A 48860-nucleotide genomic window follows, 5' to 3' on the forward strand; every position below is an offset into this window, starting at 1 on the left:
GCCAACCGGTGGCGGCGGCTGTGGCACGTCACCCTGCCCGGCCTGCGCCCGGTCGTGGTACTGCTGCTCATCCTGCAACTGGGCAACGCGCTGTCGGTCGGCTTCGAACAGTTCATCCTGCAGCGTGACGCGGTCGGCCGACAGGCCGCCGAGGTGCTCGACACCTACGTCTACTACCTCGGCCTGCTCACCCAGGACTACGGGGTCGGCGCGGCGGCCGGGCTGTTCAAGGCCGTGATCGGCCTGATCCTGATCCTGGTCGCGAACCGGGTGGCCCGCCGCTTCGGCGAGGAGGGGGTGTTCGTCCGCTCATGAGCGAACGCAGCGAGCGAATCGTTCGGTCTGGCACCCATGCCGCCGACGAGCGCAGCGAGGAGAAGGCATGACCACCGTGACCCCTGCCATGCGCGCCCGCCGTCGGCGCGCCCAGCGGCCGCCCTGGGAGGAGCCCCCCACGGTTCCCGGGCGGCTCGGCAAGGGCCTGCTGCTGACCGCGGTGGTGCTGGCGGTGCTGATCCCGATGTGGTCGGTGATCGTGACCAGCTTCTCGTCGAAGCAGGCGATCGCCGACGCGGGCGGCATGGTCTTCCTGCCGCGCGACTTCGACATCTCCGCATACGTGCTGATCTTCACCCGGGGCGAGGTGTCGTCGGCGATCTGGAACAGCGTGTTCGTCACCGTCGTAGGCACCACGCTCAGCCTGGTCTGCACCGTGCTCGCCGCGTACGGCCTGTCCCGCCCCGGCAGCCTCTGGCACCGCCCCTTGCTGATGTTCTTCCTGATCACGTTCCTGATCGGGCCCGGACTGGTGCCCACCTACGTGGTGGTGACCAGCCTCGGGCTCAAGGACTCGCACTGGGCGCTGATCCTGCCCGCCGCGGTCAACGCGTTCAACCTGATGGTGGTACGCCAGTTCTTCATGGGCATCCCCGCGGAACTGCTCGACAGCGCCCGCATCGACGGCGCGGGCGAGTGGACCATCCTCGCCCGGATCGTGCTGCCGCTGTCCAAGGCCGTCGTGGCCGTGGTGGGCCTGTTCTACGCGGTCGGCTACTGGAACATCTACTTCAACGCGGTCCTCTACCTCAACGACGCCGAGGACCGAGTGGTGCAGCAGGTGTTGCAGGCGTACATCATCGCCGGCCAGAGCCCCGCAGGCATCGGCTCCCCGCCCGCCCTGGGCTTCAACGCCCCACCCAGCCTCGCCGTCAAAATGGCCGTCGTCGTCGTGGTCCTCATCCCCGTGGTCGCCGTCTACCCCTTCATCCAGCGCCACTTCACCAAGGGCGTCATCACTGGCGCCCTCAAAGGCTGATCGCCGCGGCCCTCCCTTCGCCGCGGCGATCTCCACCCCACCCCACCCCCACCCCACCCCCCACCGCGACGATCTTGCGCGAACTGTGGGTACGACACGCCCTTATGGGGCGAACCCGCAGCGGTTCGCGCAAGATCGTCGTGATCTTGCCGGTGTGGGTCAGGTGAGGAACGAGACGATGGCGGCGGCGAATTCGGGGTTGCGGACCACGGTGAGGTGGTCGCCCGACAGGACCTTCCAGCGGGCGTCGGGCAGGGCGGCGGCGAGTACCTCCGGGCGGGTCGCCAGCCAGTCGTCCGTGCCGGCCAGAACGAGGGCGGGGATCGTGATCCGGTCGAGGGCGATCGGGGTACGGTGGCCGGCCTGCGCCTGAGCGGCGAGCGCCTGGCGGTCCGCGCCGGAAGCGTCGGCGAACAGGCGGAATCCCATCACTCGCTCGTCGGTGATGATGCGCGGGTCGTCGGCGAGCAGGCCGTCGATCAGCGCCCGACCCGGCAGCGCGGCGCGGTCCACACCGCCCTGCTCGACCGCGCCCGCGCCGATGCCGCCGGTCACCAGCCGCCGGATGCGGTGGTCGGTGGCGGCGGTGAGCAGGGCGACGACGCCGCCCATGGAGTAGCCGACCAGGTCCACCCGGTCCAGCCCCAGCACGTCGAAGAGCGTGGCGAGGTCGCGGGCCATTTTGTCCTCGCCGTAGCGCGCGGGGTCGTGCGGCTTCTCGGACGCGCCGTGGCCGCGGGCGTCGACGGCGACGACTCGCCGGCCTGCGGCGACGAGGGCGTCGACGATGCCGGGCGCGTGCCAGTTGGCCGCCGCCGACGTGCTGAACCCGTGGTGCAGCACGACGGGTGGCAGGTCGCCGCCGGGCTCGCCCCAGGAATAGTGGGCCAGGATGGTGCCGTCGAAGGACGTGAAGGTCTGCATGCGGATCTCCGATCAGGTCAGGGACGACGCGCCCGCGCCCGAGCGGCACGCCGCCCAGGGTTGCGTGCGGCCGGCGGCGCTGTGTCCAGTCTCCGGAGCCGCGGGCAGGCAGGCATCGGTGGTTTCACCGGTCCGTCCGGACGCGCCGCGTCGCGCCACCGGGTGGTGGCCGCTCAGGTGGCCGCGGGCTCGGCGGCGTCGGCGCGTACCCCCGGCGGTCGCCCGGATCCGGCGGGGACGGCGGCCGCGAACGGGCGGGTCAGCGCGGGAGTCAGCGCGAGGGTGACCAGGACCGAGGCGGCGGCCAGTACGGTCATCGCGGTGCCCGGCCCGGTGTGCTGGGCGACGAGGCCCGCGACGGTCGCGCCGACCGCCTGCATGGTGAGCATTCCCGAGCTGTGCAGCCCGAGCGCGTGGCCGCGCATGGACTCCGGGGTGAGCGCCAGCAGCCGCTCCTGCAGCAGCAGTCCCGCGCCGAAGCCGCCTGAGGCCAGCACCACGGCGACGACGGCCACCGGCAGCGCCGGGGTGAGCGCGAAGACCAGATAGGGCAGGGCCAGCAGCAGGCGCAACGGCGTGACGAAGGCCGCCCGGCGCCGTGCGGGCAGGAACCGGCCCGCGGTCATGTCCCCCGCCAGCATGCCGAGCGCCCCGGCGACGAACAGCACGCCGGCGGCGTCGGGGGCGTACGGGACGAACAGCGCCTCGCAGCCGACGATGAGCCCGTTGGGCACCCACAGCGACAGGTAGACCGCACGCCGCGGCCGGGACGACCACAGCGTCGCGTTGCTGCGCCACGTCTGCCGCACCGAGGGGCGACCGGCGGCGCGCGGCGCGCGGCGGGTCAGCCCGAAGCGCAGGCAGAGCGCGGCCGTCCCATGCAGCGCCGCGCTGCCCAGCAGCGCCAGCCGGGGGGAGATGCCGGTCGCGACGAGCACACCGCCCAGCGCGAAGCCGGTGATCTGCATGACGCCGACGGACATGTTCATCACCGATCGTCCCAGCAGGTAGCCGCCCTCCGGCAGGATCTCACCGAGCAGGCCCCAGCGGATCCCGCCCGTCACCGAGCTGACCAGCCCCTGGCACAGCAGCACGGCGAGCATGGCCGCGATCGGCATGCCGGGTGCGGCCAGCGCCAGGGATCCGGCGCAGAACAGCAGGGCGGCGCCGGCCAGCGCGATCCGCGGCGGCACCCGGTCGGCTGCCGACAGCAGCGTCATCGCACCGACGACCTGCATGAACGACGCACCGAACATGGCGATCGCGGACAGCAGCGGCGAGCCCGTCCGGGTGTAGACGAGCGTGCCCAGGGCCAGCCCGCTGAGCGTGCCTGCGGCGACCTGGATCGACATCGCGGCGAACAGCGGGCGGAACTCGGGTACGCGGAACAGTTCACGGTAGGTCTGCACGCGGGAAGTCTCGGCCGGGGAGATCACCGGAGCTACAGTTTCGCATGGAGGCGAAACATGGGGCTCTGGCAGATCGACGCGGACGTTCTCGCGACCAGCAGGTTCGCCGTGTCCGGACTGGTCGAGGCGCTGGCCTGCCTGAGTCTTCTGGAGTACGACAGCCCGCCGCCGGGACAGGAGCCGTGGTTCCGGGAGCACCGCGCGGCCTACCAGCGCATGATGGCCGCCGACTCGCTGCGACGGCCGCTGGTGCGTACGGCACTGCGCCCGAGGTCCATCGCCGACTTCGTCTGCCGCCCGCCGGTGCCGCAGGACCGAGGGTTCGCCGACGAGCTCGCCCGGCTGCGGCAGACCCCGGTGGCGGAGGCGCTCGCCGACCTGCGGGCGGGCGGCCCGATCCGGTCCGAACTCGACACACCCGACCTGGTGGAGCGCACCGCCGATATCCTGGAGTGGGTGTGGACGCACACCGTCGAGCCGACCTGGGCGAAGCGCCGCCTGCTGTTCGAGGCCGACATCATCGCCCGTACCCAGCAGCTGAGCACGGGTGGCTGGGCGGCGGCGCTCGACGGGTTGCGGCCGGGCCTGCGCTGGCTCGGCGGGGGCCGCCTGCAGATCAACGTGTACGACAATCCGCCGCGCGTGCTGACCGACGCGCAGCTCAGCTTCATCCCGAGCAGCGCTCGCCGGGGTTGGGTGTGCTGGCTGCTGCCCAGCCGGTACGCCGTCGTCTACCCGTGTGCGGGGCGGCTGGCGGCACCGGCCCCCGACGCCTCGCCGGCGGCGCTGGACCGGCTGCTCGGACCCGGGCGCGCCGCGATCCTGTGCCACCTGGACGCGCCGCTGAGCACCACCCAGCTGGTCGCCGTCACGGGTGCGGTGCTGGGTTCCGTGGGCCGTCACCTGAAGGTGCTACTGGACGCGCAGCTCGTACGCCGCCGCCGGGCGGGCCGCTCGGTGCTCTACTACCGCACCGAGGCCGGCGATCAGCTCGTGCGGCTCAATCGCAGTCCGCAGGAAGGTTAAGAAGGGCACCTTCTACAACACATAGCGATGTGAAGGTGCCCTTCCTTTGTCAAGGGCGGGGGAGGGTGCGGTCGCGGGCTTCGGCGTAGCGGGCGCGGACGGTGGCGTGCGCGTCGGCCTCGAAGAGTTCGAGGCCGTCGAGGGTCCAGGCGGGGGCGGCTCCGGTGGTGATCCAGGCAGCCTGGCGGGCGGCGCCGTCGGCGACGTACTCACCGGGCGGGGGGACGGCGACGGGGCAGCCGAACACGGACGGGGCGATGCGGCGCACCGCCTCGGACTTCGCGCCGCCGCCGACCAGGAGCACCCGGTTGACGGTCGCGCCCTGGCCACGCAGGGCGTCGAGGCCGTCGGCCAGCGCGCAGAGCATGCCTTCGACGGCCGCGCGGGCCAGGTGCGCGGGGTTCGACGTGCCCAGGGTGAGGCCGTGCAGGGAGCCGGTCGCGTCGGGCTTGTTGGGGGTGCGCTCGCCCTCCAGGTAGGGCACCAGAACGAGGCCGTCGCTGCCGGCCGGGGCGGACAGGGCCAGCCGGGACAGCTCGGCGTGGTCGACGCCCAGCATGGTGGCGGCGGCGTCGAGCACGCGGGCGGCGTTGAGGGTGCAGACCAGGGGCAGGAAGTGGCCGGTGGCGTCGGCGAACCCGGCGACGGTGCCGGTGTCGTCGGCCGCGGGGACCGACGCGACGCTGAACACGGTGCCGGAGGTGCCGATGGAGACGATCACGTCGCCGGGCTGCGCGCCCACGCCGAGCGCGGCCGCGGCGTTGTCCCCGGCACCGGGGCCGAGCAGTGCGCCCGCCGGGGTCCGGCCGGGCGAGCCGTCGGGGCCGAGCACCGCGGGCAGCAGCAGCTCGCGGCCGAAGGCCAGCTTGAGCAGGTCGCGACGGTATTCGCCGGTGCTGGGTGACCAGTAACCGGTGCCGGACGCGTCACTTCGGTCGGTGGCCAGTGCCGCGAGGTCCCCGGTGCCGCCCAGGCGCCAGGTGAGCCAGTCGTGCGGCAGGCAGACAGCCTCGGTGCGGGCGGCGTTGTCCGGCTCGTGCCGGGCCAGCCAGCGCAGCTTGGTGACGGTGAACGAGGCGACCGGCACGCTGCCGACGGCGTCGGCCCAGGCGCGCGGGCCGCCGAGTTCGGCGACGAGGTCGTCGGCGGCCTGCGCGGACCGGGTGTCGTTCCAGAGCAGGGCGTCCCGGACGACCTGGCCGTCGGCGTCGAGGCAGACCATGCCGTGCTGCTGGCCGCCGACCGAGACCGCGGCGACGTCGTCCAGCCCGCCCGCCGCGGCGATCGCCGTCTGGAGGGCCTGCCACCAGGCGTCGGGCGGGCAGGACGTGCCGTCGGGGTGGCTCGCCCGCCCCTGGCGGACCAGCGCACCGGTGTCGGCGTCGCGGACCACCACCTTGCACGATTGGGTGGAGGAGTCGATGCCGGCGACGAGTGTCATGGGGTTCAGTCTCCTGGTGCCTGCCAGGTCGCCGTGAGCAGGCCGTCCACCGGGCCCAGCGTGGCCCGCACGCCGTTGACCAGCACGGTGGCCGGAGGGGTGCCGCCGGCGACGCTGGGGAACGCGATCGCCGTGACCCGGGCCGGCCCGGCGATGGTCACCGTGAGCGTATCCCCGTCCCGCCGCGCCGCGACAGTGCTTACGAAACCGTCGTCCCGGATCTCGGACATGGCGTCGCCGCCGCCGAAGCTGAGCAGCGTGAGCTGCTCCCATGGCCCGTCGGCCAGGTGCGCGGCGGGCGCGGTGACCGGCACGAGGGCGTCGCGGCGCACCCACAGCGGCAGCTGCGTCAGCGGGGGCGCGACCCGCAGCGTGACGCCGCCGCCGACCACGTCGCCGCTCCACCAGTCGACCCACTCGCCCGGCGGCAGGTAGACGTCGCGCTGCTGGCTCGCGCTGATCATGGGGGCGACCAGTAGATCCTGTCCGAGCCGGTACACGTGCTCGGCCCGCCACGAGGCCGCGTCCGAGGGGGAGTCCACGGACAGCGCGCGCATCATCGGCTCGCCGGTCTCCGCCGAGCGCAGCGCGGTCGAGTACAGGTAGGGCAGCAGCCGGTAGCGCAGCCGCAGCGCCTCGATCACGTCCGCTTCGACCGCCGGGAAGCGCCACGGTTCGCGGGTGGTCGTGCCGTGGAAGCGCACCAGCGGCGACAGCGCCCCGAACTGGGCCCAGCGCAGGTAGAGGTCGTCGCTGGGCACGCCGCAGAAGCCGCCGCTGTCGTGCGACCAGTACGGCACGCCGGACAGCCCGTGCGCGAGCCCGCCGTTCATGGACGACGCCAGCGCCTCGTACGAGCACATCGTGTCGCCGCCCCACTGCGCGGCGTGGCGCTGCCCGCCCAGGTACGAGGAACGCCCCCAGACCATGGAGTGCCCGTGCACCTCGCGGGTGACCTCGCTGACCGCGTCGTTGAACAGCAGGGCGTACACGTTGTGCAGCTCGGTGCCGGTCATGCCGTTGAACGCGACCGCGTCGGCGGGCACGCCCTCGGCGAAGTCGGTCTTGAACACGTCCACGCCCTGCCGGGCCAGCGGCCGGAGCAGGTCCTGGAACCAGGCGGTCGCCTCCGGGTTGGTGAAGTCGACGATGCCGCCGGCGGGGAACGTGCCGTGCCAGGAGTCGGCGACGTACACCGCCCCGTCGGCCCGGCGCAGCAGGAAGCCCCGCTCGGCGGCCTCGGCGAAGCGGTCGGTGCGGTGCGACAGGTACGAGTTCATCCACACGCACACCCGGAAGCCCTGCTCGTGCAGGGTGGCCAGCATGCCGTCCGGGTCGGGGAACGCCTCGGCGTCCCACAGCAGGTGCGACCAGGTGCCCTCGGCCTGCCAGTAGGTGTCCAGGTGCAGCACGTCGCAGGGGATGCCGTGCGCACGGATGGTCGCCGCGCGGGCCAGCACCTGCTCCTGCGTGTCGCGGCAGAAGCCCGACGAGATCCAGGAGCCGAACGCCCACTTCGGCGGGCAGGTCGGGCGGCCGGTGAGCGCGTTGTAGCGGGCCAGCACGTCGGCGGGGGTGGGCCCGGCGAGCACGTAGTACTCGATCAGGTCGTCCGGGACGATCAGCTGGGTGACGCTGCCGGTGGACGCGCCGAAGTCGAACTCCACCGGCAGGCCGGAGTCGACCACGATGCCGTAGCCCTTGCTGGACTGGTAGAACGGCACGTTCTTGTAGGCCCGGTCGGACTCGCTGCCGAAGGCGTCGAAGTTCCACATCACGGGTCGCTGGCCACGCAGGTTCAGCGCGGTGAAGCGTTCCCCGGTGCCGGACAGCACCTCGTCGGCGGGCAGCGTGAAGCTCTCGTGATACGCCACGATCTGCCCGTCCACCCGGGAGCAGCCCAGGGGCAGGGTGCGCATGCGGCCGGAGATGTCGGTGAGGCCGGGGTCCGCGCCCAGCAGCCGACTGCCGTCGGCATCGTGGAAGGACAGCCGCCACGGGCTCAGCGTCACCTCGGCGGTCAGCGGACCGGCCGTGACGGACACGGTGTTCTCGCCGGTCACCACGGTGGCCACCGCACCCGGGTCGGGCTGGGTGAGCGGGAGCAGCCGGGCGCTGCGGCTGCGCGCGCCGGCCTCCTCGGACAGGCGTACCCGCAGCATGCCGTCGCCGGCCGCGCCGATGTGCAGCTGCAGCGTGGTGCCGGCGTCGGTGTGCGCGTGCAACGTCGCGCCGACGGAGTCCTTTCCGGTCAGCTCGGCCCACACGACGGTCTCCGGGCCGGCCTCGCCGTACGCACGGCGGGGCAGTTCCGGCGGGTCGGCGGAGAAGTACTCGTGGGCAACCAGTGGTGGGCGGAACGGCATGATCGGCTCCCAGTGCGGCGTCTACTGCAGGTACAACATTTTTAGTTTTCCGTGTAGCCAAACAAACGTCAACGGTTGACGCCCCCTCCACCTCCCTCTAATTTGGCCGGGGTGCCGACAAAGTCGTTCTTCCACGGTGCGGACTGGAATCCGGAGCAGTGGCCCGAGCAGGTCCGGGCAGAGGACCTCGCCCTCATGCGCGAGGCCCGCGTCACCGCGGCCACCGTCGGAGTGTTCAGCTGGTCACGCCTGGAGCCGACCCCGGGGGTGTACGACTTCGGCTGGCTGGACCGGGTGCTCGACGGCCTGCACGACCACGGCATCGGCGCGGTGCTGGCCACCCCGACCGCCTCCCCGCCGCCCTGGTTCACCCTGGCCCACCCGGGTGCGCTGGCGACGCGGCGCGACGGTGTACGCCTGGTCCACGGCTCCCGCGACACCTACTGCGTCAACGCGCCCGCATACCGCGCCGCGAGCCTGCGGATCGCGTCCGCGCTGGCCGGGCGCTACGCCCGGCACCCCGCCGTGCGGCTGTGGCACGTGCACAACGAGTACGGCACCTGGTGCTTCTGCGACCATTGCGCCCGCGCCTTCCGGGGCTGGCTGCGCGCGCGCCACGGCACCCTCGACGCGCTCAACGACGCCTGGACCGCGGACTTCTGGAGCCAGCGCCACACCGACTGGGCGCAGGTGCTCCCGCCGCGCGCCACGCAGTACCTCGGCAATCCCGCTCAGGAACTGGACTACCGGCGCTTCCTGTCCGACAGCATGCTGGCCGCCTTCGCCGAACAGCGTGACGCGATCAAGGCAGTCGCCCCGGAGGCACAGGTCACCACGAACTTCGTGCTCGGCGGCTGGGTGCCGGTCGACCACGCCCGCTGGTCCCACGAGGTCGACCTGGTCGCCATCGACCACTACCCGTCCTCGCTGGACGGCGTTCCTGCCCAGAGCGCGTTCGCGGCCGACGCCGCGCGGGGCTGGTCGGCCGCGGCCGGGCACGGCGGCAGCTGGCTGCTGATGGAGCATGCCCCGGCCCACGTCACCGAAAACGGCGTACAGCGCCGCAAACCCCCCGGCATGCTGGCCCGCACCGCCCTCGGCCACATCGCCCGCGGCTCGCAGGGCGCGATGTACTTCCAGTGGCGGGCGAGCACCGGCGGCGCCGAACAATGGCACAGCGCGATCGTCGGCCACTCCGGCCCCGCCACCCGCACCTACCACGAGTTCCGCGCCCTCGGCGAAACCCTCGCGAGCGAAGGAAGGGCACCTTCTTGTCGCTCCGCGTACAAGAAGGTGCCCTTCCAAACCGGCGAAGCCGGTTCGCCTGCGGCTGGTGCCGGCGACAGAGGGGTGGCGGTGTGGTTCGACGAGGTGTGCGGGTGGGCGGTCGGGGCGTCTCATCTGCCTGCGCCGCTGGACTATCAAGGTGTCGTCGAGGGTTGGCATCGGGCGCTGTGGCGGCACGGGTATCCGGTCGACGTCGTGCCGCCCACGGCGACCCTCGCGGGGTACCGGGTGCTGGTCGTGCCGGCGGCGTACCTGCTCACCGACGAGTCCGCACGCAGGTTGGACGAGTACGTGCGCGAAGGCGGGCACCTGGTGGTGACCTACCTGTCCGGGATCGTGGACGAGCACCTGCGGGTGCGGGTCGGCGGCTACCCGGGCGCGCTGCGGGACCTGCTCGGGATCCGGGTCGAGGAGCTCGACCCGCTACCACCCGGCGTGGTGGTCACGCTCGACAACGGCGACGCCGTCACGGGCTGGACCGAGCACCTGACCGCGCCGGATGCGGAGGTGCTCGTCCGCCACGCGGTCGGCCGTCCTGCCGTCACCCGGCGTGAACACGGTGTGGGGCTTGCGTACTACGTGTCCTGCGCCCTGGACGAGGCGGCGACGGCACGTCTGCTGGATGGGGTCTGCGCCGCCGCCGGGGTGGCCCCGATCCTGCCCGGCCTGCCTGACGGTGTGGAGGCGGTCCGCACCGCTGACGGGGTCTGGCTCTTCAACCACACGGACGAGCCGTACGACATCGCGGGCCGGGTCCTTGCCGGGGGTACCGTGACGCGGCTTCCTCACCCATAGCAGCCATTACACGGAAATCTCTACCAGTCGCGCGCCTTCGAAGTGAATCTTGTGCAGTTGTTGCGCCCAGGGCGACACAAACTGCACAAGATCTAACGCAGTGGTCAATCGGGCGGCGGGACCCCGGGCAGGGCGGCCAGGGAGGCCGACAGCCGGCGGGTAAACCTGTCGACCTCCACGCGGTCGTAGCCGCCGGCCGCGAGCGGGTGCGGCGGGAGCAGTTCGACGGCCAGGTCGCGCCGGTCGTACCAGGCGGTCGACACCAGCATGTCCCGCCCGCGCCGGATGACGTCGTCCACGTGCGCGCGGTCGTAGCCGAGCGGCCGCACCGTGAAAGCCTGCGGCGTGAACACCGTGCGCAGCAACGTGCGTCCGTCGACGAACCGGCCATCGCCGAGCAGCGTCAGCATCGCGACCACCGCCTGCTGCTTGTCGCGGATCAACGCGAGGGCTGCGGGCGGTCAGTGGCAGCCCGAGGTCCACGTCGGGTCCCGGCACCAGCAGCAACCTGGCTTCCGGCTTACGGACCCGGAACATCCCGAACCCGGGCGGCGACTGCTCCAGGATCAGCATGTCGATCTCGGACCAGGCCGGTGCGATCTCATAGGCGCGGTGGCGGATCGTCAGGCCGCGCTCGTCGATGCGGAACCGGAACGGCCGCAGCCGGGTCCGCAGCATCAGCACGGCCGCCGTCAGGTACAACGCCGCCATGAACAGCCGGGTGAACCGGCTGCTCCAGCTGTCATCCGTCGCTACGAACACCAGCTCGATGATTACCGCACCGAACCCCGCCACCGGGAAGCCCCAATGCGGGCCGGGCCGCAGTTCCATCCGGGCGTCCTACTCGTGGTCGATCAGGCCGAGCCGGCCTGGCAGCCGCCTCTGGTGGTGCTGTCGCATCGTCCGTACCCCCGTCTCCGTTGGCCGTGCCGGTGGCACGGTAGCCGGGCTGCGCCAGGCGGCGACTCGGCCGAAACGCTCGATCTCGGTGGACGGCCCCGGTTCAGGCGAGGCGGTGGTCGATGAAGCGGTCGCCGCCGTAGGTCGCGAGCGCCGCCGCGATCTGGTCCGGCGTGTCCTTCACCTTTGCCAGGTCGAGCAGGACCCGGCAGGGGCGGCCGTCGACCGGGTTGGGCGCGTGCACCAGCGCCCGGTCGAGCAGGGCGCCCGCGACCGGCACGAGCAGGAGGCGGCACACGATGCGGCCGTCGGCGACGGCCGGTCCCTGGTGCAGGATGACGGATTCCACCTGTGACCAGAGCACCTCGGTCGCCCAGTCACCGCGGGCCAGCGCCAGACCGTGCGCATCGACCCGTATGCCGTGCGCGCGGCTGCGCCAACGCAGGTACTTCCTGAGCCGCCTCATGAATGCTCCGGTTCCCCGCCCCGTCGTCCGTCGGGCACATGTTAGGGGACGGAGCCAGCGGAGTCAGCCGGTGCGTTCGATCTCGCCGGGGCGCCAGGTCTGGTCGTACCAGGCCTGGAGCGGGCCGTAGAGGCGCAGGAGGGTGAACCAGTGTTTGCCGGGCACGGTCTGGATCCAGTTCGACTCCCGGCCGGTCGGCGGCGTCGGGCCGAAGTACACGTCGGTGGTGCCGTCGGCGTTGGCCTCGACCGTGCCGGACAGGCTGCTCACGCTCGGGTACGGGGTGTCGGTGACGAGCAGTGAGCGGGTCTGGCAGTCGTACAGGCATACCGACCAGAACGTCTTCGCGGGAATGTGCCGCGGCAGATGCAGCCGGTACGAGCGCCCGCCGTCGAGCCACTGCCCGTCGGCGTCCTCGGCGGTATAGGCGTACGCGGAGCCGGTGCCCGCGGGTGACGCCGCCATCGCGGGCGTGACCACCGTGGCGAGGTAGTGGAACATCGCGCGGGCGTCGAGCAGGCGGGCGCCCTCGCGCAGGAACTCGTGGCTGCCGCCGACGAAGACCCGCTTCCAGGAGGAGTCCGGGTAGTGGTAGGCCTCCGGATCGCGCGGGCGGAACGCCAGCGCACGGGCGATGCCCGCGCCCAGCGGGGCGGCCTTGGCCAGTATCGTACGCAGCCGCTGGTCGGGGCCGAACACGTCACCCTTGACGATGCCGATGCTCGCCAGGATGCCGCGCCTTTCGGGGTCGAGCGACTCCAGCGGCTCCTCCTGGACCACCACGTCGACCTCGTCGTAGAACGTCGCGTCGTTGGCGTGCACGGTGTTGTGGGGCCGGTCGGCGAGGTTGACGAACTCGTTCGGCGGCGGGTAGGCGGCCTGGGCCAGCGGGTACACCCGAACCTTCCTGATCGCCTCGACGCCGTCGAGGGCCCGGAACATGGCCCAGTTGGTGAAGGTCGGGCTGCGGAAGATGTAGTAGCCGTCGGGCACCTCGTCCTCGTGGTCCGGGGGCAGGAACAGGTACTTGCCGCCCCTGCCCTGGTCGGGTCCGGCCAGGCCCAGGTCGGTGACGTAGCGGAACCAGAAGTCGTCGACGACGCACAGCGAGTTCGGCGGCACCTCGACCACCGTCGGCCCGTCGGTGTCGAGGTCCAGGAAGGTGTGGCCGTACGTGGTGTCGGTGTTGGGGGTCAGGTAGACGCTGGTGGAGTTGAACCGCGGGTCGGTGATGCCGATCTGGCGGGCCGAGGTGACGCCCACGTTGCGCAGGCCGGCCCGCATCGCCGCGAGCGACGCGCCGGGCATGGCGACCAGGAACGCCTCGACCGCGCGGACCAGGTCGAGCGCGTCGAAGAGCCCGTCGACGCTGTCCGCGGTGGGCAGGCCGTCGTGGAAGGTGAACTGCCCGAGCGGGGTGTCCAACGTCTCGGGCATGCCGATGGCGGCCAGGATCTCCTTCGGAATGGACATGACCCGCACCTCTCACGCGGCCGCGCACCGCGCCTTACCGCACGGTACGCAGAGATGATGCGATATGTCCCGGGTATGCGAAGGATGTGTGCATCGGGCGGCTGGGTGATCCGGCGTGGCGCGGAGCCCGGTGTCCGAAGGCGAACCGGCGCGGCCGGTGACCGGCTCGGCGGTCAGTCGGCGTTGACGCGCAGCGGGCGGCGGGCCGGGCCGGGCAGCGTCACCGGCGGATGTCCGCCCGGGTGGTGGCCGTGGGCGTGGCCCGGCTCGGCCGGGCCGTAGCCGTTCGCGGCACCCGCGCCGGGTGCGAAGCCGTTGCCGGTGCTGGGCAGGTAGCCGCCGGTGACGTGCTCGGGGGCGTGGCCGTTCGCCGCACCGTGGCCGTTGCCCGTCGCCTGGCCGTTGCCGGCGACATGGCCGTTGCCGGTGACATGGCCGTGGCCCGTGGCGTGGTCGTTCGCGGGGGCGTGGCCGTTGACCGGGGCGGTGGTCGTCGAGACGGGCACCATGACCGGCACGTATCCGCCGGCCGCCGGATCCGGGTCGAGGGCCCGCGCGGGCAGCGGGATCGTTCCGGTCCGCGGACCGGCCTCGCCCGCGCCGGGCACCTGGAACACGCCGCGTGCCGGATGTGGTGGCAGACCGGGCACGGAGGCGGAGCTGAACCGCACCGGCAGCGGCACCGGCTCGGCGACCAGGTCGTGTTGGGGCTCGGCATATCGGGTCAGCGCGATGACCGCGCCGAGCGTGATGACGAAGCCGAGCGCGGCGACCCACGACATGCCGGGACGGATCTTGTCGCCCAGCAGCAGCATGCCGATCACGGCGGCGGGCACCGCGCCCGCGGCGTCCATGGCGGCCACCGCGGCGTTGGTGGAGCCGCGCTGCATGGCCAGGCCGAGCAGCAGCTGGCCGGTGAGCGAGTGCGCGATGACGAGGTAGAGCAGGGGGTTCAGGCCGAACTCGACGATGGTCTGCGCCGAGGCCAGCGGGCGGGCCGCGATCGCGGCGGAGGCGAAGCAGAGCCCGGCCAGCGAGCCGAGCACCACCGAGCCGAGCACGCCCTTGACCTTGCCGGCGAACGCGCTCACCCCGGCGATCGCGACCAGCGCCACGACCAGCGAGATCACGCCCTTGGTGTCCAGCGGCTCGGCGTGGCCCGGCTCGGCCGACACGGCCAGCATGCCGATGCCCGCCATGACCCCGAACAGCAGCAGGATCTCGGCCGGCGGCAGTTTCCACTTGAGCAGCACGACCCCGGCGAACGCGGTGACGCACAGGCCGGCCGTCACCGCGGACTGGACGAGGAACAGTGGAAGGTCGCGCCGCGCCCCGAGGGCGAGGAAGAAACCGAGGATCTGGCAGCCGAGCCCGAGCAGGTACGTCGAGTTGCCGAACAGGCGCAGCAGCAGGCCTGGATCAAGGGTGTCCGTCGTCGCTGTGCGTGTCGCCGCGATGGACTGCAGCAGGTTGGCGATGCCGTATGCGGCGATCATCGCCACCAGGAACCACCAGCCAGAGGACACCACCCTGGCAGCTTAGACCCTTAGGGGTCGGCTGCGCCCTACCCGGCCGCGACTTCACCGAGTGAATGAGAGTGACTACAGCGCGCGAAGTCCGGCGGGGCTGAGCCGCTCCAGCACGTCATCGTGCAGCTGCCCGTTGGTGGCCACCGCGGACCCGCCGCCGGCGCCGTTCCGGCCGGACAGGTCGGTGAAGTTGCCGCCCGCCTCGGTGACGATCGGCACCAGCGCGGCCATGTCCCAGAGCATCAGCTCCGGCTCGATCATGATGTCGACCGCGCCCTCGGCCAGCAGCATGTAGCCGTAGAAGTCGCCGTAGGCCCGGCTGCGCCAGGTCTTGCGCATCAGGTCGAGCACCGAAGCCAGCCGGCCGGTCTGCTCCCAGCCGTCGAGGGAGGAGTAGCAGAAGCTCGCGTCGGCCAGGCGGCGCACGCCGGACACCCGGATCGGCTGCGCGGCGGCCTGGTGCCGGCCCGCGAACGCGCCCAGCCCGCGCGCGGCCCACCAGCGGCGGCCCAGCGCGGGCGCGGAGACCATGCCGACGACCGGCTCGTCGCCTTCCATCAGGGCGATCAGCGTGCCCCAGATCGGCACGCCGCGGATGAAGTTCTTGGTGCCGTCGATCGGGTCGATGACCCACTGCCGGTTGCCGCTGTTCCCGGTGACCCCGAACTCCTCGCCCAGCACACCGTCGCGCGACCGGGTGCGCGCCAGCGTGGAGCGCAGCGCCTTCTCCACCGCCGTGTCCGCGTCCGAGACGGGCGTCAGGTCCGGCTTGCTCTCCACGTAGAGGTCGAGCGCCTTGAACCGGGACATGGAGATGGAATCGGCGGTGTCCGCCAGCACGTGGGCAAGCCCAAGGTCGTCCGAGTAGCGGGCCATGGCGAGAACTTATCGGATCTCCGCACCGTCGAGGTATCGGGTTCACGGACCCGCCGTAAATGAGAACGCGTGGACCGCGGCAGGCCGGGTACTTTCACGGTCATGAGCCCGCGGTCCGGCAGCGGACGAGGCTCGTGGTGTGGCGGGCACGGCAAGGAGGAGTCATGGGTGCGGAACCGGAAAAGGTGCTCCGGACGTTCCTCGACGAGCACGGGCGGTTGACCTCGATGCCCGCGAAGGCGGGCAAGCGGCGGGTCCTGCTGGAGCACATCGTCGCGGCCTTCGAGCCGGGGGTGAAGATGACCGAGCGCGAGGTCGACGCGGTGCTGCGGGCCTTCTACGAGCCCGACTGGGTGTCACTGCGCCGCTATCTGATCGACACCGGCCTGATGGCGCGCGCCGACGGCCTCTACTGGCGCACCGGCGGTTACGTCGAGGTCTGACCGGGGTCGGTGTCACCGGCCCGGGAGGACAGCAGCCGGCGGTACGACGCCAGGCGGCGCGCGTCCGCCTTGCCCTGCGCCACCCAGGCGTCCAGGGCGCACTCGCCGCCGTTGTGCTCGCAGTTCGGCGGGCAGTCCACGGTTCCCTCGACCAGGTCGGGGAAGCCGTGCAGCAGGTCGTCGGAGGAGACCAGGGCCAGGCCGAAGCTGCGTACGCCCGGGGTGTCGATGATCCACGACTCCCGCTTGTCGGGCAGCCGCAGCGCGACCGCGCTGGTCGAGGTGTGCCGTCCCTTGCCGATGGCGCTGACCACGCCGACCGCCCGGCCCGCGCTCGGGATGAGCCGGTTGACCAGCGTCGACTTACCGACCCCGGAGTGCCCGACCAGCACGGAGCGCCGGCCGGACAGGCGCTCGCGCAGCTCGTCGAGGTCGCCGTCGGGACGGGTCAGCACGTAGTCGAGGTCGAGCTCGGCGTAGTAACTGACCACCTGCTCCGGCCCGGCCAGGTCGGCCTTGGTCAGGCACAGCAGCGGCTCGATGTCGGCGGCGTACGCGGCGACCAGGCACCGGTCGATGAAGCCCTCGCGTGGCGGCGGGTCGGCCAGCGCACTCACGATCACGAGCTGGTCGGCGTTGGCCACCACGACCCGCTCGATGCGGCCCTCGGCGGTGGTGTCGTCGTCGTCGGCGGTGCGCCGCAGCACCGAACGCCGCGGTTCGATCCGCACGATCCGGGCCAGGCTGCCCACGTCGCCGGTGACGTCGCCGACCAGGCCCACCTCGTCGCCCACCACCACGGACTTGCGGCCCAGCTCACGCGCGCGCATGCAGGTGACCTCGAAGACCTTCTTGCCCTCGTGCACCACGCAGGTGTAGCGGCCCCGGTCGACGGCGACCACGAAGCCGGTCACCGCGTCGTCGTGCTTGGGCCGGGTCCGGGTGCGGGGACGCGAACGCGACGACTTGGTGGCCCGCACCTTCACGTCGTCCTCGTCGTACTCCCGCTTCTTCTTCACGGCTGGCCTCTCATCGTCCGGCGACCACCGCGCTCCATAGTGCCGGGAATTCGGGCAGCGTCTTGGAAGTACACGCCACGTCGGTGAGCTGCACCCCGGGCACCCGCAGCCCGATGACGGCGGCGGCGTGCGCCATCCGGTGGTCGTCGTAGGTCTCGAAGACGGCGCCGGTCAGCGGGCCGGGCGTGATGGCCAGCCCGTCCGAGGTCTCCGCGACCCGCGCGCCGAGCGCGGTCAGCTCGCGAGCCAGCGCGGCCAGCCGGTCGGTCTCGTGGGTGCGGATGTGCCCGACCCCGCGCAGCGTCGACGGGCCGTCGGCCAGCGCGGCCAGCGCGGCGACGACCGGGGTCAGCTCGCCCACCTCGGACAGGTCGGCGTCGATGCCGCTGATGGCGCCCGTGCCGGTGACGGTGAGGCCGCGCTCGGAGAGCGTGACGGTGCCGCCTAGCGCACCGAGCAGCTGACGGACCTTGTCCACCGGCTGCACGCTGCTGCGCGGCCAGCCGGCCAGGGTGACGCTGCCGCCGGTGACCAGCGCCGCGCCGAAGAACGGGGCCGCGCCGGACAGGTCCGGCTCGATCTGCCAGGCCCGCCCGGACAGCCGGCCCGGGGCCACGTGCCAGACGTCGCGGACCGAGTCGTCCACCGCCGCGCCCGCGGCGCGCAGCATCTGCACCGTCATCCGCAGGTGCGGCGCGCTGGGCACCGGATTGTCGCCGACGTGGCGCACCGTGATGCCCTCGTCGAAGTCGGCCGCCGCCAGCAGCAGGCCGGAGATCAGCTGGCTGGAGAGCGAGGCGTCCACGGCGACCTCGCCGCCGCGCAGGCCGCCCTTGCCGTGCACGGTCAGCGGCAGGCCGTCGATGCTCGACGCGTCGATCGTCGCGCCCAGCTCGCGCAACGCCTTGAGCAGCGGCCCGAGCGGCCGTTGCCGGGCCCGGGGGTCGCCGTCGAAGGTGACCGGACCATTGGCCAGCGTGGCCACCGGAGGTAGGAAGCGCATCACCGTGCCGGCCAGGCCGACGTCGACGTGGGCGGGCCCGACCGGCGGCCGGGGCCGGATCTCCCAGCGCTCGTCGTCGGAGGTGGACACGTGCGCACCCAGCGCGCGCAGCCCGGCCGCCATCAGTTCGGTGTCGCGGGCGCGCAGCGGGGCGAGCAGCGTCGACGGCCCCATGCCGAGCGCGGACAGCACGAGCGCCCGGGCGGTGATGGACTTCGAACCCGGCAGGCGCACGACGGCGTCGGCCGCATCGACGGCGGTCGGTGCCGTCCACGGCACGAGTGGTCTGCTCACGCCTTCTCCTCGCTGCGCTCGTCGGCGGCGTGTCGGCCGCTCATGGTTCGGTCACTGCGTTCGCTTACGCCTCACAGTCTGCCTGATGGGCGCTGGCGTAAGGTGGGCGGCATGTGTGGGCGGTACGCGACGACACGTACGGCGGTGGATCTGACTCAGCTGTTCGCGGCCGAGGACGAGACCGCCGAATCGCTCGCTCCCGACTACAACCTCGCGCCCACCGACCCGGCCCCGATCGTGCGTGTCTGCGCGACGCGCGAGGCCCGGGTGCTGAGCCTGGCGCGGTGGGGCCTGGTGCCGCCGTGGGCCGACGACCCGCGCACCGGGCTGAAGCTGATCAACGCGCGGGCCGAGACGCTGGCCACCTCACGCGTGTTCGCGCCGTCGTTCGCGGGCAGGCGCTGCATCGTGCCGGCCGACGGCTGGTACGAGTGGGTGCGCACCGAGACCGGCAAGCAGGCCTATTACATGACCGACCCGGTCGCCGGGCGGGGGCTGGCCTTCGCCGGGCTGTGGACGGCGTCGAAGTTCGGTCTGAGCTGCACCATCATCACCACGGCGGCGCAGGGCGAGCTGGCCCGGGTGCACGATCGCATGCCGCTGCTGCTGGAGCCGGAGCTGTGGGCGGCGTGGTTGCAGGGCCCGGCCGACCCGGAACTGCTCGCGCCGCCGGGGCCTGCGTACCTGTCCGGTCTGGAGATCCGTCCGGTGGGCGCGGCCGTCGGCAACGTACGCAATGATGGTCCTGAATTGACGAGACGGCTCGCCGAGCCGGACGTTCAGATCAGTCTGTTCTGATTTTGCGCTGGATCGTGACAGTTTGTGCCACCAGTTTGCGGGTAAACCCTTGCCCGTTCCTTCTACCGTGCGGTAAGACACAGCGTCGGTGGTAAGCGGCAGCGCCGCGCGTCACCGTCTGTCTGAGCCGGATCCTCCCGCCGGGGCGGGGGGACCGACCCACGGGGGAGGTGGGTGGATGACCCGCGCGCGTATTCCACGCCCGCACGAAGTCGCCGCTGCTCGCAGAGACCCGCGTTTGGTGCGGGCCGTGCGGGAGCGGCATGACAACGCCTGGCGCACCAGAGGTGCCTGCCAGGCCGTCGACCCGGAGACGTTCTTTCCGGCGCCGCTGGAGCCGGCCGACACGGCCGTCCAGCTGTGCGGAAGGTGTCCGGTGTCGGGGGCCTGCCTGGCCTGGGCGCTCAGCGTCGGCGACTGCCACGGTGTCTGGGGCGGCACGACCGCACGCGAGCGGCGGGCCATGCTCGTCGCCTGGCGCACCGAGGAACAGCAGGAGGAACTGCCGTACACGGCGTACGGGCCGCAGCCGGACCTGGTGGTCTCGGCCGGGCAGCTCGCGCCGCCGCAGCGGGCGGCCGGGGTGACCCGGCAGACGCCGCGGATCCCCACGCAGTCCCGTGCCGAACTCGCCCTGTGCACTCTCGGCGAAGCCGAACGCGACACCGCGCTGCAAACGGTGCCCCTACTGACCAGAGAGCACGCGCACGCCGCATGATCGCGGTATGCGAGGCGGTCAGGAAACGGTCGACACCGGGCGCGGCCCGGCAGGTGTAGCTGTCACCATGCCCGGCGGCGCGGCCGGGGCGGGCGTTGTCGCCGCCCCGGCCGCGCTGCTCGTGCTCGGCCATGGGGCAGGCGGCAGCGTGGACGCGCCCGACCTGGTCGCCGTGCACGATGCCGCAGTCGGTGCGGGCCTGGCGGTGGCCATGGTCACCCAGCCCTACCGGGTCGCCGGGCGGCGCGCGCCCGCACCGGCGGGGCACCTCGACGAGGCGTGGCTGACGGTCGTGGACGTGCTCGTGCAGCGCCTTCCTGGTCTTCCGCTGATCGTCGGCGGCCGCTCCAGCGGCGCGCGGGTGGCCTGTCGCACCGCCGCCGCGGCGGGCGCGGCCGGCATCGTGGCGCTGGCGTTCCCGCTGCATCCACCGGGCAAGCCGGAGCGCAGCCGGGCCGAGGAGCTGAGCACCGGGCTGCCCACTCTCGTCGTGAACGGCTCCGCCGATCCGTTCGGCGTGCCCGGTGCCGCACCGGGGGTCGAGATCGTTGTTCTCGAGGGGGAGCGGCACGACCTGCGCAAAGCGCCGGACACCGTCGGCCGGGCCGTGGCCGTGTGGCTGCGCGCCCGCGGCTGGGCACGGTAGCGGCGGCCCGTGGTGACGGTCGCCACTGCCCTGTGTGTCCCGCGGAATGCGACAGCCGTCGCGTGGCGTTACAGACCGCGGGTGGCCGGAAGCGTCCGGCCCCGGCGAGAGGTGGGTCGATGGTGCGGACGGGAACGCGCTGCCTGTTGCGCTCGGGCGACGATCCGGTGCTGAAGACCGTGGAGCGGCTGCTGTCTGCTCCCGCGTGGCCGGCAGCGCTGGAGGACGACGCGGCTTCGGGCATTACCGCGGTGCCCGCCCCGCGGGTGCACCTGGCATCGGTAGAGTCAGCCTCAGCGCTGCGGTCCGCTGTCAAGGAGCCGCGGCAAGAGCGTACTCCGAGGGTGGTCTCACGGTTGACCAGCACCGACAGCGTCGAAGAGCGTCGTTCCCGCTTCGAGCGGGACGCGATGCCCTTCCTCGACCAGCTCTACGCGGCCGCACTGCGGATGACGCGTAATCCGGCCGACGCCGAGGACCTCCTCCAGGAGACCTTCCTGAAGGCATATGCGGCCTTCCACCAGTTCGAGGACGGCACGAACCTCAAGGCCTGGCTCTACCGCATCCTCACGAACACCTTCATCAACTCGTACCGCAAGAGGCAACGTCAGCCCATCCAGGCGCCGACGGACGAGATCACCGACTGGCAACTGGCGGAGGCGGAGTCGCACACCTCCCAGGGGCTGCGCTCGGCCGAGACCGAGGCGCTGGACCGGCTGCCCGACAGCGACGTCAAGGACGCGCTGCAGACGTTGCCGGAGGAGTTCCGGTTGGCGGTCTACCTCGCCGACGTGGAAGGCTTCTCCTACAAGGAGATCGCGGACATCATGAACACGCCCATCGGCACCGTGATGTCCAGGCTGCACCGTGGCCGGCGCAACCTGCGCAAGCTCCTGGAGGGCTATGCGGCGGAGCGCGGGTTCTCGGGCACGACCAGCGCTCGGGAGGCGTCATGACGACGGAACACGAGGACGGCGACTGCCGCGAGGTGCTCACCGAGGTATACCTCTACCTGGACCTCGAATGCTCCGACGACCGCCGTTCGCTGATCAAGCAGCATCTCGACGAGTGCTCGCCGTGCCTGCGCGAGTTCGGCATCGAGCAGGAGGTCAAGGCGCTGGTGAACCGGTGCTGCGGGCAGGAGCAGGCGCCCGCGGAGCTGAAGGACCGGCTCCGGGCCAAGCTCTCCGAGCTCGTGGTCGAGGTCGAGGCCACCCGCGAACTGGGCTGAACCGCAGGACTTTCATGAGCGAAGCTCCGCCACCTCAGGGTGGACGGAGCTTCGCTCATTTCGGCGCAGCCGGGCCGATGATCCGACCGGCGTGCGCACCGTCAACGTGCTCAGGCGTTGGGTCGCTTGCCGTGGTTGGCCTTCGAGCCCTTACGAGCCTTCTTCTTGCGGGCCTTCTTGCCCATGGTCGACACCCCTTCCGTCGGCGGCGGTTCGCAGCTCGAATCCTATGCGCAGGTTGAACGGCGCTCCCCAGGCGCTCCGTGATTGGATACGACTCGTCCTGCTTGCGATCCAGGAAGGGGCGTGCGATGGCCGAAGAGATCAAGGCCGAGATGGTGGCCAACGTGTGGAAGGTCGTGGCGTCGGCGGGCGATGAGGTGTCCGAGGGTGACACCCTGGTGATCCTCGAGTCGATGAAGATGGAGATCCCGGTCATCGCGGAAGCCGACGGCGTCGTCTCCAAGATCGCCGTGAACGAGGGTGACGTCGTCCAGGAGGGCGACCTCATCGCCGTCATCGAGTAGTAGCCTCACCGGGCATGACCGAGATCCACGTCCGTCCGGCGACGCCGGCCGACCACGACGCGATCGGTGCGCTGTCCGTCGCCGCCTACCGTGGCGACGGGCAGACCCGCGAAGACCACCCGTACGAGCCGACCCTGCGGGACGTGGCCGCACGCGCGGCGGCCGCCGAGGTGCTGGTCGCCGTCGACGAGGTGACCGGGGCGGTGCTCGGGTCGGTCACCTTCGCGCTGCCGGGCAGCCCGCTGGCCGAGCTGGCCACCGACGGCGAGGCGGAGTTCCGCATGCTCGCCGTGTCGCCGCAGGCACAGGGCCGCGGCGTGGGCGAGGGGCTGGCCCGGGCCTGTCTGGACCGCGCCGGTGAGCTGGGCTGCCGCAGCGTCGTCATCTGCGTACGCGACTTCGCCGCCGACGCACGCCGGCTGTACGCCCGGATGGGTTTCGAGCGCGCACCCGAGCTGGACTGGTCGCCCCTGCCCGGTGTCACGCTGCTGGGCCTGCGCTACCCGCTCGGCTAGCGGAGCAGGTCGAAGGCGACCTGCATGGCCGCCTCGCGCCGCTCCTCGTCGCTGATGTCGGTGTCGCGGAGCAGGAACCAGCTGGTGTTGATGGCGAGCACGGCCATGCCCGCGCGCAGCTTCGCGGTCGGCGTGGACTCGGGTTCGACGAGCAGGCCGATGATGTCCATCATGGCCTGGCGCATCTTCGCCCCGGCCGGCGCGTTCTTGAAGGCCGGCTGGTTCTGGTGGAAGAACTGCATCACCTTCGAGTACCGGCCGGTGTAGAGGTCGTCGGCGTAGCGCTGCAGCAGCTCGCGCCGGAACTCGGGAGAACTCGGGTCCGGCTGGCTGCGGGCCCATTCCACGATCTTGTCGAGCTTGACGAGCTGGTCGGCGCTGAAGCTGTCGACGATCTCCTCTTTGCTCTTGAAGTGGTAGTAGAGGGCCGCCTTGGTGACACCCAGGCTCTCCGCGATCTCGCGCAGCGAGGTGGCGTCGTACCCCTGCTCCGTGAAGAGGTCGAGGGCGACGGTCTGGATGCGGGCACGGGTGTCCGGCCGGGGCTCGGCACGGCTGGCTGCGGGCTCGTTCATCACTGCTCCGTGTTACGTCGACCACACTGTCATCCGGTCGCGCGAACTAACTTGACGGCCGGCAAGTAGGGAACTTACCGTACGGCTAGTAAATATTCTAGCCGGGCGGCAGGTAAGCGTACCGGTGAACGAGTGGAGCCCCCGTGACCACAGTCCAGGACCGGACGTCCTCCCCTGAAATCCCCAAGCCGAATCTCCGGGTGGTGTTGCCCGGCCTGATGCTGGCCATCCTCCTGGCGATGCTCGACAACATGATCATCGGTACGGCCATGCCCCGCATCGTCGGCGAGCTGGGCGGCCTCGACAAGCTCTCGTGGGTGGTCACGGCGTACGTGCTGGGCACCACGATCTCGACGCCGATCTGGGGCAAGCTGGGCGACCTCTACGGCCGCAAGACCGTCTTCCTGGTTTCCATCGTCATCTTCCTGGTCGGCTCGGCGCTGTCCGGCGCGGCCGGTGAGATCGACCCCGATTCGGGCATGAACCAGCTCATCGCCTTCCGCGCCCTGCAGGGCCTCGGTGCAGGCGGTCTGATGGTCGGCGCCATGGCGATCATCGGTGACCTGGTCTCCCCCCGCGAGCGCGGCAAGTATCAGGGCATGATGGCCGCGATCATGGGTGTCGCGATGATCGGCGGCCCGCTCATCGGCGGCCTGATCACCGACCACGCCGACTGGCGCTGGGCCTTCTACGTCAACCTGCCGATCGGCGGCATCGCGCTGTTCGTGCTGGCCACCACGCTGCACCTGCCGAAGTACCGGACCGAGCACCGCATCGACTGGCTCGGCGCGGCGCTGCTGAGCGCCGGCGTCACCGCACTGGTGCTCATCACCACCTGGGGCGGCAACAAGTTCGCCTGGGGCTCGAAAGAGATCATCGGGATGGCCGTCGGCGGCGTGCTGCTGATCGCGATCTTCCTGTGGACGCAGACCAGGGTCGCCGAGCCGATCCTGCCGCTGGGCATCTTCCGCAACCGCAACTTCAGCCTGGTCTCGATCATCGGCTTCATGGTCGGCTTCGCGATGTTCGGCGCGATCTCCTTCCTGCCGCTCTACATCCAGACCGTGCAGGGCGCCTCCGCCACCAACAGCGGCCTGCTGCTGCTGCCGATGATGCTGGGCATGATGGTCACCTCGATCGTGGCCGGCCGCACCATCACCAAGACCGGCAGGTACCGGATGTTCCCGATCGTGGGCGGCGTGACGCTGGCGCTGGCGATGCTGCTGCTGACCCGCCTCGACACGGACACCAGCATCACCGAGTCCTCGATCTACATGGTCGTGCTCGGCGTCGGCATGGGCTTCCTGATGCAGACCACCATGCTGATCGCGCAGAACAGCGTGGACCAGAAGGACCTGGGCGTCTCCAGCTCGACCGCGACGTTCGTCCGCTCCATCGGCGGTTCGTTCGGTGTCTCGATCTTCGGCGCCGTGTTCGTCAACCGGCTCAAGGACGACATGGCCGGCGCGATGCCGGCGGGCGCCCCGGCCGGCGGCATGTCGTTCGACGTGGGCGGCCTGCAGCCGGACAAGCTGGAGCAGCTGCCCGCGCCGGTCAAGGAGGCGGTGCTGCACGGCATCGCGTACGCCACCTCGGGCCTGTTCTGGTGGGCGCTGGGCTTCGCGATCCTGGTCCCGATCGCGGCCTGGTTCGTCAAGGAGGTTCCGCTGCGCGGCTCCGAGGCGATGACCGGTGCCGACGGCGAGGAGGCGCCCCGTCCGCTGGTGGCCGTCGACTGATCCACACACGCGCGTGAGCTGAACCGCGTACGTGTTTCGGCGAGGCCCCGTCCCGGCAGCATCCGCAGCCGCGACGGGGCTTCACCGTCTTCAGCTGCGGCCGAGCAGGCGGCCCAGCCAGGAGCGCCGGGGTCGGGGCAGGGGCGCCGCCAGGCCGGGTGCGTACGCCGCGGACGCGGGCCACTGGTCCTGGGCCAGTTCCCGGGCGAGCGTGCGCACCGCGGCGGGCATGGCGGGAGTGATGAAGGCGAGTTGGGCCACCGACGCCCCGATGGTGACCGCGCGGGTGCGCCCGGCGGCGAGCAGCGCCCGCAGCCGCGCCGCGACCAGCTCGGCCACGTCGGCACGGCAGGACGGGTCCACCCAGGCCGCGGTGACCAGCGCGTAGAGGGCGGCTTCGGTGGTCCAGTCCTCGGCGCCGAAGGCGATCTCCACCAGCAGCCGCCGCCGGGTCGAGGTCGCCCACGGCTCGCCGGTGCGGTGGTGCAGCAGACCGAGGCAGGCCCACACCTGCAGTTGCCGCTCCGGCACGGAGACCTGGTCGGGGTCCGTCTCGACCGTCGCGGTCGGCGGGTGCACCAGCGCCGCGAGCAGCTCGTCGACCGGCACGCCGGACAGCCGCACCGCCATGTCGTACGCCATCGGCGGCGGTGCCCAGCCCAGCGGCAGCATGGCGACGATCTCCCGGGCGGCGGGCGGGGTCGGCGGGTCCAGCGCGGGCGACGGCCGGGTGCCGTCGAAGTCCCAGAGCCGGATCCCCGGCCGCAGCGGCACCCGCGGATCCGGCGGGCCGGGCTCGCCCGCCGAGACGGCCACGCCCGGCCAGGCCCGCCGCAGCAGGGCGAGCGCGCTGGGCGACTCCATCCGGGACAGCCCCATCTCGCCCGGATGCGCCCGCTGCTCGTCGGTGGTCGTGCGCAGCACCTTGACGCACACCTCGACGGCCGCCGGCACGTAGCCCAGCCAGGGCAGCCCGTCGCAGCAGTGCTGCAGGTCGTGGTGCTCGTGGCTGGCCTCGGTGGCGGTGCGCATGAAGTCGGCCAGCGCGACGAGGTGGTCCGGGTCGCCGTCGGACTGGAAGCGCAGCCGGTGCGCGGTGTGCACGGCGCAGTCGTACGACGGGTCCTTGACCAGTGCCTGCTCGATCAGCTCGAGCGCCTCCGCGGTGTGGCCGAGCTCGGTGAGCCAGAGCGCGAGATCCGAGGTCACCGACAGGTCGTCGGGGTCGTGCCGCTGCGCCGCCCGCATCGCCTGCACCGCGGCGGCCAGCTGGCCGTCGGCGCGCAGCGCGTTGCCCCACCACATCTCGGTCAGCTTGGTGGACTCCAGCTCGACCCCGCGCTGTGCCCAGCGCAGCGCCAGCGGCACCTCGCGCAGCCGCCGGGCCACCCCGGAAGCCGCCCCGTGCAGCAGCGCGTCCTGCGGATACGCGGCCAGCGCCCGCTCGGCGAGGGCCAGGTAGGGCCGGGTGGTGGCGGCGATGGGCGCGGGGGCCGGATCGGGCAGCGCACCCAGCACCGCCAGCAGCACCCGGACCAGGCGGTCGGCGGGGACGTGCTTCGGGTCGAGGGCCTGCACCCAGCTGACGTCGGCCCACGGCCGGCCCGGGTCGTGCACGGTCGCCTGCGCCAGCAGGCTGAGCGCGTCGGCGTATCCGCCGTGCCGGGCCAGCACGTGCGCGAAGGCGACGATCCGGCCCACCGGCGCGCGTTCGCCGGGTCGGAACAGCGCGAGCCCGCCGTCGTCGGAGCGCGCCGCCAGCTTCGCCAGCAGCTCGTGCGCCTCGGGCAGGCCGGGCTCGTGGGCCAGCGCCACCGACAGGTGGCTCACCGCATGGTCCAGGTCGTGCTCGTCGAGGGCCAGGCCGGCCAGGGCGAGCTCGCCCAGCGCCTCCTGGTGCGGGTCGTTGACGCCGTCGGCCACGTGATCTCCTCGGTCCGCGGAACACGTGGGGGGTCCCGTCGTGCACGACCGCGTGAGCGGTGGCGCGCCGTCGGGCCGTGTTCCGGCACGGACAGGCTAGAGCCGGTCGGGCGAGCTGTGTGCCCCTGCTCATTTCTGCGCACTGTGTTGCTTGAGCAGTCACGAACGTGCAAGACTGCGCATCTAACGCGCGATATCGCGCAGCACTCCAGGGCGAAGTGGTAGGAGACAGAGATGGCCCAGCGTGGCACCGGAATGGCAGCCGACATCGCCGAGCAGCCGGGGGTGTACGCGACGCTGCTGGAGCCGGCCCACGCCGGCGCCATCGCGCAGGTCGCGAAGGTGATCGCCGAGCGCCGCCCGCAGCACGTCGTGTTCACCGCGCGCGGCACCTCCGACCACGCCGCCCTCTACGCCGCCTACCTCGCCGAGATCCGGCTCGGGCTGCCCGCCGGGCTGGCCTCGCCGAGCGCGATCACCGTCTTCGGTGCCCGCCCCGACCTGTCGCACGCCCTGGTCGTCGGCGTCTCGCAGAGCGGCGGCTCGCCCGACCTGGCCGAGGTGCTGCGGGTGGCCCGGGAGTCGGGCGCGCTCACCCTCGCCGTGACCAACAACCCCGAGTCGGTGCTGGCGCAGACCGCGGAGCTGTCCGTGGACGTCGCCGCCGGGCACGAGCGCGCGGTCGCGGCCACCAAGACCTACACCGCCGAGCTGATGGCGCTGCTGATGCTGATCGAGGGCGTACGCGCCGGCGACGGCGTGCTGCCCGCCGACGAGCACGCCGCCCTCGCCGCACTGCCCGAGCTGGCGACCCGCACGCTGGCCGACACCACCGCGTCCGAACTGGCCGCGCGTTACCGGTTCGCGGCCCGCATGGTCACCACCGGCCGGGGCTACGCCTACCCGTCGGCCCGCGAGGCCGCGCTCAAGTTGATGGAGACCTCGTACCTGCCCGCGCTGGCGTTCTCCGGCGCGGACCTGCTGCACGGCCCGCTCGCGATGACCGACCCGGACGTGCCGGTGCTGGCCATGGTGGGCGCCGGGCTCGGCGGGCAGGCCATGCGCGAGGTGCTGGCGCGCCTCGACGAGCGCCGCGCGGACGTCGTCGCGGTCGGCCCGGAGGCCGTACCCGGCGCGAAGGCGCTGCTGAACGTGCCCGCGGTGGACGAGCGCTACGCCCCGCTGCTGGAGATCCTGCCGCTCCAGCAGCTCGCGCTCTCGCTGGCACTCGCCCGCGGCGAGGACCCCGACGCCCCCCGTGGCCTGAAGAAGGTCACCGCCACGCTGTAAGGCCCGTCATGAGAGGCTGACTGCGTGTCAACGCTGCGTGAACTCGTCGAGGAGCACACCTCGCTCGGTCCGGTCGACATCGATCACCTGCACCGACTCGCCGGTGACTGGCAGATGATCTCCGACCTGTCCTTCGCCGACCTGCTGCTGTGGGTGCCGGTCGAGGGCGATCCGAGCGCGGGGCTGTCGTTCCTGTGCGTCGCGCAGGTGCGGCCGACCACCGCGCCGACGGCATACCAGGACGACCAGGTGGGGCGCATCTCCAGCGGCGCGGAGGTGGCCCATCTGGGCGTCGCGCGCGAGCAGGGCCGGATCTGGCGCGAAGGCGACCCCGTCTGGTACGGCGACACCCCCGCCCGGCACGAGGCCATCCCGGTCCGCCTGCGCGGCGAGGACGGCGAGGCGGGTCCGGTGATCGCGGTGGTGGGCCGTGACACCAACCTGTCCACCGCGCGCACGCCCAGCCAGCTGGAGCTGAACTACCTGACCACGGCCGACGACCTGGCCCAGATGATCGCCGACGGCACCTTCCCGTCGGTGCGCCACCCGGGCGAGACCACGTCCGCGCCGCGGGTCGGCGACGGCCTGATCCGCCTGGACGGCAGCGGCAAGGTCACCTACGCCTCGCCCAACGCGCAGTCCGCGATCCGGCGGCTGGGCTTCTCCGCCCACCTGGTGGGCGAGGACCTGGCCGCGCTGTTCAACCGGCTGGCCGAGGACCCGCTGGAAGGCTCCGAGGCCAGCAACCGCATCCTGGGCGCGCTGCGCGGGGACGCCCCGCCGCGCAAGGAGATCGAGGCGCGTACCGCCACGGTGCTCAGTCGGGCGCTGCCGCTGATGCCGGCGGGCGTGCCCATCGGGGCGCTGGTGCTGGTCCGCGACATCACCGAGGTGAAGCGCCGGGACCGCGCGCTGATCACCAAGGACGCGACCATCCGCGAGATCCACCACCGGGTGAAGAACAACCTGCAGACCGTGGCGGCCCTGCTGCGCCTGCAGGCCCGCCGGGTCAACCATCCGGAGGCGCGGGCCGCGCTGGAGGAGTCGGTGCGCCGGGTCGCCTCGATCGCGCTGGTGCACGAGACGCTGGCCATGTCCGCCGACGAGGCGGTCGAGTTCGACGGCATCGTGGACCGGGTGGCCAACGCGGCCGCGGAGGTGGCCTCGCCCGAGTCGCCGGTGCGCACCCGCCGCGAGGGCACCTTCGGCGTGCTGCCCGCGGAGATCGCCACGCCGCTGGTCATGGTGCTCAACGAGCTGCTGCTCAATGCCGTCGAGCACGGTTTCGACTCGCTGGAGGGCAAGGTCGCCGACGGCGCCGAGGTGGTGGTGCACGTCAACCGGGCCAAGCGGGAGCTGCACGTGACCGTCGCCGACAACGGCCGGGGCCTGCCGGACGACTTCGACCCCACCACGAACAAGCGCCTCGGCCTGCAGATCATCCGCACCCTCACCACCGGTGAGCTGCGCGGGACCATCGAACTGCGCAACCGCGCCGAGGGCGGCACCGAGGCCCTGCTGTTCGTGCCGCTGGCGAAACGTGACCGGTGATCCCGGTTTTAACAAAGAGCGATCTGCGTCACGCTCCGGTCAGAATGTGGGACGTTGCGCGAACGGTGATTGGCACGGGACTGTCCGCCGTGAGAAAGTGACTGCATGACCAGCGCTGCGAACCGCCGCCTGATGGGGCCCGGGCTCACCGCCCGCCGCCACATCGATTTCGGCCGCGTGCGCAGCGCCATCTGTCCGGCTGGCTGATCCGCGCCCGTCTGTGTTTTCGAAACCCGGGCGCGCATACGCGCCGGGAACATTCATGTTCTTGAATTCGCCGCTCTGTCGCGGCGCTGGCGCATAGGCGCGTCCTCGCTCCACTGGACTTCAGGAGGACGCTGCGATGGCAGCACCGGCAGCAAGCACGCCAACCCCGGGCCGAGCCGCGCGCAAACCGCGCGGTGAGGGTCAGTGGGCGCTCGGGCACCGCGAGCCCCTCAACCCGAACGAGCGCACGAAGAAGGACGACAACGGCCTGAACGTGCGCGCCCGGATCGAGAACATCTACGCCCACCGCGGTTTCGCCTCGATCGACCCCGCCGACCTGCGCGGCCGGATGCGCTGGTGGGGCCTCTACACCCAGCGCAAGCCCGGGATCGACGGCGGCCGCACCGCGGTGCTGGAGCCGCACGAGCTCGACGACGAGTACTTCATGCTGCGCATCCGCATCGACGGCGGCCAGCTCGACCTCGACCAGCTGCGCGCCATCGCGAACGTGTCGAGCAAGTACGGTCGCGACACCGCCGACATCACCGACCGGCAGAACATCCAGCTGCACTGGGTGCGAGTCGAGGACGTGCCGGCGATCTGGCGCGAGATCGAGGCGGTCGGCCTGTCCACCACGGAGGCCTGCGGCGACACCCCGCGCGTGGTGCTCGGCAGCCCGGTCGCCGGGATCAGCGAGCACGAGGTCCTCGACGCGACGCCGGCCATCGACGAGATCGTCGAGAAGTACATCGGCGACCCGGCGCTGTCCAATCTGCCCCGCAAGTTCAAGTCCGTGGTGTCCTGGCTCGCCGACGTGCCGTACGAGGCCAACGACATCTCGTTCCTCGGGGTGGTGCACCCGGAGCACGGGCCCGGCTTCGACCTGTGGGTCGGCGGCGGCCTGTCCACGAACCCGATGCTGGCCCAGCGGCTGGGCGCCTGGGTGCCGCTGAGCGAGGTGGCCGAGGTGTACGCCGCCGTCGCGCGCCTGTTCCGCGACTACGGCTACCGCCGGCTGCGCAACCGGGCGCGCATCAAGTTCCTGGTCGCGGACTGGGGTGTGGCGAAGTTCCGGCAGATCCTGGAGGACGAGTTCCTCGGCCGCAAGCTGGCCGACGGTCCGTCGCCGGAGCTGCCCGAGCACCCGATCGACCACATCGGCGTGCACCGCCAGCGCGACGGGAAGTTCTACGTGGGCGCGGCTGCGGTCGCGGGCCGGGTCAGCGGCACGGTGCTGGCGCAGGTCGCCGACATCGCCGAGGCCCACGGGTCGGGCCGGGTGCGGCTCACGCCGTACCAGAAGCTGCTGGTGCTCGACGTGGCCGAAGACCGGGTCGAGTCGCTGATCGCGGCACTGGACGAGATCGGCCTGCAGGCCCGGCCGTCGTCGTGGCGGCGCGACACGATGGCCTGCACCGGCATCGAATACTGCAAGCTCGCCATCGTCGAGACCAAGGCGACCGCGGCACGCACCATCGAGCACCTGGAGCGCACGATCGGCCGGATCGACGGCTCGATCTCGATCAACGTCAACGGCTGCCCGAACGCCTGCGCGCGGACCCAGGTCGCCGACATCGGGCTCAAGGGCCAGCTGGTCCCCGGCCCGGACGGCGAGATGGTCGAGGGCTTCCAGGTGCACCTGGGCGGCGGCCTGAGCATGGCGCAGGGCCAGAACCCGAACTTCGGCCGCAAGCTGCGCGGCCTCAAGACCACCGCCGCGGAGCTGCCGGAGTACGCCGAGCGCCTCGCCCGCCGCTACCTGGACGGTCGCAAGGACGCGTCCGAGCCGTTCGCGGAATGGGTGCTGCGCGTCGACGAGGAGGAACTCCGGTGAGCGAGCGGACCAGAAGCGCCGGTTCAGCTCATGGCGACGCCGGAGGCGGCGGCATGAGCGAGCGAATGGGCGCCGCGTGGCTCATGCCGACGCCGGAGGCGGCGGCATGAGTTCGGATGGTTCCCAACGCGCGGTGCCGTACTACTGCCCGTTCTGCGGCGAGGAGGCCTTCCTCCGGCCGCACGCGGGTCCCGAGAACGAGGATGCAGAGCCCGCCAGCACACACGGGCAGTGGGAGTGCCGAGCATGCCGCAGGGTTTTCGCACTGAAGATGATCGGACTGCTGGGGAGGGTGACGCAATGACCGTCGACGTGCGACGTTCCACCGCCGAGCTGATGGATCTGGCCGGCCGTGCCGGAGCCGAGCTGGAGGGCGCGCCGGCCGAGGAGATCATCGGCTGGGCCGCCGAGACGTTCGGTCCCCGCTTCTGCGTCACCAGTTCCATGGCCGACGCGGTGCTGGCCCACGTGGCCGCCCGGGTGGTGCCCGGCGTGGAGGTCGTCTTCCTCGACACGGGCCTGCACTTCCCGGAGACGCTGCGGGTGCGCGACCAGGTCGCCCGCACCATCCCGGTGACCGTGGTGACGGTGCGCCCCGAGATCAGCGTCGCCGAGCAGGACGAGCGCTTCGGCCCCCGCCTCTACTCCCGCGACCCGGACTCGTGCTGCTACCTGCGCAAGGTGAAGCCGCTGGAGGACGCGCTGTCGGAGTACGACGCGTGGGCTGCCGGCCTGCGCCGGGACGAGTCGCCGACGCGCGCCAACACGCCGGTGGTCCACTTCGAGCAGGCCCGCGGCAAGGTGAAGGTCAACCCGCTGGCCACCTGGACCCAGGCCGAGGTGGACCAGTACATCGCCCGCTACGACATCCCGGTGAACCAGCTGCTGAACTCCGGCTACGGCTCGGTCGGCTGCTGGCCGTGCACCCGGCGCATCCAGCCCGGCGAGGACGCCCGCGCCGGCCGCTGGGCCATGTTCGACAAGACCGAGTGCGGTCTGCATGCGGCCTGATCCGTCGGCGGCCGGCACCACGGCAGCGCCCGTGGTGCTGGTCGCGCACGGTTCCCGTGACCCGCGGGCGCAGGCCGCGACCCGGGCCCTGGCCCGCGCGGTCGCCGCGGCGCGTCCCGGCCTGGACGTGCGGGTGGCGTTCCTGGAGCTGGCCGATCCGCGCCCGGCCGACGTGCTGGCTGCGCTGCGGGCGGCGGGAGAGCCACCGCCCGTGGTGGTCCCGCTGCTGCTGACCCGGGCCTACCACGGCCGGGTGGACCTGCCCGCCCAGGTCGCCGGGTTCGACTGCGCGATCTCCGACACCCTGGGCGAGGTGTCCGAGCCGCTGCTGGCCGGTCTGATCCGGCGGCTGCACGAGTCCGTCGCCGATTACGACGCGGTGGTGCTCGCCGCGGCGGGCACCAGCGTGGCGTCGGGCCGGGCCATGGTCGACGACGTCGCCGGGGCGCTCACGCTGCGACTGGGCGTGCCGTGCAGCACGGCGTACGCCAGCGCGGCCGCCCCTACAGGCGGCGAGGCCGTTGCGGTGCTGCGGGCCCGCGGGGCGCGCCGGGTGGCGGTGGCCTCGTACTTCCTCGCGCCGGGCCGTCTCTACGAAGCCGTGACCGCAGACGCCCGTGCCGCGGGCGCCATCGGGGCGGCCGCCCCGCTGGGAGCGTCGAGGGAGCTCGTTCGGCTGGTGCTGCACCGCGTGGACGAGGTCGCGCCACAACGCGCCCTGTTGGCCGTCTGAGCCGGTTTCCGCAGCTCATCACCCGCCGTACGTCCGTGCTCACAGCCCGTTTCGTGCCCGTACGTCCTCGCGGTCACGCGTCGGGTTCCGGACAACGTAAAAGCCCCGGAGCATCGGCGCTCGGGGCTTTCTACGTTTTTCGGTGAAGGCGTTTGCGGTTTCGCGGGTGCTCAGAGCGAGTGTGCGCGGACCCGAAGGCCGCCGCGGCGCTTGACGGCGCGCCGCTCCTCTTCGCTCATCCCACCCCAGACACCCGCGTCCTGCCCGGTCTCCAGCGCCCACTTGAGGCACTCGGTGGAGACGGGGCACCGCCCGCACACCTTCTTGGCCTGCTCGACCTGAAGTAGCGCAGGGCCGGACGTCCCAATGGGGAAGAACAGCTCCGGGTCTTCGTCACGGCAGACCGAATGGTGGCGCCAGTCCATGGCGGAAACACTCCTTGTGATGGCAGTGGAAATTGCTAACGCTTGGTTTGGTACGTTCGGGCTTCTCTGTATGCGAACGCGCGTGAAGCGATTTGGATGCGATCCGATCTGGTTACGGACCGCTACCGAAATCAGCAGCGCGTGTAGGAGCAACAGGTTCAGCGCTCGGTACGCTTGTGAATGCTTTCACGAACTCCCACGATGTCAAGGGGGGTGCCGGAAATTAGGACAGACGGGTGAGCAAGCTCACGACCGTTTTGTCCGGATCACCGGGCGTTACCCTGACCCCTGCCATCCGACAGTCAGTGATCAATGTAGTACGGGGCGTAATAGGCCGCCAGTATTTCCAGCGTGTGTCACGTGTGCCCATTGACACACGTCTGCGTTGCGCTGCCTTTCGACAGCGACTCTTAGCAGATTACGCGCAGTGCCCCGGGCACAGCGGTGAATTTCACCTTTTCGCGTTCACCTAGGTAGTCCCCGTCGAGTTGGAACGCCTGCGGGGTGGCGCAACGGACGACGAACTCCGCCAGATCGTGGCGCACCATGATCTTCTTTCCGGTGACATCGCCCCGTTCGTCGGGGTCGTCCGGCTGGTGGGCCAACATCTGCGTGACCGTATGGAGGGTGCTCGGCAGGTGGAGGGCTTGCAGCGCAAGAACATCGAGCCCGCCGTCGAACGACGCGCGCGGGCTGGCGTGGATCGCCCGGTCCCCCAGATAGGTCCACGGCGCGGTGTTCTGCACGATCACGTTCGCCAGGCCGTCCGCGGGCTCCGCACCCGTCTCCTCCAGGGTGATGCCCGGCGCGCGCCGGCCCTCGACGAAGTACTGCCCGAGCGTGGAGCGCAGGTAGAGGCCGGGGGTGGACCGGCGGCCCTTGCGCCGCGCCTGCTCCACCCGGCGCACCACGGCGGCGTCGAGGCCGAGGCCCGCGCAGAAGGTGAAGTAGCGGTCGTCGGCCAGCCCCAGGCTGACCCGGCGGCTGGTGCCGCGGCGGAGCGCCTTGAGGATCACCGAGGTGGCGTCGACCGCGTACCTGGGCAGGCCCAGGGCGCGCACGAAGACGTTGGTCGAGCCACCGGGCACCACGGCCAGGGCCGGAGTCCCGGTGCCCCGCTGCGCCGCCATCAGACCGTTGACGACCTCGTTGACGGTGCCGTCGCCGCCCAGCGCGATGACCACGTCGACGCCTCCCGCGGCCGCGTCGCGGGCGAGGTCGAAACCGTGCCCGCGGCGGCGGGTGAAGCCGAGGGTCAGCTCCATCTCACTGCGCAGGGCACCGGCCAGCACGTCCCGGGTACGGGCGGACGTGGTGGTCGCCTTGGGATTGACGACGAGCAGACCTCGCATGACCGGGAATGTACCGGGTGCGGTGACCTCGCGTTACGCCGCCCGCACGCGGCGAGACGGTGGCCACCGCATGTTCGCTAGGGTGTCATTCATGTCCGCCGCCGAAACGACCACCGCCCGCCCGCCCGCCACCCTGTACGGCGCGGTGGCGCTGATGGGGCTGCAGGCGCTGGCGGTCACCGTGCTGGGCGCGGTGCTGATCTACGCCGACCTGACCGCCGACGCCGCCGACACCCGGCTGGCGCTCGGGGTGACGGTGTTCGCGCTGGCCATCGCGGGCAGCCTGGGCGGCCTCGCCCGCGCGCTGAGCCGCCGCCGGCCCGGCGCCCGCGGTCCCTCGCTCGCGCTGGAGCTGATGCTGTGCGCCCCGGCGTACTTCATGATCAACGGCGGTATGCCCCAACTCGGCTGGACCGTCCTGCTCGGCGCGCTGGCCGTGATGGCCCTGATCCTGGCCCCCACGACCACCCGCTGGCTCGGCTGGAACCCCCGCTGACCGGAGCGGTCAGGACGTGGGGAGCTCGGTGACCAGGCGGATGGTGGCGCGGCCGTCGGACTGCTCGGCGTCGACGCGTGAGGTCAGGCCGCTGAGGACCTTCCAGGCGAACGCGGAGGGGTCCGGGAGCTTCTTCTTGCCGTTGACCGGCGCGGAGATGGCCACCGTCAGCTCGGTGTCGCCGATCTCGAAGCGGCAGTGCAGCTGCCCGCCGGGCGGTGCGATGACCAGCAGCATCGCGCAGGCCTCGTCGACGGCGATGCGCAGGTCCTCGATCTTGTCGCCGGCGAAGCGGAGGCGGGCGGCGAGGCCCGCGGTCGCCGTGCGCAGCACGCCCAGCCAGCCGCCGTCGGCAGGCACGGTGACAGCGACGACGTTGTCGGTAAGCGCCGTCGCCGCCGGTTGCAGAATCTGACTCACCTGGCCCAACCCCCCGCGCGGAGCCTAGCTCATAGCCGGGGGGTTGTGCGCACTCGTCGTCCGGTGATGCCGGGTGGCCGTCCGGGCCACCCGGCATACGTCGGCGCTGACGTCCAGGCTCAGGCCTGCTTGGTCTCCCAGAAGATCTTGGAGATCTCCTCGATCTTGCCCAGCAGCTGCTCGGCGACCGCCGGGTCGGCCTGACCCTTGGTGCCACCGGCGCCGGCCAGCTTGGTGGCCTCGTTGAACAGCTGGTTCAGGTTCGGGTACTTCTCGAAGTGCGGTGCCTTGAAGTAGTCGGTCCACAGCACCCACAGGTGGTGCTTGACCAGCTCGGCCCGCTGCTCCTTGATGATCAGCGCCCGGGTGCGGAACTCCGGGTCGGTGTTGGCCTGGTACTTCTCGCAGATGGCCTTGATCGACTCGGCCTCGATCCGGGCCTGGGCCGGGTCGTAGACGCCACACGGCAGGTCGCAGTGAGCACTGACCACCGTGCGCGGCTTCAGGCTGCGTCCTTTCAAGAACTGCATCAGGATCCTCCATGAGGTACGTGGTCTGAACGGGACAATGATCCCCTTGCGACCCTACTCCGCCGGGGAGGCTCAGTTGCGCTGGCCGCTGTTTCCCGTACTCGTGCAAGGACCGTCCATGGCGCCGACCCTGCGGCACGGCGACATGCTGCTGGTGCGCCGCGGCGGCCGGCCGGTGCGCGCAGGCGACGTGGTGGTCGCGCGCTTCCGGTCCCGACCCGGCCTGCTGGTGGTCAAGCGCGTCCGGCGGGCCCAGGACGGCGGGTGGTGGCTGATCGGGGACAACGACCTGGTCACCGACGACTCGCGGGCGTACGGCGTGGCCGACGTGCTCGGCCGGGTGCTGTGCCGGTACTGGCCGCGGCCGGGTCGGCTGGGCCGGGGGCCGTCCGGCCCGCAGCCCGGGCCGATGAATGAAGAAACGTGAACCGGACACCGTCCCCACCAGGTGTGAAATGCTCCACGACCGGCTGCCCCGATCGTTGATCAAGTGCGGGTCCGGGTCTAGACTCCTGACCTCGGGAGAACCCCGTGACCTCGCCGCGCCGTGTCAACGCTGACCCGTCGTTGAACCGACCGGCTCGTGTGCGTTGTCATCGTGGGAGTCCAAAGTGGATCATCCAGCTTTCGAGCGGCACCGGGGCGGCAAGATGGCCGTCGCCAGTACGGTGCCCCTGAGTACCAGAGAAGACCTCTCCCTCGCCTACACGCCCGGCGTCGCACTGGTGTGCGAGGCGATCGCGGCGAACCCGGCCCTGATGGACGACTACACCTGGGTCGGACACACGGTCGCGGTGGTGACCGACGGCTCGGCGGTGCTCGGCCTGGGCAACATCGGCCCGCGCGCGGCGATGCCCGTGATGGAGGGCAAGGCCGTCCTGTTCAAGCAGTTCGGCGGGGTGGACGCGGTGCCGGTGTGCCTGGACACCCAGGACACCGACGAGATCGTGTCGATCGTCAAAGCGCTCGCGCCCAGCTTCGGCGGGATCAACCTGGAGGACATCGCCGCGCCGCGCTGCTTCGAGATCGAGCGGCGGCTGGTCGAAGCGCTGGACATCCCGGTGTTCCACGACGACCAGCACGGCACGGCGGTCGTCGTGTTCGCGGCCCTGCGCAACGCGGCGACGCTGCTCGACCGCAAGCTGTGCGACCTGCGCGTGGTGGTCTCCGGGGCCGGCGCGGCCGGGGTCGCGGTCACGAAGATGCTGATCGCGGGCGGGGTCGAGGCGTCCGCGGTGATCGTGTGCGACTCGCGCGGCGCGATCCACGCCGGGCGGGCCGACCTGGTGCCCGGTTCGGCGAAGGCCGAGCTTGCCGAGCGCACCAACGCGGGCGGCGTCAGCGGCGGTATCGAGGCCGCACTGGACGGCGCGGACGTGCTGATCGGCGTGTCCGGCGGGCAGATCCCCGAGCGGGCGGTGGCCGGGATGGCCCCCGGCGCGATGATCTTCGCGCTGGCCAACCCGACGCCCGAGGTGCACCCGGACGTGGCCGGGCGGTACGCCGCGGTGGTGGCCACCGGGCGCAGCGACTTCCCGAACCAGATCAACAACGTGCTGGCCTTCCCGGGCATCTTCCGCGGCGCGCTCGAGGCCCGCGCGACCCGGATCACCGAGGGCATGAAGCTGGCCGCGGCGACGGCCATCGCCGACGTGGTCGCCGCCGAGCTGTCCGCCGAGGCCATCGTGCCCAGCGCGCTCGACCCGCGGGTGGCCCCCGCGGTAGCCGCCGCCGTGGCCGACGCCGCGCGCCGCGAGGGCGTGGTACGCGCCTGACCGGCCCTGCGGGGCCGTCGGGCCCCGCTGAAGCCGCCACCGCGGTCAGGCCGGGGCCCGACTCCCGCCCCGCCTGCCCCGAACCGCGACAGGCCGCCCAGGGCGATCTCGACCCGGGGCACCGTCGAATCGCGCCGACCCAGCCTGCCGAACCCAGGTTCACCCGGCCCCGCCCTGTCCATCGCCGGGCGACCGGGGGTGGATGGCTGCAGTTTCGGGGAAACTGCAGCCATCGGCCGCGCGACAGCCGCAGTTTCCCCGAAACTGCCGGCGCGATGCCGGGCGAAGACTCCTGAACGGAGGCTCAGGGCGGTCCGGCGGGCGGTCGGGGTGGCTGTTAGCGTCGGGTCATGCGTGCCGTCTATGCCGAGTCGATCAATCCGGACAATCCGCTGGCGGGGCTCGTGGTGGGCGAGCGGCCCGAGCCGCAGGCCACCGAGGGCTGGACCACCGTGCGTGTGATGGCCAGCGCGCTCAACCACCACGACCTGTGGTCGCTGCGCGGCGTGGGCCTGTCCGCCGAGCAGCTGCCGATGATCCTGGGCTGCGACGCGGCCGGGATCGACGAGGACGGCAACGAGGTCGTCGTGCACGCGGTGATCGGCGACCCGGCGGCCGGAGACGGCGACGAGACGCTGGACCCGAAGCGTTCGTTGCTCTCCGAGCGTCACCAGGGCACCCTGGCCGACCTGGTGACGGTGCCGCGGCGCAACCTGGTACCCAAGCCGGAGGGTATGACCTGGACGGACGCGGCGTGCCTGCCGACGGCGTGGCTGACGGCATACCGCATGCTCACCACGCGCGGACGGCTGGCGGCCGGTGGCAGCGTGCTGGTCCAGGGCGCGGGCGGCGGCGTGGCCACCGCGGCCGTGGTGCTGGCCCAGGCGCTCGGCGCGCGGGTCTACGCGACCAGCCGGGACGCTGCCAAGCGGGAGAGCGCCGCGGGGCTGGGTGCGACCGTGCTGGCACCGGGAGAGCGGCTGCCCGAGCGCGTCGACGTGGTCGTGGAGACCGTCGGCGAGGCCACCTTCGACCACTCCGTGAAGAGCACGAAGCCGGGCGGCCGCATCGTGGTGTCCGGCTCGACCTCCGGGCATCTGGCCACGGTGGACCTGCGCCGGATCTTCTTCCTGCAGCAGGAGGTCGTCGGCTCGACCATGGGCACCCGGGACGAGCTGGCGGCGCTGCTGGAGCTGATGGCGGCCCGGAAGATCGCGCCGGTGGTGGACACCGTCTTCGACTTCGCCGACGCGCGCGGGGCCTTCGAGCGGCTGGCCGCGGGCGCGGGCTTCGGCAAGATCGTGCTCGACCACCAGGGCTGAGCCCGCCGTGTCACGTCCGCGGGGTCGGCGACGGCTCCGCGGTGGTGGCCGTCAGCCCGCCCCACGGGTCGCGGCAGACGTAGCTCAGATCCGCGTGGATCCAGCGGGCGTCGTTGTCGCGCAGCACCGGGCGGGCGCAGTGCAGGCATGGCGAGACCCGGGGGTATGCCGCCCGGCCGCCGTCCTCACCGCGCTCCGCTCGCCCGTCGCGCTGCCCGACGGCAGCTGCCCGCGTGGTCGGCTCGTGCACGCATCCTCCCCAGACTCGCTCGTCGACGAAGACGTTCATCGACATTGTCGATGATGCTCTGTCCGATCAGGATGCGCAAGCCCGGTCTCAGGCGGAGGTCCACTCGCGGGCCAGCACCGACCAGACCTCGCTGTCGTGCCGCTTGCCGCGGTACGGGTAGGACTCGCGCAGCACGCCCTCCCGGGTCATCCCCAGCCGGGCCGCCACGGCCAGGCTGCGCGCGTTGTCCGGCCGGGTCTGCCACTCCACCCGGCTCAGGCCGCGCTCCCGGAACGCCCAGTCGAGCAGTGCTCGGCACGCCCGGGTGATGAGCCCGCGGCCCTGGCCCGCCGGCTCCAGCCATACCCCGATCTCGCCGTTGCCGAACTCGGCGTTGACGCTGAACAGCATGGTGCCGCCCACCAGCGTGCCGTCCAGCCAGATGCCGAGGATGCGGCCGGTGCCCGCGGCCTGCATGTCGGCATAGCGCTGCAGGGTGGCGCGGGCCGAGTCCAGATCGGTGGAGCGGCTCGCCCACGGGATCCACGGGTCGACGTCGGCCCGCGCGCGATCCATGTGCGCCAGGAACTCCTCGGCCTGCCACGGCTCCAGCGGCCGCAGCTCTGCGCCGTCGCCGAGGGGGAGTGCGAACATGCTGGTCCTCTTTCCGTGCCGGTGATCACGAACGGAGGCCATTCTGCCCCATCCGGGGTTCCGGCGAACCAGTCCGAAACGGTTTCAAACGGCGCTAGTCTGGCGTCGGGCATCGTGATCAATCACAGACACGGGGGGACTGATGAGCGAGCCGCAGGACAAAGAGGGGCGTCTGGACGACCTGGAGCATGAGGCCGCGGGCTTCATGAACCCGTTCAAGTGGGGCAAGAAGAAGAAGGAAGAGGAGGAGGCGAAGAAGGCGCAGGAAGCCCAGGCGCAGGCCCAGGCCCAGGCGGCGCCTCCGCAGGCCGCCCCTGCTCCGGCCGCGCCCCCGCCGGCCGCGCCCCCGCCGGCCGCGCCGCCGATCACCGAGCCGGCGGCAGCGCCCAAGCCCGCGGCCCCGGCAGCGGCCGCCAAGCCCGCGGCCCCGACACCGAAGGCGCCGCCCGCGCCCAAGGCCGAGCGCACCTACAAGGTGAAGTCCGGCGACACGCTGTGGGACATCGCGGCGCAGTACTACGGCGACGGCCGGCAGTACATGAAGATCGCGAAGGCCAACAACATCGCCAACCCGAACATGATCAACGTCGGCGTGGTCCTGAAGATCCCCGACTGAGCTGCGCACCTCACGCGGCGGCGGGCCGGTCGGCCCGCCGCCGCGCCGTGTCCGGTGACGATCCCGCGGTTCAGCGGGCCAGCAGCTCGGCGGTCTGGTTGGCGATCTCGAGTTCCTCGTCGGTGGGGACGACACAGACGGCCGGGAACGCGCCCTCGGGCGAGATCAGGCGCTCACCCCGCTCGGCGGATGCATTGCGGGCGGGGTCCACCACGATGCCCAGGGCATCCAGCCCGGAAAGCGACGCCTCCCGCACGGGGGCGGCGTTCTCGCCCACGCCCGCGGTGAAGGTGATCGCGTCGACCCGGCCCAGCAGCGCGTAGTAGCCGCCGAGGTACATCTTGACGCGCTCGCAGTACACGTCGAAGGCGAGCGCGGCCGCAGTGTCGCCTTCGTCGCGCCGCCGCAGCACCTCGCGCATGTCGTTGTCGCCGCACAGGCCCTTCAGGCCGCTGCGCTGATTCAGCAGGTCGTCGATGGCCTCGAAGGACATCCCGGCGACGCGGTGCAGGTGGAACACCACGGCGGGATCGATGTTGCCGCTGCGGCTGCCCATCACCAGGCCCTCCAGCGGGCTCAGGCCCATGCTGGTGGCGACGCTGCGCCCGCCGCGCACCGCGCAGGCGCTGGCCCCGTTGCCCAGGTGCAGCGTGATCACGTTGACGTCGGCCGGGTCCCGGCCGAGCAGCTCGGCGGTGCGGTGCGAGACGTACGCATGCGACGTGCCGTGGAAGCCGTAGCGGGCGATGCCGTTCTCCTGGGCCACCTCGATGTCGATGGCGTACATCGCCTGCGCCGGTGGGAGGGTCCGGTGGAACGCCGTGTCGAAGACGGCGACCTGGGGCACCCCGGGCAGCATCTCGCGGGCGATCCGGATGCCCTCCAGGTTCACCGGGTTGTGCAGCGGCGCCAGCGGGACCAGCCGGGTGACCGCCTCCAGCACCGCGTCGTCGACGAGCGTCGGCGTGGTGAAGCGCAGCCCGCCGTGCACCACCCGGTGCCCGATGCCGTCCAGGTCGGACACGTCGGCGGAGAAGATCACCTCGCGCACCGCCTGGGCGCAGTCGGTGACCCGTTCGATCAGCCCGCCGTCGATGGACTTGCCGTCGGTGTAGAGGCCCCACTTCACGGAGGCCGAGCCGCAGTTCAGTACCAGGATCTTCATGAGACCACCTGCGACTGGATGGCGGTGATGGCCACCGTGGAGATGATGTCGCGTACCGTCGCGCCCCGGGACAGGTCGTTCACCGGCTTGCGCAGGCCCTGCATGACCGGGCCCACCGCGACCGCGCCCGCCGAGCGCTGCACGGCCTTGTACGTGTTGTTGCCGGTGTTGAGGTCCGGGAAGATCAGCACGGTGGCCCGGCCGGCCACGTCGCTGCCGGGCAGCTTGGTCGCGGCGACGCTCGGGTCGACCGCGGCGTCGTACTGGATCGGGCCGTCCACCGGCAGGTCCGGCCGGCGCTCGCGGACCAGCTTGGTGGCCAGGGCCACCTTGTCCACCTCGGCACCCTGCCCCGAGCCGCCGGTCGAGTAGGACAGCATGGCCACCCGCGGCTCCACCCCGAACCGGGCCGCCGTCTCGGCGGAGGAGACCGCGATGTCGGCCAGCTGCTCCGGGGTGGGGTCCGGGTTGATCGCGCAGTCGCCGTACACCAGCACGTGGTCGGCCAGGCACATGAAGAACACGCTGGACGCGACGCCCACGCCCGGCTGCGTCTTGATGATCTCGAAGGCGGGCCGGATGGTGTCCGCGGTCGGGTGCACCGCGCCGGAGACCATCGCGTCGGCGCGTCCGGTGTGCACCATCATCGTGCCGAAGTAGTTCACGTTCGTCATCAGGTCGTACGCGATGTCGCGGGTCATGCCCTTGTGCGCGCGCATCCGGGCGTACTCGGTCGCGAACTCGGCGCGCCAGCGGGCGTCCGCCGGATTGACCAGCCGGGCGTCGCCCAGGTCCAGGCCCAGCTCACGGGCCCGCTGCTCGATCTCGTCCACCGGGCCGAGCAGGGTCAGGTCGCACACGCCGCGGCGATTCAGCGCCTCGGCGGCGCGCAGGATGCGCTCCTCGACGCCCTCCGGCAGCACCACGTGGCGGCGGTCGGCGCGGGCGCGCTCGATCAGCTCGTACTCGAACATCAGCGGGGTGACCCGGTCCGGCCGGCTCAGGTCCAGCCGCCCGGCCAGCTCGACCGAGTCCACGTGCGACTCGAACAGGCCCAGCGCGGCGTCGACCTTGCGCTGGTTGTCGCCGCGCAGGCGGCCCTCCAGCCCGGTCAGCGCGGCCACGGTGTCGTAGCTGTCCGAGGGCACCGTGAAGATGGGCAGCTCCACCCGGAACCGGCTGACCAGCGCCACCACCCGCGGGTCCGGCTCCACGCCCAGCGTCAGCAGCAGGCCGGACACCGCGGCCTGGCCGCCCAGGTGCGCGGCGAACGTGGCCACGATCAGGTCGGCCCGATCGCCGGGCGTCACCACCAGGCAGTTGTCCCGCAGGTGCTCCAGGAAGGTGGGCACCGACGCCGCGCCCACCACGGCGCTGACCACGTCCCGGGCCATCGCACCCGGGGTCGCGCCGTGCACCGGCGAGGCGTGCAGCGCGGCGGCCACCTCGGCGACCGTCGGCGCGGCGATGGCGGGCAGCTGCGGGATGGCGTACACCGGCACCGGCAGCAGCGGCAGTCGCGAGTCCGCGCCCGGCGCCACCCGGTTGGCGATCACCGCCAGCACCGGCAGCTCGTCGCAGGCGTAGAACGCGGCGCGCACGGCGTCGGCGATGTCGCCGGAGTCGCGGCGGTGCCCGTTGACCACGGGCAGCACCGAGGCCCCCAGCTCGCCCGCGATACGCAGGTTGAGCTGCAGCTCCTCGGGCAGGGCGGGCTCGTCGTGGCCCTCGCCCAGGGTGCGGCCGAAGTCGGTGCCCACCACGATCACCGCGTCGCAGGAGCGCTCCAGCGCGTGGTAGTGCTCCAGGATCTCGCCGACGAGGTCGTCGACGCGGTGCGCGCCCAGCAGCTCCGACGCGTGCTGATAGCTCGGCCCGGCCGCGCCGACCGTGCCGTAGCGGCTGCGCAGCAGCGCCACGATCGGGTCGGTCTCGCCGTCGTCGCGGGTGAGCGGGCGGAACACCCCCAGCCTGCGCACCCTTCTGCTGAGCAGTTCCGCGAGGCCCAGGGCCACGGCAGACTTGCCGCCGCCCGCCTCGACGCCGGTCACATATACGCCACGAGCCACAGTCATACCGTACGGCCTGCGCCGGGGTCGAGTCCCGGGGGTGACCGGAACCTAGTCGGAGATCTACAGCCGACGCCGACCGAAGCGGCGGCGATCCCATCGACGTCGGCGACCGCCTGGCTCTGCTCGAACCCCGAGCGCACAGTTGTCGACGCGATACGCACATTACCGGGGTCGGACGCCCCTCGTCACACTTGATTGCTCAAGCGGGGAAGGTTGCTACTCGTCGTCCTCGTCGAGGCGGGCGAGCCAGGTGGCGAAGCGCTCGACTGGCGTCTCGAACTCGGGGTTCAGGTCGATGAAGTCGCGCAGGCGCTCGGCCAGCCACTCCAGGGTGACCTGCTCGTCGCCCCGGCGCTCGACCAGCTCCTCGATGCCGCGGTCGGTGAAGTACATGGGATCCTCCGGAAAAGCCGCCGTCCCCGCCCCGCGCCTGCGGGCCGGGGACGGCGGTCATCACTGTGTTCGATCGCTCTGTGTTCAGGAGCGGGGCAGCGCCGCCTCCAGCAGCGCGGCCTGCTCGACGTCGTGCAGCTTGGTGGAGCCCACGGCCGGGGCCGCGGCGGCCGGGCGGGAGATGCGGCGCATGCGCACCCCGTCCAGGTGCTCCAGCAGGTTCAGGGCGACGAACGACCACGCGCCCTGGTTGGCCGGCTCCTCCTGCACCCAGCAGAAGTCCTCGGCCGCGGCGTACTTGGCCAGCTCCGCCTTGAGCTCGTCCACCGGCAGCGGGTAGAGCTGCTCGAGGCGGATGATCGCGGTGTCCGTGACGCCGCGCTCCTGCCGCGCCTGGACCAGGTCGTAGTAGACCTTGCCCGAGCACAGCAGCACCCGCTTGACCTGCGCCGCGTCGAGCTGCGCGGTCTCGCCGATGACCGGCCGGAAGGTGCCCTCGGTGAAGTCGGCCACCGACGACACCGCGAGGCGGTGGCGCAGCAGCGACTTCGGCGTGAACACCACCAGCGGCTTGCGCTTGGCCGACAGCGCCTGGCGGCGCAGCAGGTGGAAGTAGCTGGCCGGGGTCGACGGGATGGCGACGCGCATGTTGTCCTCGGCGGCCAGCTGCAGCCAGCGCTCCGGGCGGCCCGAGGTGTGGTCGGGGCCCTGGCCCTCGTGGCCGTGCGGCAGCAGCATCACCAGGCTCGACTGCTGGCCCCACTTGACCTCACCCGAGCTGATGAACTCGTCGATCACCGACTGGGCGCCGTTGACGAAGTCACCGAACTGCGCCTCCCACAGCACCAGCGCGTTGGTGTCCTCGACGGAGTAGCCGTACTCGAAGCCGAGCGCGGCGTACTCGCTCAGCAGCGAGTCCTGCACGTGGAAGCGGGCGTCGTCGGCGGCCACCGCGGTGGCGGGCAGGAAGTCGGCGCCGGTCAGCGCGTCCACGATCGCGGCGTGCCGCTGCACGAAGGTGCCGCGGCGCGAGTCCTGGCCGGACAGGCGCACGGTCACGCCCTGGGCCAGCAGCGAGGCGAACGCGATGATCTCGCCGAAGCCCCAGTCGATGTCCCCCTCGACCGACATCTTCGCCCGCTTGTCCAGCAGCTGCTGGATGCGCTTGTGCGGGGTGAAGCCCTCGGGCAGCGCGGTGTGCGCCTCGCCGATGCGACGGACCAGGTCGGTCGGGATCGCGGTGGCGACGACCGGCTCCGGCAGCACCTCGCGGGCCCGGGTGAGCCGGCTGGACACCCCGGCGACCGCGTCGCGGGTGGCCTTGAACACCGTCTCCAGCTGCGTCTGGTAGTCGCGCAGCGCTTCCTCGGCCTGCTCGACGGTGATGTCACCGCGGCCGATCAGCTCCTCGGTGTAGAGCTTGCGCACCGAGCGCTTGGTGTCGATGATCTGGTACATCAGCGGGTTGGTCATCGACGGGTCGTCGCCCTCGTTGTGACCACGGCGCCGGTAGCAGACCATGTCGATCACGACGTCCTTGTTGAACGCCTGGCGGTACTCGAACGCCAGCCGCGCCACGCGGACCACCGACTCGGGGTCGTCGCCGTTGACGTGGAAGATCGGCGCCTGGATCATGCGCGCGACGTCGGTGCTGTACAGCGACGAGCGGCTGTATTCCGGGGCGGTGGTGAAGCCGACCTGGTTGTTGACGACCACGTGCACGCTGCCGCCGGTGCGGTAGCCGCGCAGCTGGGACAGGTTGAGCGTCTCGGCGACCACACCCTGGCCGGCGAACGCGGCGTCGCCGTGCACCAGCAGCGGCAGCACGGTGTAGCCGTGCAGGCCCAGGTCGAGGCGGTCCTGCTTGGCCCGGACGATGCCCTCCAGCACCGGGTCCACGGCCTCCAGGTGCGACGGGTTGGCGGCCAGCGACACGGTGGTCGCGAACTGCCCGTCCGGCGAGGTGAACTTGCCGGTCATGCCCAGGTGGTACTTCACGTCGCCGGAGCCCTGCGCGGTCTTCGGGTCGAGGTGGCCCTCGAACTCGCCGAAGATCTTCTCGTACGGCTTGCCGACGATGTTGGCCAGCACGTTGAGCCGGCCGCGGTGCGCCATGCCGATGACGACCTCGTCCAGGCCGCCCTCGGCGGAGGCCTGCAGGATCTCGTCGAGCAGCGGGATCAGCGACTCGCCGCCCTCCAGCGAGAACCGCTTCTGGCCGACGTACTTGGTCTGCAGGAAGGTCTCGAACGCCTCGGCGGCGTTGAGCCGGCCCAGGACGTGCTGCTGCTCCTCGGGGGTGGGCTTGGTGTACTTGCGCTCCACCCGCTGCTGGATCCAGCGGCGCTCCTCCGGGTCGGTGATGTGCATGTACTCCACGCCGACGCGGCGGCAGTAGGAGTCGCGCAGCACGCCCAGGATGTCGCGCAGCTTCATCACGTCCTTGCCGGCGAAGCCGCCGACCGGGAACGTGCGGTCGAGGTCCCAGAGGGTCAGGTCGTGCTGGCGCACGTCCAGGTCCGGGTGCTTGCGGATCATGAACTCCAGCGGGTCGGTGTCGGCCATCAGGTGGCCCCGGACCCGGTAGGAGTGGATCAGCTCGATGACCCGCGCGGCCTTGTCGATCTGGCCCTCGGAGGTGTGCGCGATGTCGCGCACCCAGCGGACCGGCTCGTACGGGATGCGCAGCGCGGTGAAGATCTCGTCGTAGAAGCCGTGCTCGCCGAGCAGCAGCTCGTGCATCACCTTGAGGAACTCGCCGGACTGCGCGCCCTGGATGACCCGGTGGTCGTAGGTGCTGGTCAGCGAGATGATCTTGCTGACGGCCATGTCTGCCAGCTGCGACTCGCTCATGCCGGAGAACGGCGCCGGGTACTCCATCGCGCCGACGCCGATGATGGCGCTCTGGCCCTGCATCAGGCGCGGGATCGAGTGCACCGTGCCGATGCCGCCCGGGTTGGTCAGCGAGGTCGTGGTGCCGGTGTAGTCGTCCATGGTCAGCTCGTTCTTGCGAGCCCGGCGCACCACGTCCTCGTACGCCTGCCAGAACTGGCGGAAGTCCATCTGCTCGCAGCCCTTGATGGACGGCACCACCAGGTTGCGCGAGCCGTCGGGCTTGGCCAGGTCGATGGCGATGCCGAGGTTCACGTGCTCCGGCTTGATCAGCGACGGCTTGCCGTTGACCTGGGCGAAGTGGTTGTTCATCTCGGGGTGCATGCCGATCGCCCGCACCATCGCGTACCCGATGAGGTGGGTGAAGCTGACCTTGCCGCCGCGGCCGCGCTGCAGGTGATTGTTGATCACAATGCGGTTGTCGGACAGCAGCTTGGCGGGAACGGCGCGCACGCTGGTCGCGGTCGGCACCTCCAGCGAGGCGTCCATGTTCTCGACGATCTTGGCGGCGATGCCGCGCAGCGGCACGACCTGCGCACCGGCGGGCGCGGCCTTCTCGGCGGGCTTGGCCTGCGCAGGGGCCGGCTTCGCGGCGGCCACGGGCGCGGGCGTGGCGGCGGGGGCCGCCGGAGCCGCGGTGGTGGCCGCCGGGACC

45 protein-coding genes and 2 pseudogenes (1 of these 47 running past the window's edge) are annotated in these 48860 nt (G+C 71.7%); 23 read left to right on the forward strand and 24 right to left on the reverse strand.

The genetic code is table 11. From position 1 onward, the window contains the following. Both FLL47_RS21500 and FLL47_RS21505 read left to right on the forward strand, forming a co-directional pair. Nucleotides 1-315 carry the final stretch of an ABC transporter permease gene (locus tag FLL47_RS21500; RefSeq protein ID WP_246158361.1) on the forward strand. The gene continues 762 nt to the left of window position 1, outside the view, so the window shows 315 of its 1077 coding nt (coding positions 763-1077); its start codon lies beyond the left edge, outside the window; the stop codon is at nucleotides 313-315. A gap of 67 nt (nucleotides 316-382) precedes the next feature. Then, complete coding sequence (locus tag FLL47_RS21505; protein WP_144122318.1) at nucleotides 383-1315, forward strand: carbohydrate ABC transporter permease; 933 nt, start codon at nucleotides 383-385, stop codon at nucleotides 1313-1315. A 159-nt stretch (nucleotides 1316-1474) separates the two neighbouring features. On the opposite strand, the gene FLL47_RS21510 is transcribed toward FLL47_RS21505, so the two are convergent. Continuing rightward, nucleotides 1475-2239 carry an alpha/beta fold hydrolase gene (locus tag FLL47_RS21510; RefSeq protein ID WP_144122319.1) on the reverse strand — a complete coding sequence of 255 codons (765 nt, stop codon included), beginning with the start codon at nucleotides 2237-2239 and terminating at the stop codon, nucleotides 1475-1477. 173 nt (nucleotides 2240-2412) lie between these two features. After that, nucleotides 2413-3648 (reverse strand): MFS transporter, encoded by a 1236-nt coding sequence (locus tag FLL47_RS21515; protein WP_246158362.1) that lies wholly within the window; start codon nucleotides 3646-3648, stop codon nucleotides 2413-2415. Between the two features lie 57 nt (nucleotides 3649-3705). On the opposite strand from FLL47_RS21515, the gene FLL47_RS21520 reads away from it, so the two are divergent. Beyond that, nucleotides 3706-4674 carry an ArsR/SmtB family transcription factor gene (locus tag FLL47_RS21520; RefSeq protein WP_144122320.1) on the forward strand — a complete coding sequence of 323 codons (969 nt, stop codon included), beginning with the start codon at nucleotides 3706-3708 and terminating at the stop codon, nucleotides 4672-4674. Nucleotides 4675-4723: 49 nt separating this feature from the next. Here FLL47_RS21520 and xylB read toward each other — a convergent pair whose 3' ends face one another. Then, the gene (gene xylB, locus FLL47_RS21525; protein WP_144122321.1) at nucleotides 4724-6115 is read right to left on the reverse strand and encodes a xylulokinase; all 1392 of its coding nucleotides are present in this window, start codon (nucleotides 6113-6115) and stop codon (nucleotides 4724-4726) included. Between the two features lie 5 nt (nucleotides 6116-6120). Further along, nucleotides 6121-8481 carry a TIM-barrel domain-containing protein gene (locus tag FLL47_RS21530; protein WP_144122322.1) on the reverse strand — a complete coding sequence of 787 codons (2361 nt, stop codon included), beginning with the start codon at nucleotides 8479-8481 and terminating at the stop codon, nucleotides 6121-6123. Nucleotides 8482-8592: 111 nt separating this feature from the next. On the opposite strand from FLL47_RS21530, the gene FLL47_RS21535 reads away from it, so the two are divergent. Next, entirely contained in the window at nucleotides 8593-10563 is a 1971-nt protein-coding gene (locus tag FLL47_RS21535; RefSeq protein ID WP_186315822.1) for a beta-galactosidase, read from the forward strand. A gap of 104 nt (nucleotides 10564-10667) precedes the next feature. Here FLL47_RS21535 and FLL47_RS21540 read toward each other — a convergent pair whose 3' ends face one another. From FLL47_RS21540 to hisN, 5 genes and pseudogenes are all read right to left on the reverse strand, one after another. Next, on the reverse strand, nucleotides 10668-10973 hold the full coding sequence (locus tag FLL47_RS21540; protein WP_144122324.1) for a hypothetical protein: 306 nt from the start codon (nucleotides 10971-10973) through the stop codon (nucleotides 10668-10670). Nucleotides 10974-11566: 593 nt separating this feature from the next. After that, nucleotides 11567-11929 (reverse strand): hypothetical protein, encoded by a 363-nt coding sequence (locus tag FLL47_RS21545; RefSeq protein ID WP_144122325.1) that lies wholly within the window; start codon nucleotides 11927-11929, stop codon nucleotides 11567-11569. Between the two features lie 63 nt (nucleotides 11930-11992). Further along, nucleotides 11993-13402: a DUF1254 domain-containing protein gene (locus FLL47_RS21550; RefSeq protein ID WP_222106130.1), complete on the reverse strand. Its 1410-nt coding sequence runs from the start codon at nucleotides 13400-13402 to the stop codon at nucleotides 11993-11995. A gap of 641 nt (nucleotides 13403-14043) precedes the next feature. Then, nucleotides 14044-14898 (reverse strand): annotated as a pseudogene (locus FLL47_RS21555) (hypothetical protein); the annotation flags it as partial. Nucleotides 14899-15003: 105 nt separating this feature from the next. After that, entirely contained in the window at nucleotides 15004-15807 is an 804-nt protein-coding gene (gene hisN / locus FLL47_RS21560; protein ID WP_144122326.1) for a histidinol-phosphatase, read from the reverse strand. A gap of 164 nt (nucleotides 15808-15971) precedes the next feature. On the opposite strand from hisN, the gene FLL47_RS21565 reads away from it, so the two are divergent. Beyond that, nucleotides 15972-16250 (forward strand): DUF2087 domain-containing protein, encoded by a 279-nt coding sequence (locus tag FLL47_RS21565; RefSeq protein ID WP_144122327.1) that lies wholly within the window; start codon nucleotides 15972-15974, stop codon nucleotides 16248-16250. On the opposite strand, the gene rsgA is transcribed toward FLL47_RS21565, so the two are convergent. Then, a complete protein-coding gene (gene rsgA / locus FLL47_RS21570; RefSeq protein ID WP_144122398.1) occupies nucleotides 16235-17230 on the reverse strand; it encodes a ribosome small subunit-dependent GTPase A in 996 nt (331 codons plus the stop codon). The two genes, FLL47_RS21565 and rsgA, sit on opposite strands and share 16 nt — an antisense overlap. A gap of 49 nt (nucleotides 17231-17279) precedes the next feature. Beyond that, a complete protein-coding gene (gene aroA, locus FLL47_RS21575) occupies nucleotides 17280-18566 on the reverse strand; it encodes a 3-phosphoshikimate 1-carboxyvinyltransferase (RefSeq protein WP_144122328.1) in 1287 nt (428 codons plus the stop codon). Between the two features lie 111 nt (nucleotides 18567-18677). On the opposite strand from aroA, the gene FLL47_RS21580 reads away from it, so the two are divergent. The 5 genes and pseudogenes from FLL47_RS21580 (at nucleotide 18678) to rsrA (ending at nucleotide 21959) form a co-directional block, all read left to right on the forward strand. Beyond that, the gene (locus FLL47_RS21580; RefSeq protein ID WP_144122329.1) at nucleotides 18678-19364 is read left to right on the forward strand and encodes an SOS response-associated peptidase; all 687 of its coding nucleotides are present in this window, start codon (nucleotides 18678-18680) and stop codon (nucleotides 19362-19364) included. Nucleotides 19365-19542: 178 nt separating this feature from the next. After that, nucleotides 19543-19890 (forward strand): annotated as a pseudogene (locus tag FLL47_RS21585) (WhiB family transcriptional regulator); the annotation flags it as partial. Nucleotides 19891-20089: 199 nt separating this feature from the next. Continuing rightward, the gene (locus FLL47_RS21590; protein WP_144122330.1) at nucleotides 20090-20728 is read left to right on the forward strand and encodes an alpha/beta hydrolase family protein; all 639 of its coding nucleotides are present in this window, start codon (nucleotides 20090-20092) and stop codon (nucleotides 20726-20728) included. A gap of 119 nt (nucleotides 20729-20847) precedes the next feature. Further along, nucleotides 20848-21684: a sigma-70 family RNA polymerase sigma factor gene (locus tag FLL47_RS21595; RefSeq protein ID WP_144122331.1), complete on the forward strand. Its 837-nt coding sequence runs from the start codon at nucleotides 20848-20850 to the stop codon at nucleotides 21682-21684. Further along, entirely contained in the window at nucleotides 21681-21959 is a 279-nt protein-coding gene (rsrA, locus tag FLL47_RS21600) for a mycothiol system anti-sigma-R factor (protein ID WP_144122332.1), read from the forward strand. The genes FLL47_RS21595 and rsrA overlap by 4 nt, the downstream gene beginning before the upstream one ends. Before the next feature lie 110 nt (nucleotides 21960-22069). On the opposite strand, the gene FLL47_RS45210 is transcribed toward rsrA, so the two are convergent. Next, on the reverse strand, nucleotides 22070-22144 hold the full coding sequence (locus tag FLL47_RS45210; RefSeq protein WP_120321693.1) for a 50S ribosomal protein bL37: 75 nt from the start codon (nucleotides 22142-22144) through the stop codon (nucleotides 22070-22072). Between the two features lie 126 nt (nucleotides 22145-22270). On the opposite strand from FLL47_RS45210, the gene FLL47_RS21610 reads away from it, so the two are divergent. Beyond that, on the forward strand, nucleotides 22271-22486 hold the full coding sequence (locus tag FLL47_RS21610) for a biotin/lipoyl-binding carrier protein (protein WP_144122333.1): 216 nt from the start codon (nucleotides 22271-22273) through the stop codon (nucleotides 22484-22486). A 14-nt stretch (nucleotides 22487-22500) separates the two neighbouring features. Then, entirely contained in the window at nucleotides 22501-23001 is a 501-nt protein-coding gene (locus tag FLL47_RS21615) for a GNAT family N-acetyltransferase (RefSeq protein ID WP_144122334.1), read from the forward strand. On the opposite strand, the gene FLL47_RS21620 is transcribed toward FLL47_RS21615, so the two are convergent. Next, the gene (locus FLL47_RS21620; RefSeq protein ID WP_144122335.1) at nucleotides 22998-23576 is read right to left on the reverse strand and encodes a TetR/AcrR family transcriptional regulator; all 579 of its coding nucleotides are present in this window, start codon (nucleotides 23574-23576) and stop codon (nucleotides 22998-23000) included. The genes FLL47_RS21615 and FLL47_RS21620 overlap by 4 nt on opposite strands. A 218-nt stretch (nucleotides 23577-23794) precedes the next feature. On the opposite strand from FLL47_RS21620, the gene FLL47_RS21625 reads away from it, so the two are divergent. Beyond that, a complete protein-coding gene (locus FLL47_RS21625; RefSeq protein WP_144122399.1) occupies nucleotides 23795-25315 on the forward strand; it encodes an MDR family MFS transporter in 1521 nt (506 codons plus the stop codon). 90 nt (nucleotides 25316-25405) lie between these two features. Here FLL47_RS21625 and FLL47_RS21630 read toward each other — a convergent pair whose 3' ends face one another. Further along, a complete protein-coding gene (locus FLL47_RS21630; RefSeq protein WP_144122336.1) occupies nucleotides 25406-27238 on the reverse strand; it encodes a tetratricopeptide repeat protein in 1833 nt (610 codons plus the stop codon). A gap of 255 nt (nucleotides 27239-27493) precedes the next feature. Between FLL47_RS21630 and FLL47_RS21635 the strand changes: the two genes are divergently transcribed. From FLL47_RS21635 to FLL47_RS21660, 5 genes are all read left to right on the forward strand, one after another. Beyond that, nucleotides 27494-28528, forward strand: coding sequence for an SIS domain-containing protein (locus FLL47_RS21635; RefSeq protein ID WP_144122400.1), 1035 nt, complete (start codon nucleotides 27494-27496; stop codon nucleotides 28526-28528). Between the two features lie 24 nt (nucleotides 28529-28552). After that, a complete protein-coding gene (locus tag FLL47_RS21640; RefSeq protein ID WP_144122337.1) occupies nucleotides 28553-30079 on the forward strand; it encodes a sensor histidine kinase in 1527 nt (508 codons plus the stop codon). Between the two features lie 343 nt (nucleotides 30080-30422). Further along, nucleotides 30423-32120, forward strand: a complete 1698-nt coding sequence (locus FLL47_RS21645) for a nitrite/sulfite reductase (protein ID WP_144122338.1) — start codon at nucleotides 30423-30425, stop codon at nucleotides 32118-32120. A 300-nt stretch (nucleotides 32121-32420) separates the two neighbouring features. Then, entirely contained in the window at nucleotides 32421-33131 is a 711-nt protein-coding gene (locus FLL47_RS21655; protein ID WP_144122340.1) for a phosphoadenylyl-sulfate reductase, read from the forward strand. Continuing rightward, a complete protein-coding gene (locus FLL47_RS21660; RefSeq protein ID WP_144122341.1) occupies nucleotides 33121-33864 on the forward strand; it encodes a sirohydrochlorin chelatase in 744 nt (247 codons plus the stop codon). The genes FLL47_RS21655 and FLL47_RS21660 overlap by 11 nt, the downstream gene beginning before the upstream one ends. Before the next feature lie 170 nt (nucleotides 33865-34034). Here the strand turns inward: FLL47_RS21660 and FLL47_RS21665 are convergent, their stop codons facing one another. Both FLL47_RS21665 and FLL47_RS21670 read right to left on the reverse strand, forming a co-directional pair. Beyond that, on the reverse strand, nucleotides 34035-34289 hold the full coding sequence (locus FLL47_RS21665) for a WhiB family transcriptional regulator (protein ID WP_120318209.1): 255 nt from the start codon (nucleotides 34287-34289) through the stop codon (nucleotides 34035-34037). 410 nt (nucleotides 34290-34699) lie between these two features. Continuing rightward, a complete protein-coding gene (locus FLL47_RS21670; protein ID WP_144122342.1) occupies nucleotides 34700-35641 on the reverse strand; it encodes a diacylglycerol/lipid kinase family protein in 942 nt (313 codons plus the stop codon). Between the two features lie 91 nt (nucleotides 35642-35732). On the opposite strand from FLL47_RS21670, the gene FLL47_RS21675 reads away from it, so the two are divergent. After that, the gene (locus FLL47_RS21675) at nucleotides 35733-36137 is read left to right on the forward strand and encodes a hypothetical protein (RefSeq protein ID WP_144122343.1); all 405 of its coding nucleotides are present in this window, start codon (nucleotides 35733-35735) and stop codon (nucleotides 36135-36137) included. Nucleotides 36138-36146: 9 nt separating this feature from the next. Here the strand turns inward: FLL47_RS21675 and FLL47_RS21680 are convergent, their stop codons facing one another. After that, nucleotides 36147-36557, reverse strand: a complete 411-nt coding sequence (locus FLL47_RS21680) for an ATP-binding protein (RefSeq protein ID WP_425457741.1) — start codon at nucleotides 36555-36557, stop codon at nucleotides 36147-36149. 119 nt (nucleotides 36558-36676) lie between these two features. Further along, complete coding sequence (sodN, locus tag FLL47_RS21685) at nucleotides 36677-37087, reverse strand: superoxide dismutase, Ni (protein ID WP_144122344.1); 411 nt, start codon at nucleotides 37085-37087, stop codon at nucleotides 36677-36679. Between the two features lie 37 nt (nucleotides 37088-37124). On the opposite strand from sodN, the gene FLL47_RS21690 reads away from it, so the two are divergent. From FLL47_RS21690 to FLL47_RS21700, 3 genes are all read left to right on the forward strand, one after another. Next, entirely contained in the window at nucleotides 37125-37514 is a 390-nt protein-coding gene (locus tag FLL47_RS21690; RefSeq protein WP_144122345.1) for a S24/S26 family peptidase, read from the forward strand. A gap of 223 nt (nucleotides 37515-37737) precedes the next feature. Then, nucleotides 37738-38862: an NAD(P)-dependent malic enzyme gene (locus FLL47_RS21695; RefSeq protein ID WP_144122402.1), complete on the forward strand. Its 1125-nt coding sequence runs from the start codon at nucleotides 37738-37740 to the stop codon at nucleotides 38860-38862. Nucleotides 38863-39212: 350 nt separating this feature from the next. Next, a complete protein-coding gene (locus tag FLL47_RS21700; protein WP_144122346.1) occupies nucleotides 39213-40184 on the forward strand; it encodes a zinc-binding dehydrogenase in 972 nt (323 codons plus the stop codon). 10 nt (nucleotides 40185-40194) lie between these two features. Here FLL47_RS21700 and FLL47_RS21705 read toward each other — a convergent pair whose 3' ends face one another. Both FLL47_RS21705 and FLL47_RS21710 read right to left on the reverse strand, forming a co-directional pair. Continuing rightward, nucleotides 40195-40479: a hypothetical protein gene (locus FLL47_RS21705; RefSeq protein ID WP_144122347.1), complete on the reverse strand. Its 285-nt coding sequence runs from the start codon at nucleotides 40477-40479 to the stop codon at nucleotides 40195-40197. A 42-nt stretch (nucleotides 40480-40521) separates the two neighbouring features. After that, a complete protein-coding gene (locus FLL47_RS21710; protein ID WP_144122348.1) occupies nucleotides 40522-41067 on the reverse strand; it encodes a GNAT family N-acetyltransferase in 546 nt (181 codons plus the stop codon). A gap of 142 nt (nucleotides 41068-41209) precedes the next feature. Between FLL47_RS21710 and FLL47_RS21715 the strand changes: the two genes are divergently transcribed. Next, complete coding sequence (locus FLL47_RS21715) at nucleotides 41210-41683, forward strand: LysM peptidoglycan-binding domain-containing protein (RefSeq protein ID WP_144122349.1); 474 nt, start codon at nucleotides 41210-41212, stop codon at nucleotides 41681-41683. A 70-nt stretch (nucleotides 41684-41753) separates the two neighbouring features. Here the strand turns inward: FLL47_RS21715 and FLL47_RS21720 are convergent, their stop codons facing one another. From FLL47_RS21720 to FLL47_RS21730, 4 genes are all read right to left on the reverse strand, one after another. Beyond that, nucleotides 41754-42848, reverse strand: a complete 1095-nt coding sequence (locus FLL47_RS21720) for an acetate kinase (protein WP_144122350.1) — start codon at nucleotides 42846-42848, stop codon at nucleotides 41754-41756. Continuing rightward, on the reverse strand, nucleotides 42845-44923 hold the full coding sequence (gene pta, locus FLL47_RS21725; protein ID WP_144122351.1) for a phosphate acetyltransferase: 2079 nt from the start codon (nucleotides 44921-44923) through the stop codon (nucleotides 42845-42847). Before pta ends, FLL47_RS21720 begins: the two co-directional genes overlap by 4 nt. A gap of 213 nt (nucleotides 44924-45136) precedes the next feature. Continuing rightward, a complete protein-coding gene (locus FLL47_RS43030; protein WP_170213164.1) occupies nucleotides 45137-45313 on the reverse strand; it encodes a DUF6104 family protein in 177 nt (58 codons plus the stop codon). 84 nt (nucleotides 45314-45397) lie between these two features. Next, on the reverse strand, nucleotides 45398-48860 hold a 3463-nt coding region (locus FLL47_RS21730), incomplete at its 5' end, for a multifunctional oxoglutarate decarboxylase/oxoglutarate dehydrogenase thiamine pyrophosphate-binding subunit/dihydrolipoyllysine-residue succinyltransferase subunit (protein WP_144122352.1).

It is taken from the genome of Catellatospora sichuanensis (assembly GCF_007483665.1).
GTDB classification, from domain to species: domain Bacteria; phylum Actinomycetota; class Actinomycetes; order Mycobacteriales; family Micromonosporaceae; genus Catellatospora; species Catellatospora sichuanensis.

What these genes read in the sequence shown, in the direction of transcription:
- rsrA (WP_144122332.1), top strand. Translation starts at nt 21,681, where the DNA reads ATGACGACGGAACACGAGGACGGCGACTGCCGCGAGGTGCTCACCGAG.
- FLL47_RS21565 (WP_144122327.1), top strand. Translation starts at nt 15,972, where the DNA reads ATGGGTGCGGAACCGGAAAAGGTGCTCCGGACGTTCCTCGACGAGCAC.
- FLL47_RS21695 (WP_144122402.1), top strand. Translation starts at nt 37,738, where the DNA reads ATGGCCGTCGCCAGTACGGTGCCCCTGAGTACCAGAGAAGACCTCTCC.
- FLL47_RS21635 (WP_144122400.1), top strand. Translation starts at nt 27,494, where the DNA reads ATGGCAGCCGACATCGCCGAGCAGCCGGGGGTGTACGCGACGCTGCTG.
- FLL47_RS21520 (WP_144122320.1), top strand. Translation starts at nt 3,706, where the DNA reads ATGGGGCTCTGGCAGATCGACGCGGACGTTCTCGCGACCAGCAGGTTC.
- FLL47_RS21510 (WP_144122319.1), bottom strand. Translation starts at nt 2,239, where the DNA reads ATGCAGACCTTCACGTCCTTCGACGGCACCATCCTGGCCCACTATTCC.
- FLL47_RS21620 (WP_144122335.1), bottom strand. Translation starts at nt 23,576, where the DNA reads ATGAACGAGCCCGCAGCCAGCCGTGCCGAGCCCCGGCCGGACACCCGT.
- FLL47_RS21580 (WP_144122329.1), top strand. Translation starts at nt 18,678, where the DNA reads ATGTGTGGGCGGTACGCGACGACACGTACGGCGGTGGATCTGACTCAG.
- FLL47_RS21715 (WP_144122349.1), top strand. Translation starts at nt 41,210, where the DNA reads ATGAGCGAGCCGCAGGACAAAGAGGGGCGTCTGGACGACCTGGAGCAT.
- sodN (WP_144122344.1), bottom strand. Translation starts at nt 37,087, where the DNA reads ATGCAGTTCTTGAAAGGACGCAGCCTGAAGCCGCGCACGGTGGTCAGT.
- FLL47_RS43030 (WP_170213164.1), bottom strand. Translation starts at nt 45,313, where the DNA reads ATGTACTTCACCGACCGCGGCATCGAGGAGCTGGTCGAGCGCCGGGGC.
- FLL47_RS21710 (WP_144122348.1), bottom strand. Translation starts at nt 41,067, where the DNA reads ATGTTCGCACTCCCCCTCGGCGACGGCGCAGAGCTGCGGCCGCTGGAG.
- FLL47_RS21530 (WP_144122322.1), bottom strand. Translation starts at nt 8,481, where the DNA reads ATGCCGTTCCGCCCACCACTGGTTGCCCACGAGTACTTCTCCGCCGAC.
- pta (WP_144122351.1), bottom strand. Translation starts at nt 44,923, where the DNA reads ATGACTGTGGCTCGTGGCGTATATGTGACCGGCGTCGAGGCGGGCGGC.
- FLL47_RS21590 (WP_144122330.1), top strand. Translation starts at nt 20,090, where the DNA reads ATGCGAGGCGGTCAGGAAACGGTCGACACCGGGCGCGGCCCGGCAGGT.
- FLL47_RS21645 (WP_144122338.1), top strand. Translation starts at nt 30,423, where the DNA reads ATGGCAGCACCGGCAGCAAGCACGCCAACCCCGGGCCGAGCCGCGCGC.
- FLL47_RS21670 (WP_144122342.1), bottom strand. Translation starts at nt 35,641, where the DNA reads ATGCGAGGTCTGCTCGTCGTCAATCCCAAGGCGACCACCACGTCCGCC.
- FLL47_RS21610 (WP_144122333.1), top strand. Translation starts at nt 22,271, where the DNA reads ATGGCCGAAGAGATCAAGGCCGAGATGGTGGCCAACGTGTGGAAGGTC.
- FLL47_RS21675 (WP_144122343.1), top strand. Translation starts at nt 35,733, where the DNA reads ATGTCCGCCGCCGAAACGACCACCGCCCGCCCGCCCGCCACCCTGTAC.
- FLL47_RS21505 (WP_144122318.1), top strand. Translation starts at nt 383, where the DNA reads ATGACCACCGTGACCCCTGCCATGCGCGCCCGCCGTCGGCGCGCCCAG.
- FLL47_RS21595 (WP_144122331.1), top strand. Translation starts at nt 20,848, where the DNA reads ATGGTGCGGACGGGAACGCGCTGCCTGTTGCGCTCGGGCGACGATCCG.
- FLL47_RS21660 (WP_144122341.1), top strand. Translation starts at nt 33,121, where the DNA reads ATGCGGCCTGATCCGTCGGCGGCCGGCACCACGGCAGCGCCCGTGGTG.
- hisN (WP_144122326.1), bottom strand. Translation starts at nt 15,807, where the DNA reads ATGGCCCGCTACTCGGACGACCTTGGGCTTGCCCACGTGCTGGCGGAC.
- xylB (WP_144122321.1), bottom strand. Translation starts at nt 6,115, where the DNA reads ATGACACTCGTCGCCGGCATCGACTCCTCCACCCAATCGTGCAAGGTG.
- FLL47_RS21545 (WP_144122325.1), bottom strand. Translation starts at nt 11,929, where the DNA reads ATGAGGCGGCTCAGGAAGTACCTGCGTTGGCGCAGCCGCGCGCACGGC.
- FLL47_RS21700 (WP_144122346.1), top strand. Translation starts at nt 39,213, where the DNA reads ATGCGTGCCGTCTATGCCGAGTCGATCAATCCGGACAATCCGCTGGCG.
- FLL47_RS21705 (WP_144122347.1), bottom strand. Translation starts at nt 40,479, where the DNA reads ATGTCGATGAACGTCTTCGTCGACGAGCGAGTCTGGGGAGGATGCGTG.
- FLL47_RS21615 (WP_144122334.1), top strand. Translation starts at nt 22,501, where the DNA reads ATGACCGAGATCCACGTCCGTCCGGCGACGCCGGCCGACCACGACGCG.
- FLL47_RS21625 (WP_144122399.1), top strand. Translation starts at nt 23,795, where the DNA reads ATGCTGGCCATCCTCCTGGCGATGCTCGACAACATGATCATCGGTACG.
- FLL47_RS21720 (WP_144122350.1), bottom strand. Translation starts at nt 42,848, where the DNA reads ATGAAGATCCTGGTACTGAACTGCGGCTCGGCCTCCGTGAAGTGGGGC.
- FLL47_RS21665 (WP_120318209.1), bottom strand. Translation starts at nt 34,289, where the DNA reads ATGGACTGGCGCCACCATTCGGTCTGCCGTGACGAAGACCCGGAGCTG.
- FLL47_RS21540 (WP_144122324.1), bottom strand. Translation starts at nt 10,973, where the DNA reads ATGCTGACGCTGCTCGGCGATGGCCGGTTCGTCGACGGACGCACGTTG.
- FLL47_RS21690 (WP_144122345.1), top strand. Translation starts at nt 37,125, where the DNA reads ATGATCCCCTTGCGACCCTACTCCGCCGGGGAGGCTCAGTTGCGCTGG.
- FLL47_RS21550 (WP_222106130.1), bottom strand. Translation starts at nt 13,402, where the DNA reads ATGTCCATTCCGAAGGAGATCCTGGCCGCCATCGGCATGCCCGAGACG.
- FLL47_RS21655 (WP_144122340.1), top strand. Translation starts at nt 32,421, where the DNA reads ATGACCGTCGACGTGCGACGTTCCACCGCCGAGCTGATGGATCTGGCC.